This is a genomic window from Chryseobacterium salivictor (assembly GCF_004359195.1).
GTDB classification, from domain to species: Bacteria; Bacteroidota; Bacteroidia; order Flavobacteriales; family Weeksellaceae; genus Kaistella; species Kaistella salivictor.
In genome coordinates, this window is record NZ_CP037954.1 from 1499459 (window position 1) to 1557129 (window position 57671).

The window sequence follows — 57671 nt, forward strand, 5'->3', positions numbered from 1 at the left end:
TTTTACTTTTTATACATTCATTTCTTTGTTGGAAGATTTTTTCGAGTCGCGCCTTATGTTTCAGGTGAATTTCATAATGAGTTTTAAGAATTTCCCTTAATTTTAAAGAAACAATTTTATCCTTTATAAGGGCGAATTCCTCTGCTATTGCAGTTTCTGCAAAATACATTTCCCGTAAAGAATTAATGAAAAAGTTGTCTAACAGAGATCTGGAATGTGAATATTCATCCTTTTTCGCTGACTGAAGGGGGTGATGTGAATTTGGCATAAGTCTTATTTATTGGGTTGATCAATACAGAAATCCAGAAATTGAACCGGCGAAAATGCGATATTGATGATATAACGTTTTTTTTAATAGGTTTATTTTTTGCTGCCGGAAAGAATGAATTTATAAACAAAATCCAGACCTAACGAATGAAATTCACAAATTATTCCCAAAAACGTTTAAGAGATTCATGCCCAAAGTAATGATTGTTAAATGACGTTTTTTAAAGAACCTATTAAGCAACTATTCCTTTTAAAAGAGAATACAGGCAATCTAAAAAAAAGCCTTATCTTTACTCTCCGATTTTTAATAAATGGAAAAACAATTTAAAATTAATTTCGAAGCCATCGAAAGTTACGACCACCTCGATGCGATTGAGAAAACGCTTTTCGATAAAGCAATGCAAATCCGCGATTTAGCGTATGCACCCTATTCTGATTTCACCGTTGGTTGTGCCATTTTGCTGGAGAACGGCGAAATTATAACAGGAAGCAATCAGGAAAATGCGGCTTATCCTTCGGGACTGTGCGCAGAAAGAACGACAATTTTTTATACCGGAGCTAATTTTCCGGAAGTGAAAATTAAAAAACTCTTTGTAATCGGTGCGCCGAGAAAAGCTACTTCTTCTATTCCAATTCCGCCGTGTGGCGCCTGCAGGCAATCGATTCTGGAATATGAAGCGAAACAGAAGGATGATATAGAAATCTATTTTGCGTCATTGGGCGGCGAAATTTACAAAACCAAATCAATCCGGGAACTGTTACCCTTTTCTTTCGACGCTTCTTACCTTTAAAACTCAAAAACAAAAGTTTCCGATCGCTGAATTTACCTGAATTTTGGCATTATTTTTTGTGGATTTAAAGAGCAATTTTATAAAATTTATTTTTAACGAATGAGAATAGCAGCGATAGATATCGGAAGTAATGCAGCCAGACTGCTGATTAATGAAGTGACGGAACCCAAAAAAGGGAAACCGCAGTTTACCAAGCTGAATCTCCTCAGGATTCCACTGCGTCTGGGAATGGATGTTTTCACCCATGGTGAAATTGGTCCGGAAAGAGAACAGATGGTAATCGATTCCATGACTGTTTTCAGTAATCTGATGAAAATTTATAAAGTCGAACATTTCCGTGCCTGCGCGACCAGTGCGATGCGCGACGCAAAAAACGGAAAAGAAATCATCAGACAGGTTAAAAAATCTTCAGGGATTGATATCGAAATTATTACCGGTGATCAGGAAGCAGCTTTGGTTTTTGAAAATCACGTGGCAGACGCGCTCGATAAAAACAATGCCTATCTCTACATCGATGTTGGCGGTGGTTCTACCGAACTCATGTTTTATGAAAACGGAAAGATGGAATATGAGAAATCCATTAACATCGGTACCATCAGATTGCTGAATGGTTTGGTGAAAGACGATTTGTGGAAGGAATTAAAAGAGGAAATCCGCAAAAATATCAACAGTAAAAAACCAATTGTTGCCATTGGTTCCGGCGGAAACATCAATAAAATTTTCTCGATGAGCAAAACAAAAGACGGGAAACCGATGTCAACTGCTTTTCTGAAAAAATATTACAAAGAAATGAGCGGTCTTTCGGTAACCGAAAGAATGAGCAAATTCAACCTGCGCGAAGACCGGGCCGATGTTTTGGTTCCGGCGCTGCAGATTTTCAATAATGTGATGTCCTGGAGCGATATCGATAAAATATTTGTTCCGAAAATTTCTGTTGCTGATGGTTTGATTCACAGTATTTATGAAGAGTTGCGACAGAAATAGCCTCGTATATTTTAGAATTCCCCGTCATCATCTTCGTCCAAAAAATTGAGTTCGTCATCTCTCTGTTCATAATCCTGCGGAATTCCCGGAGGATTAAAAAGACCCCATTCATCAACAATGAAATGTTTTGGATTAAAGCCGGCTACCCAATCTCTGAACAGCAAACGGAATTCTTCCAGTTGTACCCGCACAATTTGATAATAATCTGCATCGGAAAATCCAAAAGCTTTCAGCGAATGCTGAAGGACCATTAATTCTCTCGCGCACTTTCTGATAAGAGCGGCATTTTCCATTTTCAAATCCCACAATTTTACGGCTTCAGCACCCACCAGTTTTGCCTGTATGGTGTAAATGTTTTCTAAAATGTGCTGTTTGGTAAATTCTAAATGTTCGTTTTCCTCAGGAATTAAGTCGGTGATAATCCGTAAAGTGTCAAAGATTTCCTGCGATTTTTTAAAGATCGGCGTATTGCGGTATTTTTGCATCATTTTACATTTTAATTAAAGTGATAATATTCATCATAATAAGTTAAAAGCCAGTTTGAATTTGTTTAAAAAACCACAACAGTCGCAAAAGCGATACTTTTTAAGTTTTTTCTAAAGATCAAAAAAGGAAAGTGGTCTAAAAAAGTTGCTTTTTTGGCGGTTTCTCTTTTCAAATGTTCTTTTGTGGTTTAATTATTTTTTATCGTTTAGGTATCCGTAAATTTAATTAAAATGAAACTTTTCTACTTTTTCCCCAGTTCAATCACTTCCAGATTTTCGATTTGATCGCCGTTGATTTCAAAACGCATCATCGTGCGCATCTGATGCCAACCGACTTTTCCCATCGCACCGGGATTCAGGTGAAGGAGTTTGTTTTTCTGATCATACATCGCTTTCAGAATATGAGAATGTCCGGAAATAAATAGTTTCGGCGTTTTCTCTTCGATTTCTTTTTTGGCCAAAGGCGTGTATTTCCCGGGATAGCCACCAATGTGAATCATCAGAACTTCTACATCTTCGCATTTAAACCGTAAAACTTCCGGGAATATTTTTCTGATTTCTGTTCCGTCGATATTGCCGTAAACGCCGCGTAAAGGTTTTATTTTTTCCAGTTCCTCAATGACTTCCATGTTTCCGAAATCTCCGCAGTGCCAAATTTCATCTGCGCTTTTGGCATACTCTAAAATTCGGTCATCGATATAAGAATGAGAGTCGGAGAGGAGGAGTATTTTCATGCCGTAAATTTCTTAAATTTTTTTAAAAGGTAATCTATCAATTAGAAATTTTCCTATGCTCAATTGCTCATGCAGATTCTTTAATTTTTGATCGTAAAAAATGTGAAAAACAACCTGCTTTATATTTTAGCCCCGATAGAAGCGGCATCCTCTGGCTTTTTTGAAAAAAAAGGCAGAGATATAGCGGATAGCGGGACTGCTTTCCCAACATATTTCCCATTTTGTGGCTCCTGAAAATTCAGTAAATTTGCAGGCGATGAGGTATTTTATAGAGTTTTCGTATTCGGGTAAAAATTATTTTGGCTATCAGATTCAGCCGGACCAAATTTCTGTTCAGGAAGTTTTGGAAAAAGCCCTATCTACCATTCTTCGTGAGCAGATAAAAACGACCGGAGCGGGAAGAACAGACACTGGCGTGCATGCGAAGAAAATATTTGCGCATTTCGATACTGAAAAAAATATCGGGGATAATCTGGCTTATCAGCTGAACAGTTTTTTGCCGCAGGATATCGCGGTGAAAAGAATATTTGCGGTGAAAAATGATTCCCACGCCCGTTTCGATGCGACTTTTCGAACGTATGAATATTATATTTCTCTGGATAAAAATCCTTTTACGCAGGATTCTTCGTGGCAAATCTGGAAACGGGATTTGGACATCGAGCGGATGAATGAGGCCTGCAAAATTCTGTTTGAATACGAAGATTTCACGAGTTTTTCTAAATTACACACCGATAATAAAACCAATAACTGCAAAATCTATAAAGCGTTTTGGGAGCAGGAGGGTTCTGAACTGAAATTTACCGTTTCTGCGGACCGCTTTTTACGGAATATGGTTCGGGCAATTGTAGGCACCATGGTGGAAATCGGAAACCGAAAATTGGAACCGCAGGATCTGCACCGGATTATCAAAGATAAAAACCGAAATTCTGCCGGAACATCAGCGCCGGCGCAAGGTTTGTTTTTGGTGGATGTGTGTTATGATTTTTAATTTTCGATTGCGGTAATTTCAAAACTCAATCTTTAAGCATCTTTCATCCCTGCAAAATTCTGTATTTTTGCAAAGAATTTTTAAATAAAATATGAAGAAGCAATCGACCTGGGATATTATTAAACGACTATTTGTAATCGGAATGAAATTTCGTTCCTGGTTCATTTTGACGCTGATTATTTCCATCGTTCTGTCGGTTATTTCTACCTACCGGCCGTATTTGACGATGCAGATTGTAGATACAGACATTATTCAGCTTCGCGATAAGGGGTTGATGATGAAGCATATTTATATTTTGGTGGCGCTGGTTTTCGGTGAAACGGTTTTGAATTTCTTTCTGGTTTATTTCTCCAACTTTATTTCGCAAAACGTCATTCGGGATATCCGCGAAAGACTGTATCATAAACTTATTTACTTCCGCACTTCTTTCTTTGATAAAACCGCAATCGGACAACTGGTAACAAGAGCAGTTGGCGATGTAGAAACGATTGCCACGGTTTATACCGATGGGTTTCTGATGGTTTTCGGTGATATTCTGCGCATCGTTTTCGTATTGATTATGATGTTTCAGGTGGATGTTCATTTAAGTTATATTTCTTTGGCGATTCTTCCGCTGATGGTTTTGATTACGAGGTTTTTTCAGAAAAGATTAAAGAAAGCTTTTGGCGATGAAAGAACCTGGACGTCTAACCAGAATTCATTTGTACAGGAAAGACTTTCGGGAATGTCGATTGTGCAGGTTTTTAACAGACAGCAGGCGGAATTCAAAAAGTTCGATGATATTAATATTATTTTGAAATCGGCTTTGCTGAAAACGGTTTTTATTTTTTCGCTGTTTTTTCCCGTTGTCGAATTAATCTCTTCCTTATTTATAGGATTCATCCTTTTCTACGGCGGATTTATTACCATTAAAGCAGGAGCGGTAATCGCTTTTATTCAATATATTTCGATGTTGATCCGTCCGCTTCGGCAAATTGCGGATCGTTTTAATAATATACAAAGAGGAATTGTTGGTGCAGAAAGAGTTCTTGGCGTGATGGACGAAGATTTTGCGATGCCGAATCACGGTACAATTGCTAAATCTCATTTTGAGGGAAAAATAGAATTTAAGAATGTTCATTTTTCTTATGACGAAAAACAGGAGGTTTTAAAGGGAATCAGTTTTAAAGTAAATCCAGGTGAAACCGTTGCGATTGTTGGCGCGACCGGTGCCGGAAAGTCTACGATTATCAGTTTGATTACAAGATTATACGATATTAATTCCGGTAAAATTTTATTGGATGATGTTGAGCTAAAAGAATATGAACTTTATAATCTGAGAAGTCATATTGGCGTTGTTTTGCAGGATGTCTTTTTATTCCACGGAAGTATTTTTGAGAATCTTGCTTTCGGTGATGAGACCGTTACTTTAGAAAAGATAAAAAGTATTGCGAAAGATATTGAAGTTGATGATTTTATTGAAAGTCTTCCCGGCGGTTACAATTATGTTGTCCGCGAAAGAGGTTCTTCAATTTCTTTGGGGCAAAGGCAGTTGTTGTCATTTTTAAGAGCTTATCTTTCAGATCCGAAGATTTTAATTCTCGATGAAGCAACATCTTCCATCGATCACGAAAGTGAAAAATTAATCCAGCGTGCTACTGAAAAAATAACCAAAAACCGAACCTCAATTATTATTGCACACCGGCTTTCTACGATTGAAAATGCAGATAAAATAATTGTGATGGAACACGGGAAAATTGTCGAGGAAGGTAAGCATGCCGAACTTTTGGAAAGAAACGGTTATTACGCGACTTTATACAGATCACAATTAAAAGTTGAAGCGAAAACGCTGTAAAAAAACCTTCAGGATGTGAATAATCCTGAAGGTTCTGGTTTCTGATGATTAAAGTTGCCTTTTAATTGGCAACTACAGTTTTTACATTTACAAATTCCTTCAGCGCAACCAATGAAAGTTCTGTTCCATAACCGGAAGATTTCGTGCCGCCAAAAGGCAGTCTCGGATCTGAACTGGTTCCTTTATTAATGCTTACCGTTCCGGATTCCAAATTATCGATATAGAAATGCTGCCTTTTTTTATCTTTGGTCCAAACCGAATCAGACAGTCCAAACGGAATTTCATTTGCCAGTTGAAGAGCGTGTTTATCATCTTTTGCAGTCATCACCATTCCGAGTGGTCCGAAAAGTTCTTCCTGAAGAATAGGATTTCCGGATTTTACTTTAATTAATCCGGGAACAAATTCATTTGCTGAAAGTCTTACGAGCGGCAAAATAATTTCGGCACCGTTTGCAAGCGCTTTATTATATTGCTGTTCCAACTCATCAGCCAGGTCCGGACGGGCCATTCCCGCCATATTGGTTTTCTTTTTTAAAGGATTGCCTGGTACAAATTTTTGATATTCTTTAACAAAAATAGGAAGGAATTCTTTTTCTATATTTTTCTGAATGATGAATCTTTTCGCTGCGTTACAAGCTTGTCCGCAATTCATTAAGCGCGATTTTGCGCCGGATTCTGCCGCTGCTGCGAAATCTGCATCATCCAAAATGATGAATGCATCACTTCCACCTAATTCCAGCAAGGATTTTTTAATGTTTTTTCCGGCGATTGAAGCGACTTCTGCACCGGCTTTCTCGCTGCCCGTTAAACTTACACCTCTCACAACAGGATTTTCCAACACGGTTTTCACTTCAGCGTGACCGATTTCTAAATTTTGGAAAACTCCTTTCGGGAAGCCGGCCTCCAAGAAAATCTTTTCAATTTCATTTCCACTTCCGAAGCAAATGGAAGCATGTTTTAATACCACTGTATTTCCTGCCAAAATCGCAGGAACTGCGAAACGGATAACCTGCCAAAAGGGAAAGTTCCACGGCATTACCCCCAAAATAACACCTTTAGGAATATAATGAATTTTAGAAATTCGGAATTCTGTTTTGATCTTTTCAGGTTTAAGGATATTTTCCGCAGCGGCATAATAGCTGACCATCGTCGCGCACTTCTTAACTTCCGCTATGGACTGCGTGATCGGCTTGTTCATTTCCTTAGTGATGATTTTCCCGAATTTTTCAGCATTATCGTCAAGAAGTTTCGCTAAAGTTTTGAGCAGTTGCTGCTTATCTTTAAATGGAACAGTTCTCCAAGTGTTAAAAGCTTTTTGGGAGATTTTTAATTTATTTTCAATGTTCATTTTTTTAAAATTTTTTGGAATTGCAAAGTGCTCTTTATATAAAAGTAAAAGACAGCAAAAGACAATATATTAATTTAGAATCAGCAAATTTAAGAAAACAAGATAAATTAAAGGATTGATGCAGGCAATAATCGTCATTTCAAATGATAAGATGGATCAATCGGAACAATTCCCGCAGTAAATTCTGGAAATGTGTTTACTAAAAACGGGAGAAACTTTTGAATATCACATAATTTTAATTATTTTTGAAGAATAAAATAAAAAAAATGAATTTACCAGTTGAATTAAAGTACACCAAAGATCACGAATGGGTGAAGATTGAAGGAAACACCGCAACCATAGGAATTACAGATTTTGCACAAGGCGAACTGGGTGATATCGTTTTTGTAGATGTTGATTCTGTAGACGATGAACTTTCTTCAGGAGATGTTTTCGGAAGTGTAGAAGCCGTGAAAACAGTTTCAGATTTATTCTTACCGTTGAAAGGGACTGTGTCAGCATTCAATACAGACCTGGAAGATCAGCCAGAACTTCTAAATACCGATCCTTACGGGAAAGGATGGATTATTAAATTAGAAATAGCAGAGGATGCTGATCAGTCAGAACTCCTTTCTGCAGAAGAATACCAAGCATCACTTGGATAAAATATTAAAAATATTTCGTAAGATATTGCCCATTTACTGGGCATTTCTTACTTATATGCTTCTAAAACCCGGCGTAGAAAATTTCGAATATCCTTTTATGTTCGAGGGTATAGACAAGGTTTTGCATTTAAGTATTTTCGCGTTTCTGGGGTTCTCTTTCGTTGCGGCATTCCCGAAAATCAAGTTTGGTTATTTTATTCAGATTATGATTAGCTATGCTTTGCTCACTGAGATTCTTCAGGACGAAATGGGTTTAGGCCGCTCCTTGGAAGGTCTGGATTTAGTAGCAGACATTATTGGAGTCCTTATTGGATACTTTATCTTTAAAAAATTACAGCGTACTATTATATAGTACGTTTTTTTAATTAGGGCGGTCCCCTCTGCGGGTTTAGCCAAGCACCGTATCGTTTTCCCACTTTCGGGTCGGGCTATCCGTTTCAATTCCTCACGCCTTGGCTAAAGCCTGCGCTTGCTGCGGGATTTCCACTTCTATCCCTACCGCAAAAGGGATGCTCTAGATAAAGTGGATAACTTTATGAAGCTGTAGCATTCTGTCAATCATAGTATTATAAAAATATTTTCTTCAATGTTACTAAAAGTTCACAAAAGAGTTGCGAGATCTTTTAAGTGTGTTTACATTTGCACCACTCTAAAAAACAGAGTAGCGAAGTAGACAGAGCAGGTAATGTAGAAAGGGTAGGAGGATTAGATTTCTTTTATTTAATTTTAAAAAAGCTTGTGGATTAACAAAAACTTCTTATCTTTGCAATCCCAAATCGAAAGAGTAGGGAGCGAAGGAGAAGCGGATTGGATGGGTATGAGGAGAGATTATTGGTTACTTAAAAAACTTTTAAATTTCTTTGAAAAACATTTGGTCATTAATAAAAAACGTTATACTTTTGCACTCGCAATTCGGAACCAACGACAGAAAGAGTTTTCGGATATAAGCGAGAAGAATAAAAGATCATTGACATACAAATAACAACCAAAAAAGTAAGGAAAAACTAAAGCGGTAATAACTTTGAGTGAGTCAGACAAACATACAATGGAGAGTTTGATCCTGGCTCAGGATGAACGCTAGCGGGAGGCCTAACACATGCAAGCCGAGCGGTATTTATTCTTCGGAATAGAGAGAGCGGCGTACGGGTGCGTAACACGTGTGCAACCTACCTTTATCAGGGGAATAGCCTTTCGAAAGGAAGATTAATACTCCATAATATATTAGATGGCATCATTTAATATTGAAAACTCCGGTGGATAGAGATGGGCACGCGCAAGATTAGATAGTTGGTGAGGTAACGGCTCACCAAGTCAATGATCTTTAGGGGTCCTGAGAGGGAGATCCCCCACACTGGTACTGAGACACGGACCAGACTCCTACGGGAGGCAGCAGTGAGGAATATTGGACAATGGGTGAGAGCCTGATCCAGCCATCCCGCGTGAAGGATGACGGTCCTACGGATTGTAAACTTCTTTTGTACAGGGATAAACCTATCTACGTGTAGATAGCTGAAGGTACTGTACGAATAAGCACCGGCTAACTCCGTGCCAGCAGCCGCGGTAATACGGAGGGTGCAAGCGTTATCCGGATTTATTGGGTTTAAAGGGTCCGCAGGCGGGCCGATAAGTCAGTGGTGAAATCTCATAGCTTAACTATGAAACTGCCGTTGATACTGTCGGTCTTGAGTAAATTAGAGGTAGCTGGAATAAGTAGTGTAGCGGTGAAATGCATAGATATTACTTAGAACACCAATTGCGAAGGCAGGTTACCATAATTTAACTGACGCTGAGGGACGAAAGCGTGGGGAGCGAACAGGATTAGATACCCTGGTAGTCCACGCCGTAAACGATGCTAACTCGTTTTTGGGGCGCAAGTCTCAGAGACCAAGCGAAAGTGATAAGTTAGCCACCTGGGGAGTACGTTCGCAAGAATGAAACTCAAAGGAATTGACGGGGGCCCGCACAAGCGGTGGATTATGTGGTTTAATTCGATGATACGCGAGGAACCTTACCAAGACTTAAATGGGAAATGACCGGTTTAGAAATAGACCTTTCGCAAGACATTTTTCAAGGTGCTGCATGGTTGTCGTCAGCTCGTGCCGTGAGGTGTTAGGTTAAGTCCTGCAACGAGCGCAACCCCTGTCACTAGTTGCTAACATTTAGTTGAGGACTCTAGTGAGACTGCCTACGCAAGTAGAGAGGAAGGTGGGGATGACGTCAAATCATCACGGCCCTTACGTCTTGGGCCACACACGTAATACAATGGCCGGTACAGAGGGCAGCTACACAGCGATGTGATGCAAATCTCGAAAGCCGGTCTCAGTTCGGATTGGAGTCTGCAACTCGACTCTATGAAGCTGGAATCGCTAGTAATCGCGCATCAGCCATGGCGCGGTGAATACGTTCCCGGGCCTTGTACACACCGCCCGTCAAGCCATGGAAGTCTGGGGTACCTGAAGTCGGTGACCGTAAAAGGAGCTGCCTAGGGTAAAACAGGTAACTAGGGCTAAGTCGTAACAAGGTAGCCGTACCGGAAGGTGCGGCTGGAACATCTCATTTTTGAGACTCTCCGTTAGGAGAGTATAAACAAACAACACGATACGCAAGTATCAGAGCACTTGCTCAAAGTTAGCTTCAGTTTTTTCTTATTTGGACGGTTGATTATTTAAAAAATATACCCACTAGGATTAGTAATCAGGGAAGGAGATAGAGTATGAGGGAGGAATTAAGTAAAAACATTACTAATTACCCATCACCCATTACTCATTGAGAGTCTCGTAGCTCAGCTGGTTAGAGCGCTACACTGATAATGTAGAGGTCGGCAGTTCGAGCCTGCCCGAGACTACTAATTGCGAGTACAGGAGTTGTAAAATAGATGAGTTGTAGAGTAGCAGTACTCAAAGACTCAATTACTGATCACTCACCTACTCAGACTAGCGGGGAATTAGCTCAGTTGGCTAGAGCGCCTGCCTTGCACGCAGGAGGTCAAGGGTTCGACTCCCTTATTCTCCACGATACTATAGCAATATAGTGAGAATAGTTACAGAGATGTAACGAAACGCTTCAAAAAGAAGCAAGCACAGAAGATATTTACAATATAGAATTAAGAATGATGCCAGAGGAGGCAGAATAGACATAATAGAATGTTTATTATAAGGAGCGATACCTTAATTATTCACGTATTAAGCGTTTAGTTTAAAAGTTACGGAAAGAGCCAAAAACAATTTCTGTTCATTAGACGATTAATAAGATACAAGATCATTGACATTAACGATAAGAACATCACAAAGAGAAAACCGAGCACTTTCGAGTGCCGAGTTTAAATAAAACTAGTCTCGTCACTAAGGTGACGAGACAACAAAACTGAACTAATATATTATTAGGAAAGAAATCGTTAAGGGCGTATGGCGGATGCCTAGGCTTTCAGAGGCGACGAAGGACGTGGTAAGCTGCGAAAAGCTGCGGGGATCGGCACACACGAATTGATCCGCAGATGTCCGAATGGGGCAACCCGGCTGGTTGAAGACCAGTCACTCTAATTTATTAGAGAGCAAACCCGGAGAACTGAAACATCTAAGTACCCGGAGGAAAAGAAATCGAAGAGATTCCGTAAGTAGTGGCGAGCGAACGCGGATTAGCCCAAAAGTCTTTATATGTTTAGAAGAATGTTCTGGAAAGAACAGCCATAGACGGTGATAGCCCGGTATTTAAAAGGCATACATAGATGATAAATGAGTAGGGCGGGACACGTGAAATCCTGTCTGAATATGGGGGGACCATCCTCCAAGGCTAAATACTCCTGAAAGACCGATAGTGAACAAGTACTGTGAAGGAAAGGTGAAAAGCACTTCGAATAGAAGGGTGAAAGAGAACCTGAAACCGTACGCCTACAAGCGGTCGGAGCCCACAAGTTGGGTGACGGCGTGCCTTTTGCATAATGAGCCTACGAGTTAATTTTACTAGCGAGCTTAAGTACTTCAGGTACGGAGGCGGAGCGAAAGCGAGTCTGAATAGGGCGCTTAGTTAGTAGTATTAGACGCGAAACCTTGTGATCTACCCATGGGCAGGTTGAAGCTTTGGTAACACAAAGTGGAGGACCGAACCGGTTGACGTTGAAAAGTCTTCGGATGACTTGTGGGTAGGGGTGAAAGGCCAATCAAACTGGGAGATAGCTCGTACTCCCCGAAATGCATTTAGGTGCAGCGTTGCGACAAGTTTATTAGAGGTAGAGCTACTGATTGGATGCGGGGGAGTCAAATCCTACCAATTCCTGACAAACTCCGAATGCTAATAAATGTTTCGCAGCAGTGAGGGCATGGGTGCTAAGGTCCATGTCCGAGAGGGAAAGAACCCGGACCAACAGCTAAGGTCCCCAAATCTATACTAAGTTGAAATAACGCGGTTGAACTGCATTGACAGCTAGGATGTTGGCTTGGAAGCAGCCATTCATTTAAAGAGTGCGTAACAGCTCACTAGTCGAGCGGTTCGGCATGGATAATAATCGGGCATAAGTATAGTACCGAAGCTATGGATTTATAATTTTTGAATTATATCTGGTAGGGGAGCATTCTGTTTGCGCCGAAGCAGTGTCGTGAGATGTTGTGGAGCGGACAGAAAAGAAAATGTAGGCATAAGTAACGATAAAGGGGGCGAGAAACCCCCTCACCGAAAGACTAAGGTTTCCTCAGCCATGCTAATCAGCTGAGGGTTAGTCGGGACCTAACGCGAACCCGAAAGGGGAAGTGGATGGATAATGGGTTAATATTCCCATACTTGCTCACACTAAAAAGGGGACGGAGTGCCGTACTTACTGGAGACTGACGGAATAGTCAAGACCTAGCCTTCGGGCGAAGTTGTTGTAGGGAAAGTGCTTCCAAGAAAAGCCGAAGTGAAGCAACTCGTACCAAAACCGACACAGGTAGTCGAGGAGAGAATCCTAAGGTGCTAGAGTGAATCATGGTTAAGGAACTAGGCAAAATAGTCTCGTAACTTCGGAAGAAGGGACGCCAGCAGCAATGCTGGCCTCAGTAAAGAGGCCCAGGCGACTGTTTATCAAAAACACAGGACTCTGCTAAATCGAAAGATGCTGTATAGGGTCTGACACCTGCCCGGTGCTGGAAGGTTAAGGAAGGTTGTTAGGGTAACCGAAGCAATTAACTGAAGCCCCAGTAAACGGCGGCCGTAACTATAACGGTCCTAAGGTAGCGAAATTCCTTGTCGGGTAAGTTCCGACCTGCACGAATGGTGTAACGATCTGGGCACTGTCTCAACCATGAGCTCTGTGAAATTGTAGTCTCGGTGAAGATGCCGAGTACCCGCAATGGGACGAAAAGACCCTGTGAACCTTTACTATAACTTCGTATTGACTTTGAATAAACAATGTGTAGGATAGGTGGGAGACTTTGAAGCTGGCACGCTAGTGTCGGTGGAGTCAACGTTGAAATACCACCCTTTGTTTATTTGGAGCCTAACTTCTTAACGGAAGGACATTGCGTGGTGGGTAGTTTGACTGGGGTGGTCGCCTCCAAAAGAGTAACGGAGGCTTTCAAAGGTACCCTCAGCACGCTTGGTAACCGTGCGTAGAGTGTAATGGCATAAGGGTGCTTGACTGTGAGACCTACAAGTCGATCAGGTGCGAAAGCAGGACATAGTGATCCGGTGGTTCCGTATGGAAGGGCCATCGCTCATAGGATAAAAGGTACTCCGGGGATAACAGGCTAGTCTCCCCCAAGAGCTCATATCGACGGGGAGGTTCGGCACCTCGATGTCGGCTCGTCACATCCTGGGGCTGGAGAAGGTCCCAAGGGTTGGGCTGTTCGCCCATTAAAGTGGCACGCGAGCTGGGTTCAGAACGTCGTGAGACAGTTCGGTCTCTATCTATTGCGGGCGTTAGATGTTTGAGAGGGCTTGAATCTAGTACGAGAGGACCGATTTGAACAAACCTCTGGTGTATCAGTTGTTCCGCCAGGAGCACCGCTGAGTAGCTACGTTTGGAAAGGATAAGCACTGAAAGCATATAAGTGCGAAACCTGCCTCAAGATGAGACATCTTTTAAGGGTCGTTGGAGATGACAACGTTGATAGGCTATAGGTGTAAAGGCAGTAATGTCATAGCCGAGTAGTACTAATTACCCGTAGATTTATTGCCTAATTAAGGTACTTGGAAGTGCAACAAGGTTTGCTCTTTGTGAACGTTTTTATCGATTTTTTAGTTAGACTAAAAGATGATAGACGGATAGATGATAGACCACGGTCTACCACCTAGCATCTATAACCTACTAATATACATATACTGTACAACCTTTTGTACAAAACAACCTTTAGGGTGGTTTTAGCAGAGGGGCTCACCTGTTCCCATTCCGAACACAGAAGTTAAGCCCTCTAGCGCCGATGGTACTGCTAACGCGGGAGAGTAGGTCGCCGCCAGTTTTTTTAAAGCTCATCAATTTATTTTGATGGGCTTTTTTTGTGACCTGAAATCAGGGGGAAAGGTGAACTAAATCGCCAGTTTAGGTAGTGTCTTAAAGAGTGTGTAAAAAAAATGTTGTCGTTGTTGTTGATTTGATTTAGAAATATGGATAACTTTTTTACGCTTCGCTTAAAGTTACCCACATTTCTAAACCAAACCGCTACTTCTATGTTTGCTTTTTTTTTAAGTTCCTCTATTTCTCGAAACGCTGTTACTGGATAACTGTAAGATTTATATTCTTTTTCCATCGCAACAGAACCCATTAAAAAAAGTATTGATTCTGGACTAGGCATCGCTCCACGCATTTTCAAAACCCTTTTGTAATCCCTATTCAAGCGCTCGATCCAGTTCGTTGTATAAATCATTCGCTGGATCGAGGGTGGATAATTTAAGTAGGTAAAATAAGCGATGTTTCGCTCGTTTGAGAACGATTTCAAACTTGAATAACTTTTTTGGTACTTCTCTACAAAACTACACAAATTTTTAAATGCTTCTACAGCAGTGATACTTTTTGTTTCAATAGCAAATATTTCCAGTAGTTCTTTACCAATTTCCAGTCTTTTTGTACGTGGAAAAACTGCTAATATATTCCGTTTGATATGCACCACACAAAGCTGATGTGAAGCATTGGGAAAGGATTCTGCAATCGCATTCTCAATTGAAGTCAAACCATCTGAAGCAATTAATCCAACACTTTGTACACCTCTTTCTTTTAGGGATTCCAGTTCCATTTGCCACAATGTAGCACCTTCTGTTGGATGATTGACAATACTCAGAACTTCTCTTGATCCGTCTTCTTTGATCCCCAAAATCGTATAATAACCTTCTTTACTAACTGATTTGTCTCTTCGTGTATGTACAAAAGTAGCATCAATGTAAAGTACCAAATAATGTGATTCTAATTTTCGTTTTAGCCAAATATCAACTTCCTCACGACTATCTTTCATCAGATAACTAATCTGCTGTTTGCTGTATTCTTTGCCATAAATCTCTTCGTATACATCGCTAACCTGCTCCGTGGTTAAGCCACGACGATATAAACTGAAAATTAATTTGCGGCGTTCTTCATCTTCGTTGCGAAGTACATTTAATAAAACTGGATAAAATGTACCATTTCTTGTTCTTGGTACTTTTAAAATCATCTCTTTGCCAAATCCCCTGGCTTTTCTCTCCCGGTATCCATTGCAATAGTCTCCTTCATTCTCCTGCTGATGAAGATGTCTTTCAATTTTCATAAAAGCATTTAAGGTTAATTGCATCAATAAGTTGCTCCCATTTTCAGAATTTGCTACATCTAATAATAAATCCGAAATTTGTTCTTGTGTAAAGTTTATAAGTCTGTACGTTTATTTGTTGTAATTTAAAAATACAACTTTTTACTTTACACACTTTTTTAGTACAGTACCAACGCCCGATCTCTGACTCCTCTGAAGTTGCTTCTAAATTTTTTAATTTTTTGCGTTGAAAGATTCTGCCGAACCATTGGTACTTCTTTGGTCAAATTAAGTGAGATCTATATTAAAAAAATAATAATATTCTTCCAACCTCAAGTATTTAAGGTGTGTCTTATAAAAAAGTTAATATTTGAAAGACATGGAATCAAACATTTATCATAACTTTTACTGATTCTAAATAACAAAAATTTGCGTAAATTTGACACTCAATTTATTATATAGAATTATGTTGACAAAAGATAAAGTTCAGGCATTTCTGAAAGAAATAGAAGTAGATGATTTGGTTCAGAATTTCCAGGTAATGGGGAACGATGTATATATCGATATGACTGCGCATTCACCGGCAATGCACGAAAAGAAAAAATTAGAAGCTGCTATGAAACAGGCTTTCGCTTCTGAATTCGGTGAGGAAATCGTTCTGAAATTAAAAATTGCCTCTCCCGAACCGTCTGAAATTCAACAAAGTCAGATCAAAGGAAAGCAGATTAAAGGCATTCAGAATATTATCGCAATTGCTTCCGGTAAAGGAGGTGTTGGGAAATCTACGGTTGCAGCAAACATCGCGGTAACTTTAGCGAAAATGGGTTTCAAAGTCGGGATCTTAGATGCTGATATTTACGGGCCGTCTGTTCCGACGATGTTTGATACCGAAGGCGCAAAACCAATCTCCGTAGAAATCGACGGTAAAAATTTAATGAAACCCGTTGAAAACTATGGTGTCAAAATGTTGTCTATCGGCTATTTCTCAGGTGCTAATCAGGCGGTAGTGTGGCGCGGACCGATGGCTTCGAAAGCGTTGAATCAAATGATTCGTGATGCGGCTTGGGGAGAACTGGATTTTCTTTTAGTCGATTTGCCTCCGGGAACAGGCGATATTCACTTGTCGATTATTCAGGAAGTACCTGTAACAGGAGCGGTTATCGTAAGTACTCCACAACATGTTGCGCTTGCCGATGTGAGAAAAGGAATTGCAATGTTCCAAATGGAAAGCATTAATATCCCAGTTTTAGGTTTAATCGAAAATATGGCGTATTTTACCCCTGAAGAATTACCAGATAATAAATATTATATTTTTGGAAATCAGGGAGCACAGTATTTGGCAGAAGATTTAGGAATTCCTGTTTTAGGCGAAATTCCTTTAATTCAAAGTATCCGTGAAGCCGGTGATGTTGGCAGACCTGCTGCTTTGCAGGACGGTTCGGCGATTGCTGAAATTTATATGAAGACCACTCAGAATATGATTGAAAGTCTGGTCGAAAGAAATAAAAACCTTCCCGCAACGGAAGCAGTAAAAATCACGACCATGGCAGGTTGTTCTCCAAAAAAATAGGGAAACTATAATCCGGAGTGTCAAAAAAAATATTAAGAAAATTTTGACGGGTGGTTTACAATAACAAATCATGATTTAAAACGATGAACAAAGAAATGAAACACGAAGAAACAGTAACCAAAGTGATGGATGCCCTCGAAAGTATTCGTCCGTTTCTGAATAAAGATGGCGGCGATATCGAACTCATCGATGTGCAGGGGCAAACAGTTTTGGTGAAGCTTCACGGGAACTGCAACGGTTGCCCAATGAGTTTTTCTACCATGAAGTTGGGCGTGGAAACCACGGTAAAACAATTTGCTCCGGAAATTCTGGAAGTGTTGGCAATAGAGTGATTTTAAATAAAAAGATTTAATACAATCAGGAAACGGGCTTTTGTCCGTTTTTTATTTGAAAAGCTCTTCGCAGCTTTAAAATCAATTATTTCTTTAAATCTAAAATGGATTGAAATTAAATTAATATTTTAGCAGATTAAACGATTATTATATGATTGCCATAATAGACGGCGGTTCTACCAAATGTGATTGGGTGATCCTCGATAACGCAGGGAAACCTCATTTGAAAACAACAACTTTGGGCTTTAATCCCAATATTATAAATCCCGATTTTATCGGCCAGGAAATCGATAAAAACCAAGATTTGTTTTTTGTAAAAAATCACATCGAAAAAGTGTTTTTTTATGGATCAGGTTGCGGGACGCCCGCCAATGTAAAAAAAGTGGAAAATGAGTTTGTAAAAGCCTTTCCGCAGGCAGAGGTTAGGATTAAAGAAGATTTAACCGCCGCTGCTTATGCCGCTTACAATGGTATGCCAGCAATCGTTTGCATTTTGGGAACCGGCTCTAATTCCTGCTTCTTTGATGGCGAAAAGATTAGGGTAGATTTGCCTTCGCTTGGTTTTTTAATTGGTGATGAAGGTAGCGGGAGCGCCTTAGGAAAACATCTTCTGCGTCGTTTTTTTATGAAAAAACTGCCGGCAGATTTAGAACGCGAGTTTAATAAAACTTACAACCTGACGATTGAAGAAGCCATCCGAATGATGTACCATAATCCGCGGGCCAATGCGTACTTGGGGGAATTTAATAAATTTATTGCGGACCATAAAAGCCATCCTTATTTTCAAAATATGGTTTTCGACGAAATGAAAAATTTTCTGGATTACCAGGTTTTGCCTTATCCGGAATCAGGAGAAACTGAAATTAATTTCATTGGTTATATCGCTTATATTTATGAAGATATTCTGCGCGCCGCCGCCGCCGAACTTAATTTAAACATCGGAAAAGTGGTTCAGAAACCGATTGAAAGTCTGGTCGGTTATCATAAGAAATACATCTTAAACCTCGACTGATTTTTCTTCAGACCGTATTAATAGAAACTATTTAAAACATACATCAATAGAGGTTTCGTACCTTTATATAAAATCAATATATTATGTCCAGTAAAAATAATAGAGACGAAAAAAACTTTAACCAGGCAGCACTTGATTATCATAGCGTTGAGCCAAAAGGGAAAATTGAAGTAATTCCATCCAAACCACATACTTCACAAAGAGATTTGTCTCTTGCTTATTCTCCGGGAGTCGCTATCCCTTGTTTGGAAATTGAAAGAGATCCAAAATTAGCTTACGAATACACCGGCAAAGGAAATTTAGTAGCAGTAATCTCAAACGGAACGGCTGTTTTGGGATTGGGTGATATCGGTGCAGAAGCTTCAAAACCGGTGATGGAGGGAAAAGGGCTTTTGTTTAAAATCTTTGCCGACATTAATGTTTTTGATATTGAAATTGATGAAAAAGATCCTGATAAATTCATCGAAATCGTTAAAGGAATTGCCCCAACATTTGGCGGAATCAATCTGGAAGACATCAAGGCTCCGGAAGCATTTTACATCGAACAGAGATTAAAAGAAGAACTGAATATTCCGTTGATGCACGATGATCAGCACGGAACTGCGATTATTTCTGCTGCGGCATTATTAAACGCCCTTGAAATCGCGGGTAAAAATATAGGTGAGGTAAAAGTAGTTGTTAATGGCGCGGGAGCTGCGGCAATTGCCTGTACCAAACTCTATCTGGAACTCGGTCTGAAAAAGGAAAATGTGCTGATGTGCGATTCCAAAGGAGTCATCAACCATAAAAGAGAAAATTTAACTCCGGAAAAACTCGATTTTGTTGCCAATACCGAAATCGAAACCTTAGCAGATGCATTAAAAGGCGCAGACGTTTTCATTGGACTTTCCAAAGCAGATGTCATGACGGCGGAAATGCTTTTGACCATGGCAGACAATCCTGTGGTTTTTGGTTTGGCAAATCCAAACCCCGAAATTGAATATGATCTGGCCATGGAAACCAGAAAAGACACCATCATGGCAACGGGTAGAAGTGATTATCCTAATCAGGTGAATAACGTTTTAGGATTCCCATATATTTTCCGTGGCGCGCTGGATGTTCAGGCGACTGGAATAAATGAAGCCATGAAACTGGCGGCAGTTCATGCTATTGCAAATCTGGCCAAAGAACCCGTTCCTGAAGCGGTTATTCTGACCTATAACCTAAAGAATTTGAGTTTTGGCCGCGAATATTTCATTCCAAAACCTTTTGATAACCGACTGATTACGCGAGTTTCAAAAGCAGTAGCCCAAGCCGCTATGGACAGTGGAATTGCGGGTAAACCGATTGAAGATTTCGACGAATACGAAAATACGCTTTTGGACAGAATGGGCCGTGACGAAAAACTCATCCGAATGATGCAGAACCGCGCAAAAGCCAATCCGAAAAGAGTGACTCTCGGAAATGCCGAAGAATACAACGTTCTGAAAGCAGCGCAAATTCTTTATGAAGAAGGAATTGCACAACCGATTCTGTTGGGTGATAAAAAATACATTCGGGAACAGATGAAGAAATTCGGGATTGAACTGAATGTTCCGATTGTGGATCCTGCAGATGACGATCAGGAAGAAAACCGTAAAACGTACCGCGAATCGCTTTGGAAACTCCGTCAGCGAAAAGGCATGAACGAATATAAAGCTAAAAGATATGTCCGTCAGAGAGATTATTTCGGTCCGTTGATGCTGAAAAACGGTGATACCGATGCTTTGATTGTCGGTTTCTCCAAGAATTATTCGTCAACGCTGAGACCGGTGTTAGAGGTCATTGAAAAAGAAAAAGGCGTTGACAAAGTATCATCGATGATGATGATTCTCACCGAGAAAAAACCTATTTTCTTTGCCGATACTTCGATTATCCAGAATCCTACCTCCGAAGATTTGGTTAACATTGCAAAAATGTCGGAAATGGTGGTGAAATCTTTTGCCATCGAGCCAAGAATCGCGATGCTGTCTTTTGAAAATTTTGCAGGAATCTCCGAGACTTCGAAAAAAGTAGCGAAAGCGGTTTCCATGCTTCATGAAAAATACCCGAACATGATTGTGGACGGTGAAATACAGCCTGATTTTGCAATGGATGCTGATCATCTTTCAGATTATCCGTTTTCCAAACTGGGGACTACGCCGGCGAATGTATTTGTGTTCCCTAATCTTGAAAGTGCCAACCTGTCCTACAAAATTATCCGCGGAATGAAAGTGGCACAGGTAGTGGGTCCTATTTTGATGGGGCTGAAACAACCGGTTCACGTATTGCAGATGCGCGCCAGTGTAGATGAAATCGTAAATCTGGCGACCATCGCTGTTCTGGATGCCCAGATGAGAGAAAAGAAATAAATTTTCATCAAAACTATAAACTTCAGTATAAAAAACACAAAATGATTTATTCTTTAAAAGGAATTGTTCAACAACTTAATCCAACTTCCATAGTAATTGATGTACAGGGAGTTGGATATTTAGTTGGGGTCAGTTTGCAAACTTCCGAGAAATTAGTGTTAGGAAAAGAAACCTTTTTAAACATTCAACAGATTATCCGCGAAGATGCCAATCTGCTTTTCGGTTTTAACACAATTTTAGAAAAAGAAATGTTTAATCTGTTAATAAGCGTTAATGGAGTGGGACCGGTTTCTGCCCTGATTATGCTTTCTTCTTTGTCCCTTACAGAGATTGCGGCAGGCATTCTTTCAAACAACAGTGCCCTGTTACAAAAAGTAAAAGGAATCGGTGTGAAAACTGCGGAAAGGATCGTTGTCGACTTGAGAGACAAAGTCCAAAAATTCAGCAGTTCCGATGAAAATATTTCTATATTTGTGAATAATAAAGTGAAAGAAGAATCGTTATCTGCATTAGAGGTTTTGGGAATTTCCAGGAAGATGAGTGAGAAAATGGCAGACCGAATTCTAAAGCAGAATCCTGATCTTCGGGTAGAAGATCTGGTGAAGCAAATTTTAAAAAATATTTAACATTTGGAGAAGAACAGTTTTTTTAAGCATAGATTTTTAATTTTTGTTTTGACGTGTTTCTCATTTGTCAGCATTTTTGCGCAACAGAAGCCCAGCGACAGTTCATCAGTTAGGACCGATTTTTCTTTGCCTAATCCGATGCGGTATGATGCGTTTTATGACGTGTCAAGCGGGATGTACATCCTTTATCCCAAAATAGGAAATACAGTCGTCGGTAATCCCATGTCTATGACCTCTGCGGAATATCATCAGTACATGCTCAAGAATCAGTTGAGTGAATATTACAAAGAAAAATCTGCCACTAATGCTGTAGGTTACAGAAAAGACCAAACCGAAGCCATTAAAAAAGGACTGCTCCCAAGTGTTGATATTAAAAATAAAATTTTCGAGAGTATATTCGGAGGTAATAAAATCGAAATTATTCCGCAAGGTTTCGCCTCATTCGATATTGGGGGCCTTTACCAGAAAATCGACAATCCTTTAATTTTACCTCAGAACAGAACCAATTTCGCCGTTGATATCCAGCAGAGAATTCAAATGGGATTAATCGGTAAGGTTGGTGAGAACCTGCAGCTTAAAGCCAATTACGATACCCAAAGTGGTTTCGCTTTTGAGAACAGGATGAATCTGGTTTGGCAGGCAAAAGGATCGTGGAAGGATTTACAGTCAAAAGGTCTCACAGATAAAACCACTGGCGGCGAGGATAAAATTATAAAAAGAGTAGAATTCGGAAATGTGAATATGCCGCTTTCTACCAATTTAATTCGCGGGTCAGAATCTTTGTTTGGTTTAAAGACCGAATTCCAGTTAGGTAAAACGTACGGAACTTTGGTGTTTTCCCAACAGCAGGGTGAAGCGCGGACCATCATCGCACAAGGTGGCGGGGTAATGAATTCCTTTAAATTAAACGCAATTGATTATGAAGATAATCAGCATTATTATTTAGACCATTATTTCTTAAATAATTACGACAAAGCACTTCTCAATTATCCACAGATTAATTCAAGAATCAGCATTACCAGAATTGAAGCCTGGGTTTTGGACCAAGGTTCAGGAAATCTTCAGGATCAAAAAGGGATTTTGGGAATTCGGGATTTGGGTGAAGGGATTTCCGGTTATCCGGATAATTCTCAAAATAATTTGTATCAAAGCATTTCCGCTGCTATTGGGATTCCCAGAGATGCAGGAACAGATTATGGAAATATCATCAAAGGTCAGCTTTTCCCCAATGCAAACGGTTCACCGGAAGCGTATGCTGACGGAGAGCAATATATTTTCAACAGAAAAGCCCGAAAATTAAATCCAAACGAGTTTGCATTTAATCCGCAACTGGGATATATGTCGCTTAATCAAAGATTAAATGACAACCAGCTTTTGGCGGTTTCTTACAGTTTTACGTTGAATGGTGATAATAAGGTATACAAAGTCGGAGAGTTTTCAGAAGAAAGTCCGGTTTTGATCACCAAAGTTTTGAAACCGAACAGTACCGTAAAAACCACTTCGCCCATGTGGGATTTGATGATGAAGAATATTTATCCATTAAATACGAATCAAATCAATCCGGACGGTTTTTTATTAAATGTGTATTACCGTGATCCGCAAAATGGCGGAAAGGTAAATTATCTGCCAACAACCGTTAATTCCCCAACAACGCAGGTTAATCCTAATCTTTTGAAACTGTTCAACTGGGACCGTTTGAATATGAATAACGATTTACAGGAAGGTGGCGGAGAAACCGGCGACGGTATTTTCGATTTCGTGCCGGGAATAACGGTGGATCCTGAAAATGGAAAAGTGATTTTCACCAAAGCAAAACCTTTCGGTACTTATCTGCAAAATGTCTTGGGAACTAGTGATCCAAAATTTGTTTTTAATGAATTATACGACCAACAGAAACAGGTGGCTTCTCAAAGCAATTTGGCGCTGCGTTACACGATGGAAGGTCGGTTTAAAGGAACGCAGGGTTCCGGGATTTCTCTTGGCGCGATCAATGTTCCGCAAGGTTCTGTAAAAGTTTCTGCCAACGGTGTGCAACTTCAGGAAGGGGTAGATTATACGGTAGATTACATGTTGGGATCGGTAAATATTATTAATGAAACGGTGAAACAATCCGGTCAGGCGGTAAGTATTTCTCTGGAAAATCAATTGATTTTTAATACCCAAAGAAAAAGATTTTTAGGTTTAAACCTAGAAAGAAAATTCAATGAACACCTTACCGTAGGTGCAACTGTTGTTAATTATGCCGAAACTCCATTAACACAGAAAGTAAACTTTGGCCAGGAAGCGGTGAATAATACCATGGCAGGATTCAATATTTTATATAATAATGAATTGCCGTTTTTGACCAGATTAACCGATAAAATTCCTTTTGTAAATACAGAAGCGCCGTCGAATCTGAGTTTCCTTGCCGAAGGTGCTTATCTTATTCCGGGACAAAATAAAGGAATTGGCGACCAGTCATATATCGATGATTTCGAACAGAGTACATCCAAGATTTCATTGAAAGAACCGGCGATGTGGAGTTTGGCTTCAAAGCCGGAAAAAAATCCTGAACCTTTCTTTTTAAATGGAGGTTTAAATGACAATCTTGCTTCCGGAAACGGTAGGGGATTGTTGACCTGGTATAACATCGACCCGAGATTTTACGGAATTGGCGGTAAAGCTCCGAACGGAATTAATGCTGCAGCAGTTTCCAATCATGCTTCACGGCGGGTTCAAATGTCGGAACTGTACAACAGCAGAGATTTCGTAGCAGGTGAACAGCTATACACCAATACTTTTGATATCAGTTATTTCCCGAATGAAAGAGGGCCTTATAACATCAATAAAAATATAGAAACGACAAAGGAAAGATGGGCAGGTTTAATGAGACCGGTTTCGGTTTCTAATTTTGTGAATTCCAATATTGAATATGTAGAATTCTGGATGATGGATCCGCATGCTGATGGAAATCCCTTGGGAACTAATCCGAAATTACTTTTACACTTAGGAAATGTTTCTGAAGATGTTTTGAAAGACGGCAAACTTCAGTATGAAAACGGAATGCCAACGCCGACAACTCCGGCAAATACCACGACTACTAACTGGGGAATTCAGCCAAGTCAGTTTCCGGTTCTTTACGCTTTCTCTTCAGAAAATGAAGACAGAGCCGCTCAGGATTTAGGATATGACGGTTTAGATGCTGAAGGTGAAGCTGCAAAGTTCGGAACCAATTACGTGAATCCGGTGACCAATGTTTTGGATCCTGCTTCCGATGATTTCGTGTTTTATCTGTCGGATAAATTCCAGGGAAATCAAGCGTCTTCTTTAACGGAGCGTTATAAATATTTCCGCGGGCCGGAAGGCAATTCGAAAAGCAATACTTTGGAAGTTGCAACTCAAATGCCGGATGCCGAGGACATCAACCGTGATTATAATTTAGATCAAAATGAAAATTACAACCAATATACTATAGAACTTGACAAGAACAAAATGGTGTTGGGCGAGAATTTTATTGTTGATGTTAAAGAAGTAGAAGCTAAATTCCAGAACGGGCAAACCGGAAAAAATAAGTGGTTTTTATTCCGTGTTCCTGTGGCGCAGTTTGATCCTTCAAGTGCTGGTGGGGAGGCTGATCCTTCTATTTTAAATAATGTCCGTTATGCCAGAATGCTACTGACAGGATTTGACCAGGCTTCAACCATCCGTTTCGGAACCTTGGATTTGGTGCGAAGCGACTGGAGAAAATACACCAAAAATATAGCAACCAATCTCAATGATTCTGATGAAGGAACTAATTTTGTGACTGATCAGAATTTGGATGTCGGAAGTGTAAATTTAGAAGAAAATGGTTTAAACGAACCTCCTTATGTGCTTCCTCCGGGAATCGAAAGACAGATTCTTAGCGGAAATGCCGGTGCACAAAGACAAAACGAAGCATCATTATATATGAAAGCGCAGCCATTGGAGAAAAATTCTTCCCGTGGAGTTTTCAAGAATGTAGCGTTGGATATGCGCCGTTACAAAAATTTAGAATTATTCGTTCACGCTGAAGATTTGAAAAATGTAAATTCTTCGGACTATGATGAAGATGCAAAATTCTTTATCCGTTTCGGAAGCGATGCCACTGATAACTATTATGAATACGAAGCATCTTTAAAATACACCTCTAAAAACGCAAGGTCACCCCTGGAAATTTGGCCAACTGAAAATACAGTAAATCTTGCCATTCAGCATTTTGTGGATGCGAAATTAAGAAGAGATCAGAATTTCCCATCGGGAATAGATATCCGTCGTGAAGATGTGGAATATGGTGCGCAGGATCCCAACAAAAAAATCTATATCAAAGGTCGCCCAAGTTTAGGGAATGTGACCACGATTATGCTGGGAGTCCGAAATAAAAATACCCTGATCAATAAAGAAGTGGTTTTATGGGTTGATGAAATCCGTCTCTCGGAGATTGAAAATAAAGGCGGTTATGCCGGAAATGCAAGCGTGAATTTCAACCTCGGAGATTTTGCTTTGGTCAATGCGAATGCTTCCTATTCAACAATCGGCTTCGGTGGAATTGCAGAAAAACCTTCTGAAAGATCGCAGGCGGAACATTCTGCATACAGCATTAATACCACTGTAAATGTTGATAAATTCTTGCCGGAAAAAGCAGGTTTGAAAATTCCGGTAAACTATTCATACACGCAAACCATCGAGGATCCGAAGTATAATCCACTGGATAATGATGTGACTTTCGAAAATGCGCCGAACAGAGAAGAACTGAAAAAAGTAGCGAGAACCTATACGCAGCAAAGAAGTTTGGGCGTGGTGAATATGCGTAAAGACCGGATGAATCCAAACAAAAAAGCGAAGTTCTACGACGTAGAAAACGTGTCGGTAACTGCTATTTATAATGACGACTATTACCGCGATGTTTATACCAAGAAGAATTACAGGCAATATTTGAGAGGATACGCAGATTACAATTATTCTTTCAAGCCATTTGTCATCAGGCCGTTTAATAAAATAGTGAGCGATACCGCGAAATCTTATAAGTATTTAAGATGGCTGAAAGAAGTGAACATTAATCCTGTACCAACAAGATTATCTTTCAGAACAGAAATTGACCGTAATTATAACGAATTGGAGTTCAGAAATATCGATGCTATTCTTGGTGGAAATGCTGGTCAGGACTTTGATGTCATTAGAAACAGAAACTTCTATTTCGGCTGGCAATACGGTTTAGGATTTAATTTTACCAAATCACTGAAGTTGGAAATTAATTCTTCTATGCGAACTTTAAATGACAATTTGAGTGTTTATGATATGAACAACAAATCGATTTTTGCGGATCCTTTCAGAGCAGGCCGCCCTGTTTTATACAACCACCGCGTTCAGCTGAATTACAGATTGCCATTTGAATATTTACCTTATCTGGATTTTATTAATGCTGAATTAGGCTACGGCTTTACCTATAACTGGAATGCCAGAAGTACGGTGATGACCAGTTTCGTAAATCCGGAAACCAACCGTTCAGAAAGTTTGGGAAGTATTGGCCAAAACACCAGTAATATCATTGCGACTTCCGCCGTTGATGTGCCGAAATTCTTTGGAAAATTCAAGTATTTCCAAAACATCAGTATGAAGATGCAGAAGCGCAAACAGGAAATAGATTCCCTGAATAATGTGTACAATTTAGCATGGCAAAAGACCAATCAGAAAAAAACCTTCAAGAGCTATAAATTTAAAAATAAACTGAATCCGATGCAGAGTATTGCTTATGCATTAACTTCAATCAAGCAAATGGATGTTTCTTATAATGAAAATAACGGTACCGTGCTGCCGGGATTGCTGTCTGCGCCAAATTGGTACGGTTACGGGCAAACTCTGGGCGGGCCAACTTACGGTTTCCTTTTAGGTTCGCAGGCAGATATCCGCAGAACGGTTTTGGAGCGCGGCTGGATTTCTGATTCAGATTATATGACCGATCCTTATGTTCAGATGAAAAACCAGAATTTCCTGGCGAACGTGCAGATCGTGCCGGTGAATGAATTTAGAATTGATATTAATTTCTTAAAAAATTATACCAGTAATTTCACGCAGTCAGGCTACAACGTAAGACAAAACTTAGCGTATCCAAATCATGATTTTGCCTTTGCAACCGAGATGATTACTTATTCCAGAACAGCGTGGACTTTCGGAACTTCATTTACCGATGGTAAAAACATTTACGACAATATCATTTCGAATGCAAGAATCATTTCTCAACAAATGGGCGGGACTCTTGATTCCAATGGATTTACAGACGGACATTCTTTAGCCAATGCCTACGTTTTGGTACCGGCGTTCCAGGCAGCAGTGGAAGGGAAAACACCAACCGGAATGACGGACGCCAAGAAATCAGGATTCCCACTTCCGAACTGGAGGGTAATTTATTCCGGTTTGAAAAACATCCCGTTGGTTAACAGTCAGTTTTCTAAGTTTGATATTCTTCACGGGTATACTTCTACCTATACGGCGTCGGGAATCCAGTCGAGTATTGATTATTTTAATGTTCAGAAGAACGGAGCTTCAGACAGAGATGCGTTCGGTGATATTTATAATCCTTACACTTTCTCTCAGGTCGGTTATGTAGAAGCGTTTGCACCATTAATCGGAGCCGATGTTACGATGAGAAACAACATGCAGTTCCGGGCGCAGTATAATATCGACCGCTTACTGATGTTGGGATTGGTAAACCATACTTTAACGGAAGATATGGGCAAAGAATACATTCTTGGATTTGGATATATTCTGAAAGATTTAAAAATGAAGATGAACTTCAAAGGAAAAGAAAGAACCATTAAAAGTGATTTGAACATCCGTGGAGATTTCTCTTTAAGAGACAGCCAAACCAGAATCACCAATATTTTACAGGATGATTCGCAGATCACCGGAGGACAGAAATTGATGAGTGTAAAATTATCTGCAGATTATAATATGTCCCAGAATTTCAATATCCGATTCTTCTACGATCAGTTGATGACGAAATATAAAATTTCTACCGCCTTCCCGCTTTCAACAGTTCGGGCAGGTTTAACGGCAACATTTACCTTTGGTGGAAGCAGCGGTTTCTAATCAATTTTTAAGCTAAAATTAAAACTCAGGATTTCAATTCTGAGTTTTTTTGTTTAGAATTAAAACCGTTCTTAAATTACATTTAAAGGTATTGGGAAGCGAAGCGCCATCGTGCGTGGTATGTTGTACAAAGAATTTTTATTATTAAAATATCAATTTCATTATTAAACACTATAATTTAAATACGTTAAAAATCTACCATTAAGAAATTAAGGAGAATTAAGAATTTTTCAAACAAATATTAATAATATATTCCATAAGGTTCTTTTGATTTTTCTTAATTCCTTAATGGTTAAATTGTTGTTTCTCAAAGTTTTAATATTATTTATGGTTCTCATCGGTTATAGAATTGACATTTAAAATAATTTCTATTCAGAATCGCCCGCGCGTCCGCAATGCTTCAGAAGCATTTTTTATTATCTTTTTCACCCCTGTGTTAAAAAAAATCTGATTTTTCAGAGATTCACTATTTTCTCACTTAAGATTTTCCAACCTCGCGAAAACAGAAATTAAATCCTTAATTTTGCTATTCATAATACAAACCTATGAATCAAAATATCGATAACGACGACGATGTATTTACCGGAAAAGAGCATACGCCTTTGCGTCCTGACGCTTTTGAAAAATCTACCGAAGAAAAAATTGAAATTATCCAGCAGCATTTCCATCAGATTATGGAAACTTTAGGAATGGATATGACTGATGATTCTCTGAAAGATTCTCCCAAAAGAGTGGCAAAGATGTACGTGAATGAAATTTTTGGCGGTCTTCTTCCAGAAAATAATCCACGGATTTCTACCTTTTCAAATAAATACAAATACCGCCAGATGTTGGTGGAAAAAGACATTACCGTCTATTCGTTCTGCGAGCATCACTTCCTGCCGATTATTGGCAGAGCGCATGTTGCTTATATTTCAAATGGCGAGGTAATCGGTCTTTCAAAGATCAACAGAGTCGTAGATTATTATGCAAAGCGCCCACAGGTTCAGGAACGTTTGACCATGCAGGTTGTAGATGCTTTGAAAAAAGCGCTCGGCACGAATGATGTTGCCTGTATCATCGAAGCGAAACATCTGTGTGTGAATTGTCGCGGTATAAAAGATACCGCAAGTTCGACCACTACTGCAGAGCTCAGTGGCCTTTTCAGAACCAATCCGATTACCCGACAGGAATTCCTGCATTATGTAGGAAATCGTTCGAATTTGGATTAATATCAAATTTTACAAAAAATGACTTTAAAAATATACAATTCCCTTTCCGGCGAAAAAGAAATATTCACACCCATTCACGATCATAATGTCGGGATGTACGTTTGTGGACCCACAGTTTACAGCAATGTGCATTTGGGAAATGTGCGGACTTTCATGTCTTTCGATTTTATTTACCGGTCGTTGGTTCATTTGGGATACAAAGTCCGTTATGTCCGGAATATCACCGATGCCGGACATTTAACCGATGACGGCGATGTTGATAATGACCGTTTCGTCAAACAGTCCCGTTTGGAAAAACTGGAGCCGATGGAAATCGTTCAGAAATACACCGTCGATTTTCATAAAGTTTTGGAAGTGTTTAATCTTCTTCCTCCGACGATAGAGCCCACCGCAACCGGACATATTTTAGAACAGATTGAATTGGCTCAGAAATTAATCGATAAAGGATTTGCTTATGAAAGCAATGGTTCCGTTTATTTTGATGTTTTAGAATACAATAAACGGGGATTAAATTACGGTGAACTTTCCCGCAGAAATATCGAAGAACTTTTTGCCAATACCAGAGATCTGGATGGTCAGAACGAAAAGAAAAACCCGCAGGATTTTGCCCTTTGGAAAGCCGCTTCTCCCGCTCATATCATGCGTTGGAATTCCCCTTGGGGTGAAGGTTTTCCCGGCTGGCATCTGGAATGTACGGCGATGTCAACCAAATATCTCGGTGAAAAATTCGATATTCACGGTGGCGGAATGGATTTGAAATTCCCGCACCACGAATGTGAAGTCGCACAGGGAAAAGCCTGCAATGAAACAGAACCGGTGAATTACTGGATGCACGCTAATATGCTGACCATGAACGGACAAAGAATGAGTAAATCCACCGGAAATTATATTCTGCCCATGGAACTGGTTTCCGGCAAAAATGATTTCTTTGAAAAACCTTTTCATCCTACGATTGTGCGTTTCAATTTTATGCAGGCGCATTATAGAAGTGTTTTAGATATTTCCAATGAAGCGATGGTTGCCAGTGAAAAAGGATTTCAGCGGTTAATGGAAGCTATGAAAGTGCTTTCAAATAATAATTTTCCGACTGCTGAGGTTTCTACTTTTGATGTAAAAGCATGGAAAGAAAAATGCTACGCTGCTTTAACCGACGATTTCAATTCGCCGATCCTTATTGCGCATCTTTTTGAAGCCGTAAATTTCATCTTTAAATTAAAGGATGGCAAAGAAACAATTACCGAAAATGATTTGCAGGAATTAAAAACTTTGATGAATGATTTTATTTTCGATGTTCTCGGTTTGCAGAATATCGAAGAAAACAATAATGAGAAATTAGACCAGACTTTACAGGTTTTAATCGACTTAAGAAATCAAGCCAGAAAATCCAAAAACTTTGACCTTTCCGATCAGATCCGCGACCGTTTACTCGCAGAAGGAATTGAACTGAAAGACGGAAGAGAAGGAACGACTTATTCGATTTCATAGAAATTAATTTACCGCCATATTTAAATAGTAAACCTTTCGAAAATTCGGAAGGTTTTTTCATTTGACAAATTTCATTTCCTTCATTTTTAATGATTTATGGCATGTTTACAAGTTGTTCTTGTAACTTAATGGTTTTCAGTTTGTAAGCTCTGTTTAAGAAAATCTATACAAACCTTTTTTAATCAATAATTCAGCAAAAATTTCCTAAATTGCAGACACAAAAGAATAATTTTCATGAAACTATATCTTAATATCAATTTCAGAACGAAAGTAGGTGAGAATCTGCAGGTTTGCGTTTTTGAACACGGAGGAGCTGAGGGAAAAATTCATCCTTTACAATATACCGATAACGGAAACTGGTCTGCCGAACTGGATTATTTTTCAAAATCGATTTCCTATAAATATCAGTTGATCGATAATAAAGGGATAATTCTGGATGAGGAGTTTTCTTTGCATCACTTGAATTTCTCTCATAACTATGATGAATTCGTTATTTGTGATTTCTGGAATGCTAAAAATTTCCCCGAGAATTATCTCAATAATAAAATCTTAAAAAATAAACTCCGCCACTTTAAAGCTGAAAAGATTTCCGTCTTAAAAAAACACACCCATCTTTTCCGTCTGGAAGCACCGGTTTATCACCCAAACTGGAAAGTAGTAATTCTTGGAAATTGCGAAGAACTTGGCAACTGGCAATATTTAAAGACCGTACCGATGTTGCAAACCGATTTCGGGATTTGGGAAGCTGCTGTGGATATTGAGCAAGATCAAATGATCCAGTATAAATATGGATTAATGAATGCCGATTCCGGTGAGGTTTTCGATATCGAGTACGGCGACAACCGTTGGACGTTACCGAATACTGAAAAAAATGTGCTGCAGATTCAAGCGGATCATTTTTTCAAATTCAAATCCCATGAGATGTATCACGCAGCGGGCGTGGCAGTTCCTGTTTTTTCATTAAGAACAGAAAACGGTTTCGGAGTTGGCGAATTTCCGGATCTGAAAAATCTGGCAGATTGGGCGAAGAAAACAAATCTATCCATTTTGCAGATTTTACCGATTAATGATACGACTGCTAATTATGCCTGGACGGATTCTTATCCTTACGCCGCGATTTCAGTGTATGCGCTTCATCCCCAATATTTGTCGGTTGAGAAATTGGAGTATCCTTTATCAAAGGATTTGGTTCAGGAATTTAAAGCTGAAAAAGAAGCTTTGAATGCTTTAAGTCTGATTGATTACGAGCAAATGATTTCCGGAAAATGGAAATATATTACCATCATTTTTGAAGCCCATAAAGAAGAAATTTTAAAAGACCGCAACTTTAAAAAGTTCATTAAAGAAAATGAAGACTGGCTGATTCCTTATGCGGCTTTTTGTGTGTTAAGAGATAAATACAAAACGCCCAACTTTAATGATTGGAAAACGCACAGGAAATATATCGCCGGGAAAATTGCTCCTTTCTTCCTGCCAAAAAATAAAGAGTATGAAAATTCGATGCTGCATTCGTGGGTGCAGTATCAACTTCATTTACAATTAAAAGACGCCATCGATTATACCCATGATTTAGGGATTTCTGTTAAAGGAGATTTGCCGATTGGGATTTACCGCTATTCGGTAGAAGCCTGGGCAGAACCGGAATTGTTCGGTATGGATTTTCAGGCCGGAGCACCGCCAGATCAGTTCACCGATTTAGGTCAAAACTGGGAATTCCCAACTTATAACTGGGAAGCGATGAAAGAAGATGGTTACTGCTGGTGGAAAAACCGTTTCAAAGCTTTAGAGCAATATTTCGATGCGATGCGGATTGATCATATTCTGGGTTTTTTCAGAATCTGGAGAATGCCGATGAGCGCAACACAGGGAATTCTAGGCTATTTTTATCCAGCAGTTCCGGTGAAAGCTGAAGAGTTTTCGGCTAGAGGAATTTCTTTTAATGAAGACCGATACTGCAAGCCATTTATCAATGATCAGATTCTGTGGGATTATTTTGGGGAAGAAAGAGACGGAATCCGGAACCGTTTTATGAACAGTCATTTCGACGGGACGTATAGTTTCAAAGAAGAGTTTGATACGCAACGGAAATTAGCGGATTATTTTAAAACAAATCCGGTGGGCTCAGCAGGAGAACGTTTGATTTCGCTGGCCGCAAATGTTCTGTTCTTAAAAGAGCAATTAAGTGAAAAACAAGTGGTTTATCACCCAAGATTTAATATTGAAAAAACAGAATCTTATCACTATTTAAACGAAGCCGAAAAAAGGAAAATTTCTGATTTGTACGTCGATTATTTCTTCAAAAGGCAGGATGGTTTGTGGTATGAAAAAGCGATGGAAAAACTTCCGGTGATTTTGAATGCGACAGACATGTTGATTTGTGGCGAAGATTTAGGTTTGGTTCCAGAGTCCGTTCCTGTGGTAATGGACCGTTTAGGAATTACCGCTCTGAAAGTACAGAGAATGCCGTCGGATAATATCCCGTGGTACAATCCGAAAAACGCCGATTATATGAATGTGGTCACGGCGAGTTCCCACGACAGTTCTACACTGAGACAGTGGTGGCATGAAGACCGCGGTTTAACGCAGAAATATTTTCACGAACAACTTGGTCAGTATGGGACGGCGCCGTGGAATTTGGAACCTCAGTTGGCGGAGATGATTATGAAGCAGCATCTTTTTAATAATGCAATGTTGGCGATTTTTCCAATTCAGGAGTTTTTGGCAACGGAAAAAGAGTTGACGAATCCAAATATGGACGAGGAGAGGATTAATAATCCCGCAGTCTTCCCACATTACTGGAGATACAGAATGCATTTGAAGGTAGAGGAGCTTTTGAATCACGATAATTTTAATCAGAAAATTGCAGGTTGGATTGCTGATGCAAACCGAATTTAAAAAAAATGATATCTTTATTAAAAAAAAGATAGTTTGTATTTTTAAACGTTGATAATCAATATTTTGTATAAGAAGTTAGACTTATGGTTTAACTTCTTTTTTATTTAGGTATCCAAACAATATAACAGTAAAGAAATAGTTGTTTATTTTTTAATTGGGCTTATAATTAAAATAAAAAAACACGGTTTCCCTATCAGTTAAAATGATTAATTTAATACAAAGATTTTAATGAAAAAGATACTACTCGGTTTATCAGTGTTGATGATGACATTGGTTTCCGCTCAGCATTATCCGGATACTTATTCAAATAATAATTACGGTTCCGGTATTAATAATTACGGTGATAATGAAGATGAATATTATTTTCCGGATGATTATTATTACCAATATCCTGCCGATTATTATACCAGTGATTTGTATTATGATTATTATAATGACTATCGCAAAAGTATTTATGATGTAAACTGGAATCAGTTTTTTGCGGCGCACAGATTGTCACCTTGGCAAGTGCAGCAAATTATAATGTTGAATAACAGCTATCCTTCTTTCGCGTCATGGAGTTCTTATTACCGATACAATCCAGACAGATGGTATTACGATCGTTTTTATGCAATCCAAAGAATTTTAGGGCCGAACATTTTCGTTGTTTTCCAGAATAATTATTATCACGGTTACAATCCGGTGGTGTATTATCAGAATTATAACCGGAGACATTATGCGAGAAATGTTTACGTAGTTCCCCGATACCGCAATGTCAACATCAATGTTTATAAAGTGAACAGAGTTGCCTATCATCAAAGTAACCCGAGACAGAATATAGGTTTTCAGCCAGCCCGAAGAGAGGCACAAATTACCGCTCCGAACGGAACCAGAGATAATGGATTTAGAAATGATGTAGGTAATACCAGAAACAATTCCATAAGACCTGAAAATTATAATCAGGGGAATAGCGGGATTAGAGAACACCAGGCCGTTACCCGAAATAACAATATCAGAACAGAATCTCCAAGGTGGGAAAATAATCGGGAACTTCGGAATGATACAGGCAACAGACCAGAAACCCAAAGAAATAGCGTGCCTGCGAGAAAGATGGAAAATAATTCTGGGAATCGCGGAAATCAGAATAGTGAATCCAGAACGTCAGGTTCAAACTCAAGAAACTCGGGTTAGCGTTTTACAGCCCGATAATTTTAGATTTTAATGTTAATAATGATGGAGAGCAGTTTTGAAAGAAACTGCTCTTTTTCATACAATCTGTTTTTTTTGTGGCACAGTTATGGAGGTTCATGAAATACATAAACCAAACAATATGAAAAAGTTAATCACCGTTTTAAGTTTAGGCGCTTTTGCTTTAGGATATTCTCAATCTGCATCTTACAGCGATTACCAGCGAAGTATTACCGATGTAAATTGGGAGACTGTCGCAGCCAACTTACTATTAAGCCCACAGCAAAAATCAGATTTGTTTTCATTAAACAATCAGTATACCGACTACAATTCCTGGAATAATAAGTATGGGAACAATCCAGATCAGTGGACGACAGACCGATATTCATCTATTCAAAGAATAATGGGCCAGGATAAATATGTGAAATTTAAGAATAAGTATTACAAAGGTCAAAATCCGGTTGCTGTTTATAACAGGAACAAAAACAATCATAAAAAAGCCCAGGTAAAAAAATACAGCAGCATTCAGAGCAAGAGAGCGCAGCAATCTGTAAACGGACATAATACTAAACGGACATATCAATATACAAATGGGAATAAGTCGCACGGCAAAGCAAATGTGAACCATCAAAATGCCGGAAAAAAAAACGGAAAGGGTCATAAATAATTTTGTAATGATTAATAAAAAAAAGGAGAGCAAATATTTTGTTCTCCTTTTTCTTTTGTGGGTTTCTTAACAAAAGTTTATGAGTTTGGATTTTAACTATCTTTTAAAAACCATATCAAAAACATGTATAAGAACAAACCAATAAAGTATTATAATATGAGAAAATTAATTTTAAGTGCCGCCTTTTTAGCAATAGGAACATTTGCAATGGCGCAGCAAACAGAAAAGATGAAGCAAATGGATCCTGTGAAAATGGAACAGAAAAGAGCAGAACACCTGAAAAAAATGCAGTCAGAATTAAATCTTTCCGATGCGCAGGTCTCTAAAATCAAAGCCTTACAAGATAAAAAAATGGCCGAACGAATGAAGAATGCTCCACAAAAGCAGGCGGAAAGGAAAGCCAGGATGGAGAAGATGAACGCATTGAGAGCGCAGCACGAGGCGGAAATGAAACAGATTTTAACTCCGGAACAATACCAAAAATGGCAAGCCAATAAAAAACAAAAAATGCAGCATGAAGGAAAGATGATGAAAGGGAAAAGAATGATGGAAATGCAGAAAGCGAAATAACTGGTTCATAATTTTATTTTTTAATGTTAGGCGGAACACATGTTCCGCTTTTTTAATGTTCAATTTTTAATTATATTTGTTTAAATTGAAATTATGATGATCAGTACAAAAATAGCAGATTTGCTCAACGACCAAATTACCAACGAGCAGTACGCTGCACAATATTATTTATCAATGTCTGCCTGGTTTTCTGCCAGAGATTTAGATGGGATTGCCAATTATTTCCGTATTCAGAGTAAAGAAGAGTTGCTGCACGCTGACAAAATGTTTGATTACCTAAACGATGTGGGTGCTGAAATCAGAATGGGTGCCATTGAACAGCCTCCTTATGAGTTCGAAAACGCAACCGATATATTTGTAAAAGCTTTGGAACATGAAAAAATAGTCACCAAAAGTATTTTTAATATTTTAAAAAATGCCAATGATGAAGGTGATTTTGCAACCGTATCTTTCCTGCAGTGGTTTGTTACCGAACAGGTAGAAGAAGAAGCCAATGCATCTCAACTGGTAACCAAGATCAAAATGGTTTGCGAAAACCCCTCCGCTTTGTATCTTTTCGATCAGGAGTTAGCGCAGCGGGTTTTGGTTCCTCTAGCAGCGAATTAATCGATTAATAAACTATAAGGATGATTAAAATCTACCAACTGTGCTTCACCGTTTTTTCACTGTGGAGTTTTGCGCAGGATTATGCTGTTGCCGCAATACCCCAGAATCTTCTCGAAAATGCCAATGCGGTCATCAGAGAACATTCCGAGGATTATATTTTGAAATCAGTCAACGAGATGACGATAAAAGAAACTCACGTGGTGACAGTTATGAGTGCAGCTGGTGATCGGTATTCAACCATTTTAATTCCTTATAATCCTACTACCAAAGTAAACAACATTAAAGTTGAAATGTATGACAGGACCGGGAAAATGATTAAAACTTATGCCAGGAAAGATTTCTCGGACTATACCAATACCCCAAGTGCGGCTTTGTATGTTGATGACCGGATTTTAGTCCTTAAAACAATTTCTACAGCGTATCCTTTTACGCTGAAAACGTCCTACGAAACAAGCACGTCGAACACGGTTTATCTCAGTCATTTCTCGCCTTTTAATTCTTATAATATGGCATTGGAAAAAAGTACTTTTACCATTACCAATAATTCAGGAATTAAGATCCGTACAAAAATCAATGATAAAGCGTTGGCTAAAGTTTCGGAAACCAAAGACGGCAACATGTGGAAATATTCATATCAGAATATTCCGGCCATTACCCATGAGGATTTGTCGCCGAGTTTAGATTATTTGATCCCAAATGTAGAGTTCTCTCCGGAAAAATTTTCTCTTGCAGGAAGACAGGGCGATCTCACCGATTGGACGAGTTTTGGAAAATGGTATTATCATGATTTAATAAGTCCGGTTTCACACATCACTGCTGAAATTTCTGCAGAAGTTGTCGCTCTGAATTTATCGGGAACAACTTCTGAAAAAGTAAAAACGCTTTACCAATATATGCAGAACAAAACTAGGTATGTATTGATTGCGATGGGAATCGGCGGCTGGCAACCGATGCCTGCTTCGGAAGTGAGTAAAAAAGGATATGGAGACTGTAAAGCGCTCACCAATTATATGCGGACTTTACTGCAGGCAGCGGGAATTCCTTCTTATTTTGCAGTCATTTATAATGATGATTCTGTCATTACTTTTGATAAAGATTTTCCTAAAATGTCGGGTAATCATGCGATTTTAATGGTTCCTACAGAAAAAGATCCTATCTGGTTAGAGAATACTTCTCAGCGGATCGCCTTTAATCACCTTTCGTATTCCTCACACAACAGAAATGTTTTGGCAGTTGATGAAAACGGAATTAAAATCATCGATACGCCGACTTATAAACCGGAACAAAGCAAAGAATTATTGGTTGCCAAAGTTCAGTTAGAGGAAGACGGCAGCATTACTTCCAGTGCAAATTTCATATTCACCGGCGGACAGTACGATACGAATCTTGGTTTGTTTACTTTAAAAAATGAGGAGATTCAGGAGGCAATGAAAAGCCGGCATTATAATCTACAAATCGATAAAATTGCAGTTGATCATCTTTTGAACAATAAAGATGATGTGAAAATCAGTTATGATCTTAATTTGAAAGCCAAAAGCTTTTCTAAAAAACTCGGGAACGATCTGTTTTTTCCGGTAATGCCTTTCTATCAGACGGTTGCTTTTTCCTCAAATACCGAAAGAAAACTTCCGTTTGAAACGGCTTTTCCTTTTCAGGATGATTATGAAATAGAGTTTACGGCGCCTGTCGGTTATAAATTTGCCGACCTGCCTGAGCCTGCAGAATTTACTACGGAATTCGGTTCCTACTCTCTGCATTATAAAATGAAAGACGAAAAGCTTCTGGTTCATAGGGTTCTGACGATTAAAAAAGGAATTTATCAAAAAGAGAAATTCAAAGATTACGTCGATTTCAGAAAAAAAACAGCCAGCAAAGACAATACTAAAATGTTAATCTCAAAAATATGATGCAAAAATTTATTCTTTTTACAGCATGCTTCGTAGCAAGCATTGTTTATTCCCAACACAAATTTTTAAACGATCCTAAACTGTCTGAAGAGGATTTAAAAAGTACTCAATCTAAAATTGAAGTTGATGCTCCCGCAGAAATTTTATACCGCTCTGTGCATTTTATGATTGATTATAATGGCTATCTGACGCAGGAAATTGTAAGCCGGGTGAAAATTTATAATAAAGATAATGCCGGAGATTATCTGGATCACGAAATTTCGGTTTATGATAATGGCCGGGGCGACCGCGAAACCCTGAGTAACCTGAAAGCGGTGACTTATAATTGGGAAGACGGTAAAAAAGTAACCACGAAAATTGAACGTGATGAAAAATTTAAATCAAAAGAAGATAAAAATTATACCATTACCAAATTTGCCTATGCCAATGTGAAAAATGGTTCTGTGGTAGAGTATTCATACTCACTTTACAGTCCTTTTTTATCGTCAACACCAAGGATTTTGATTGAAGAAGAAGTCCCCGTGAAATACGTGGAGTATGTTTTTGACAATCCGAAACCGCTGGGCTACTCCATTAATTATAAAGGAAGTGTGACGCCTACTCATCGTGATAGCGGCGAAAGACAATTATATGGAAATGAATATAATACCTATAGATTTGCATACGAAAATATTCCTGCCTTCAAAGATGAGAAGTTTGTGCTGAATAATAATAATTATAAAACAGGTATTAAGGCAGAACTTAATTCTACGTCGATTAATAATGTTTTTAAGTCATATTCCTTGTCCTGGAAAGATATTCAAAAACGCTTGTACGAGCACGATAATTTTGGTTTACAGCTCAAAAAAGAAAATCTGATTAAAAATATTCTGCCGGCAGAAATTTTAGCTTTGCCCACCAGCATGGCAAAAGCAAATGCAATTCTGAAATTCGTACAAAAAAATTACACCTGGAATAAAGAAGATGATACTTTTACCGACAAAGGAATTAAAAATCTTTTAACAACAAAAATCGGCAATACCGCTGAAATTAATCTTCTTTTAACCATGCTTTTAAAAAGTGCAGCAATTAACGCTGATCCGGTTGTTTTGTCGACTGTAAAAAGAGGAATGTTGCTGGCTTACAATCCATCCATCTCCCAGCTTAATTTTGTCCTGGCATCTTTTGAGGAAAATGGCAAGATTTATCTTTTGGACGGCACCTCAAAATTGACGGAAATTAATATGATTTCCCCGCGGGCTCTTAATCAATACGGAATTGTGATGACCAAGAATGATGCAAAACAGATTAATGTATTGTTTCCCGAATTAAGTAAAACCGTACTATCTATTGATGCAAAACTAAAACCGGATGGAACTTTCGAAGGCCGTTTTGCCGATCGCGACACTAAATTATATGCGATGATTGCCAATGAAAATTATACAGATAATGAAAAAGTTTTTGCTAAAAATTATCAGGATGAATACAGATTCCCTTTTACCAATATGAAACACGGATTGCAGCCGAACAATGATTTTGAAACGAGTTTTGATTTTACTTCAGATACTTTTGTAGATAATATCGGGAGCAAATTAGTGTTTAATCCGTTGCTGTTTTTATATTCTCAAAATCATGGTTATAATCAAAAAGAAGAAAGGCGTGCGCCGCTTGAGTTTTATTCCGCCTATGATCGGGTGAAGAAAGTAACCATCGCCCTTCCTGATAATTATGTATTTGAAAATGTACCGGCTTCGAAAAAGTTTAGAACAGAAGACAACTCGATACAATACAGTTATGTAGTTACTCAGAACGGAAATGAATTAACGGTGGAGGCCACGATTACCATTGATGATACCGTTTTCCCGAAAGAGTATTATCCTGCTTTCAAACAGATTTATGACAATGTCACCAAGATGGAAGCGCAAGTGGTAACTGCGGTGAAGAAAAAATAATTCGACATTTTGAAATAAAAACCCTGCCTCCGGTTAAGAGGCAGGGTTTTTTATTACACATAAATAATCTCTGTTTCTACAACCTTCTTGCCCAGTTTTTCTAATACCGATTTGTATTCATCAACCTGCAGTTGATGTTTTTCCTGCTCATCACCGGTTTTGAAATCAATGATGATGAACCCGTTTCCGGTATCAATCAGCCGGTCCGGGCGGTATACGGTTGAAGTTCCATTTTCCGAAATCATGATATCTTTTTCATTAATGACGGTTTGATTTTCTTTGAAATATTTCGAATAATTTTCATGAGTAATGATATTGAAAATCCGATCATTGATTTGCGATTTTTCTACATCGGTAATCGTTCCTTCCAGCAAATAGCTTTCCAATACTTTTTCCACATCTTTTGCCGTATTGATTTGGGCTAAAATCTCGTGCGTGAAAATTCCCATTCTTACTTTTTCAACCCGGTTTTGGTAGTTTTTCGTAGGTGTTGCAATCTTAATCGCGTCCGGATATTTCTCTTTTTCGGTCGTAAGATGAATGGCTTTTGTTATAAATTCCGCGTTTTTTTTCTCCGTTTTCTTTCGCAGATTTTCATCTGAAACAGGATATAAATCAAATGAAGAAATTGGTTCTGCGGCTTCGTCTCTGGGGATTTTAGATTCCAGAAAATCGTAAATCTCTAGATGATTGGCCGATTTGTTAGGTTGTTCGATATAGAAAAAAAGCTGTTCTGCCGCTCTGGTGGTCGCCACATATTGCAAACAGAATTGATCAATTTTTTCCTGATAAGAATTTTCATAATTAAAGTCTGCGATTTCAGCATCATAAATTTCCAAAGTGCTGTCGAAGAAGTTGACATTCACAGAATTGAGCTGGTCTTCGGAACTGGTTCCAAACCAATAGCTGCTTTTTTTGGAACCTGCCGCATTTTTCATCGGTAACAGAACAACCGGAAATTCCAGACCTTTTGATTTATGAATCGTCATAATTTGTACCGCATCTACGTTTTCAGAAGCTTGAATCGTTTTACTGTTCGCTTCTTCATTCCAATATTTTAAAAATTCTTTCAAGGTAGAACCCGCATTTTGAGAATACGCGTAAAGCATTTCTAAATAATTGAAAAGAAAATCGGTTTCTTTGTCTTTTACCGAAAATTCATGTAAGAAATGTTCAATGAAATTATACAGATTCAGTTGCAGCAAATCCTTCGACTGAAGTTGAAGTCCGTATTTTTCTGCAATCAGAACTTCCATTTTTGATTTCGTTTTCAAAGCCAGTATTTCCATAATTTCATTGCTGAAATCCTCCATTTCAATTCGTCCTAAAACCTTTAAATAATAAAGCATTTTCACGACAAACTGAAAGTTTTTGGGATTTTCTTCCCATTTTAAAAACTCGGTTAACGCTAATAAAGTCAGCGATAAATTCAAGGTTAATCCTGATTCTGAAATCGTTTTAATGTAAACTTCTTCACCTTTATAGTTCGCTTTTAAATTCCCTAATAACTGAGAGAAAGTAAAAATATCAAAATTTCCGCGGCAAAGAATCGTGATGTCTGAAAATCGGTAACCGTTCGCTAAACAGCTTTCAATATCATCGCGCATTTTTTCCGTAGCATCTTCATAAAACATGATTTTCTTACTGGCATTTTCAATAAGATTAATTCTCACCCGACCTTCCAAATCGGATTTTGCTGCCTGCTGCGACCCGCTTCCGAAGATTTCCTGATGTTCTTTTTCAGTAAACTGCGACATATACTGATACAGTTGATTGTTGAAATCGACAATATTCTTTGCGCTCCGGTAATTGTTTTCCAGATTTTCAACTCTCGCTTTAACGGGTGAGTTTTCTTTTTGATTAATGATGTCCAGCATCAGTTGAGAATCGCCGCCACGAAAGCGATAAATGCTTTGTTTTGGATCGCCAACCAAAGTAAAACTCATGTGTTCCTGTGAAACTGCATGATCTCTTAACGGTAAAAAATTTTGCCATTGCAGTAAAGAAGTATCCTGAAATTCGTCAAAGAAATAATGAGAAAATTTCGTCCCTATTTTTTCATAAATGAATGCAGTAGGTTCTTTCCGAAGATTTTCATGAATCATAATATTGAATTTCGACAGTAGAACCAAATCGTTTTCCTGCTCGATTTCGGCTAATTTGTCCTGAATATCTTTATTTACTTTTAAAGGTAAAAGCGCATTGAGGATTTTTTGTTTCTTTTCCGCTTCAACGTGATTATTAATGATGTTTTTTCGGTGCTGTAAAAGGTGATCCAGAATTTCAAAAATTTCACTTTCTTTATGTTTGGATTTCGAGGAAGCTCCTTTCCGGATTTTCTCTTCTCTGCCAGTTTCCTGTTCTATAGTTTCATAGAGAAGCGGAATTTTTTTATGCAGGAATTTCTCGAAAAAACCACCGATTCCGTTCTTTCCGTCGGCAAAATCACCAATTTCCAGATCTTTTTCCTGCAGCAGAATCATCACTTCGTCGGCGATTTTCAGGGAGTTTTCCCTTAAATCTCTGATGCTTTGCCTCAGACTTATTTTCGTATTTTCGTAAACTTCCCAATCGAAATCTTTGTTTTCATTCAACTGGAAATAATGTTTGTCCTGAACGTATTCTTTTGCGGAATTATACAATGTTTTGTTGAGGTCGATCCGGTCATTATTATCCAGGGTATAGTTCACGAAATCCATAAATGCTTCAGAAATTTTATTTTCTTCACCGATATCTTCCAGCATTTTATCCACGGCTTCGATAAGAAAAGGCTCGGGATTGATTTCCAGATTAAAGTTTTGCGCTAAACCCAATTCCTGAGCAAAACTTCTCACCAGCTTTGAATTAAACTTATCAATCGTACCGATATTTAGAGTAGAGTAGTGGTGTAGAACGTAATCCAGCATTTTTTTGGAACGCTCGTGTAATTCTTTCAACGGAATAGTAAAACCTTCATTTTTCAATTTTTCCTGAATATTGATGAGGTCGTTATTCGATTCATAAGTGTCCAGGGAAAACTTTTTCAACCAATCGATGATCCGGTGTTTCATTTCATTGGCTGCTTTATTGGTAAAAGTTAATGCCAGGATATTTCGGATTTTATCAGCCTGAGAAGGATACTTTAAACAGATGGCTAACAGGTTCTGAACCAGTGCGTAAGTCTTTCCGGATCCTGCCGAGGCGTTGATTACTTTATAGTCGGGTTGCATCATTATATTTTATTGAGTTTAAAAATAGTAAAATAATTTGTCAATTCGGAAAAAAATCTTACTTTTGCAGTCCAAAATGAGATGTAAATTATGTTAATAATCCCAGTAAAAGATGGTGAATCCATCGACAGAGCTTTAAAAAAGTACAAAAGAAAGTTTGACAAAACAGGAACTATCAGAGCTCTTAGAAGTCGTCAGCAATTCAATAAGCCTTCTGTTGTGAAGAGAGCAGCGAATACCAAAGCAGCTTACAAACAAAGAAACTTAAGCATCGAAGAACAAGCTTAAAGAAACATTTCTTTCAGAAAATACCTCAATCACTTTTCAAATACTTATATTTGGAAAGTGATTTTTTGTTGGTTATAATATGATGACAGACCGGTTTTTAGAATATATTGAAGTAGAAAAACGATATTCGCCACATACGGTGACGAGTTACCGCAAAGATTTAACTGATTTCTCAGCTTTTCTGCTAAAGACGGAATCGCATCAGGATTTTACAAAAGTCGATAAAAAGATCATTAAAAATTTTATGACCGAATTGAGTTTGTCCGGGATTTCTAAACGGAGCATCAATAGAAAACTCTCTTCTTTGCGGAGCTTTTTTCTCTTTCTGCTCAAGATTGATGAAGTGAAGGTTTCGCCGCTTGAAAGTATTCACTCCCTGAAATTTTTTGCCGAAAAACAAATTCCTTTTTCAGAAGAGGAAATGTTGGAACTCGAATCGATTGAAGGGAAGCCTAAAACCGGAAGTTTCCTGAAGGAATTAATTATCGAAACGCTGTATCAAACAGGAATGCGGAGGGCAGAATTAACAGGTCTTTTGTTTGATAATGTTGACTTTAGCAAAAAAGAAATCATGGTAACCGGTAAAGGGAATAAGTCTCGCATCATCCCTGTCTCCGAAAAACTTATTAAAGGTTTTGAACAGTATTTACCCACAAGAAAACCTCTGAAAACGGATGAGGCGTATTTTTTTGTAAGTAAAAAAGGTGAAAAACTCAATGATAAATTTGTCTATTCTGCTGTAAATTCCTACCTTGGTCTTGTTACTTCGAAGTCGAAAAAGAGCCCTCATATTTTACGGCACAGTTTTGCTACTCATGTTTTAGAAAATGGGGCTGAAATTTCTAAGCTGAAGAAATTAATGGGACATTCGTCTTTGGCCTCAACCCAGGTTTATACCACAGCGAATATTGAACAATTAAAAAAAGTGTTTAACAATGCTCATCCTAGAGCGATAAAAAATGTAGATTATGAAAATTAAAGTTCAGTCAATGGGATTGACTCCACATGCACCACTTGAAGAGTATTTAGACAAGAAACTCAATAAGTTAGAAACTTTTTATGACAAGATCCATGGCTGCCAGGTTTTTCTGAAAGTAGAAAATACCGGAGGTAAAGATAATAAGACAGCAGAGATTAAACTGGAAGTTCCGGGCGATGATATTGTAGTTAAAAAGACTTCTGCTTCTTTTGAAGAGAGTATTGATCTTTGTGCTGATGCAGCTAAAAAACTGTTAATCAAGAAGAAAGAACTTGCTTAAATTTTTTTTCATAAAAAGCATCAAAAAACTTGTAGATTTAAAATAAACTACCTTATATTTGCACTCGCAAAAACAGATAAGAAGTTCTTTTAAAATCTACAAATTTTTTTTAAAAAAAAGTATCAAAATACTTGTGGATTTAAAATAAACTACCTTATATTTGCACTCTCAAAAACAGATAAGAAGTTCTTTAAAATATTTGCCTCCGTAGCTCAGCTGGCTAGAGCAGCTGATTTGTAATCAGCAGGTCGTGGGTTCGAGTCCCTCTGGAGGCTCATTGAAAAAAATAAAATTGGGGAGGTTCCAGAGTGGCCAAATGGATCAGACTGTAACTCTGCTGTCTTACGACTTCGTAGGTTCGAATCCTACCCTCCCCACATTTTTTTCTAATTTATTTTGCGTAGTTGTAAATTTTATAGTAGATTTGCAAACCGTTTACCAACAGTTTTTGGAAACAAAAATGCGGAAGTAGCTCAGTTGGTAGAGCGTCAGCCTTCCAAGCTGAATGTCGCGAGTTCGACCCTCGTCTTCCGCTCTAAAAAATCACAACCAATACAGCGGCTTGTGATTTTTTTTTAAATTTTCGCCGACTTAGCTCAGGGGTAGAGCGTTTCCTTGGTAAGGAAGAGGTCGTGAGTTCAAATCTCATAGTTGGCTCTGTTTTAATCTCTCTTTTTTAAGGGAGATTTTTTTTTGCTTATATTTTCCTAAATTTACTTTTCAATTCTTATTATGAAAATTCTTTTGTTAGAAGATGATCTTATCCTCGCGACCGAACTGGCTGCGTTTTTGGAGGGCAGTGAATTTGAGGTAAAAAAAGTGTATGATGGCGATCTCTTCTTGCAGGAAGTTCAGCAAAATACTTATGACATCTATTTACTCGACATCAATGTGCCTACAATAAACGGCCTGGATGTTTGTGAGAAAATAAGACTGGTAGATCACAATACCCCAATCATTATGATTTCTGCCTACGGTGATTTATCGGATAAGAAAGATGCCTTCAATCGGCTTGCTGACGATTATCTGGTGAAGCCTTTTCAGTTCGAAGAGTTACTGATGAGAATTCAGTCGCTTATCAGACGGAAGAATACGCAGGAAAAGTCCGTTGACGACATTTTTTCTATTGAAGATCTTACGATTAATAAAACGGATCAGAAAGTTTTCAGGGGCGAACAGGAAATCGCACTGACGGTGAAGGAATTTCAACTTTTGGTTTTTTTGGCAGAAGCGCAGGGAAGAACGGTTTCTAAACAACAGATTACTGAACATGTCTGGGAACAGAATTTTAATACCAATACCAATACGGTCGAAGTGTACATTAATTTTTTGAGAAAGAAGATTGATAAGGATTTTGCCGTAAAATTAATTCATACCCGGTCAGGGTACGGTTATTATCTGAATGCATTATAATGAGGTCTCTTAAACGTAAAATTGCTTTAAATCTGAGCATTGCGTTTTCATTACTTTTTGGTATCGTAATGACTATTATTTATGTCTCTTTTAATTCTTTTAGAAGAGAAGAATTTAAAGACCGCTTTGTGCAAAGACTTGATTTTACAACGAATTTCATTTCACAATCTGAAGGATTTAATGAGAAAGGGCCAATCGTTTTCAGTGAAAATGCAGATAATATCCTGTTCAATGAAAATATCATTATTTTTGATGCGCGCAAAAAGTTGCTTTACAGCACGGTTAAAGATCAAAATATAACCTGGGAAAATGAGTTGCTCGACCGGCTCGACCGGGAAAAGACCATTTATACTGAAAATACAAAGCCTGAGACATACGCTGCTTTACGAAGTATCCATGGCAAAAATTATTATATCATAACCAGCGCAATCGATAGCTCTGGTCAGTCGAAACTGGCTTATCTTAAATACCTGTTGATTTTTTCTTATTTGCTGAGTATTGCGCTTATTTGGTTTTTCTGTTATTATATTATAGGTAAATTTTTGCAGCCTTTAGAAAAACTGAAGAAAGAAATTTCAGAAGTTACGGCACATAAACTTACTACTCAGATTCCGGTGAAAGCTTCCAATGACGAAATCGGTGTTTTAGCGCAGTCTTTTAATACAATGATTGTCCGGTTAAATGATGTTTTTCAGTCTCAGAAAGATTTTACAGCCAGTGCTTCTCACGAGATCCGAACTCCTTTAACGAGAATGGCTTTTCAGCTGGAGAATTTAAAAAAATCAGACCAACATTCCCCAAAAACATTAGCAGTATTGTCGCAGATTTCAAAAGAGATTTTCCAGCTGTCGGATCTTACGAATTCGCTTTTGGTGCTTACCAAATTTGATAAAGAAAATATAAAGACTATTTATGAAGAGGTAAGAATTGATGAAGTTATTTTTGATGCCTACCAAAAAGTGGAAAAAAACTTCCCGAAATTGAAAATGGATTTTCAAATTTCTGAACAGAGCGTAGAAAGTTCTCAACTGTCGGTTCTCGGAGTGAAGTCTTTATTGGAGATTGTATTTATCAATCTGTTCAAAAATGCCGCGATTTATACTGATAACGATTTCGTCAATGTAACTATTGAAGAGTCTTCACATACTTTAGTGGTAAATGTTCTTAGTTTTGGAAGCACTATTTCTGCGGAAGAACAAAAGCGTTTATTCGATCCGTTTATGAGAGGAAGTAATTCTCAAAAAACTTCCGGTTCTGGTCTGGGACTGAAAATTGTAAAACGGATTCTGGAATATCACAAAGCAACAATTTCTTATCACAGTGCGTCAGCCAACCAAAATATCTTTACGATTAACTTTCCTTTGTAGCTTTTTAAGTTTTTTTTAAGCTAAACTTAAGTTCCTTTTAAGGTTATCTCTTCATTTTTGCCCTTCTTAAAAAGGACTGATATGAATAGAATACTCGTGATCGCTCTGCTGATTTCTTCCTGCGCTTTTTCACAGAAAAAAATCACCCTTCAACAGGCAGAGCAATCTTTTGTTAAAAACAATTTGCAGCTTATCGCGCAACAGTACAATATTTCTGCTGCGGACGCAGATATTGTACAGGCAAAAATTTGGGAACTTCCGCAGGCATCTTTTGAAGCCAACGTTTTCAGCCCGGAGAATAACACCTTTTTTAATCTTGGACCCAGCAAAAGTCTGGCATTGCAGCAGCTTTTTCTGTTGGGCGGAAAAAGAAAAAATGAGATAGAATTTGCAAGATCTAATAAAGAGCTGAGCCAGCTTCAGTTTAATCAATTATTATTTGAACTTAAGTCCCAGCTGCGGGAAACTTTTTATTCCATTTATTTCGATCAGAGAAAATTAGAGAATCTCGATGGTCAGTTGGCTTTTTTAACTGATTTGGTCAAAGCATACAAAGTACAAACAGCGAAAGGAAACATCGCGCTTAAAGATGAAGTGAGGTTGCAGACAATGGTTTTGGCCCTTAATAACGAGAAATTTCAAATAAGAAATGCTGTTTTTTCTCAACTTCAGAATCTTCATACTTTGACAGGAATCAGCGACGATATTATTCCTGAAATGTCGGAAGACGAAGTTCAAATATTGATTAAAAATCAACCACTCATTTCTTTAAATGAATTAAAAAAGATCGCATTAGAACACAATGCTGATTATTTATACGGTTTAAAATCCATTGAAAACAGCAAGTCGTATTACAAATGGCAAAAATCCCTGAACATTCCCGATGTGACCGGTGGATTACAATGGAATCAAAACAGCGGTATTTTCAAAAACGAAATTAATTTTACCGTTGCAATCCCAATTCCCTTGTGGAAGCAGAATCAGGGGAACGTTCAGAAAGCGCAGATCTTAGTGGAGCAAAGTCAGAAAAATACCGACTATCAAAAACAAGAACTCGAAAATAAAATAACGGCGGCTTATCAAAACTGGCAAAATAATTATACCCAATATTTTGGTATCGAGCTGGCCGACCTCAATAATTTGAATGCGGTATATAAAGGAATGCAGAACAATTTCAGAAAAGGAAATATTACTTTGATGGACTTTACTGATTTTAGCAACAGTTATAAAGAAACTGTTTTACAAATCGACGAAATAAAAAAGCAGGTCGTGATTTCGGCTGAACAATTAAATCAACTTATACAAACTCCCATTTTCAATTAACCATGAAGAAAAATTTAATCATTTTGCTCGCCCTTTTTACCTTGATAAACTGTAAAAAAGAGGACGATAAAAAAGAGGTTGAAGCTGCAAAAGGTTTTGTTATTAGTAATCTGATGATGAAATCCACCACAGTTGTGGAAGTTAAGAACGATTACATTAAAGATGAAATAAGCTTTTTCGGAAAAATCGCAGCCGATAAAAATCAATACATCGATGTTTTTCCTCTGGTCGGCGGGAATGTAATTTCCATCAATGCGGAGCTGGGCGATTACGTGAAAAAAGGGCAGGTGCTGGCGACGATCCGGAGTACTGAAGTTGCAGGTTATCAAAAAGATTTGAGTTACGCGAAAACAGATTTAGTGGTTGCTCAGAAAAACCTTCGGGTGGCGCAGGATATGTACAACGGGAAATTGAGTACCGAAAGAGAAGTTCTGGAAGCCAAAAGCCAGGTTCAAAAAGCGGAAGATGAGCTGCGTAGATCACAATCGGTGAATCAGGTTTACAATATCAGCAAAGGAAATGTGTATTCGGTGGTTTCGCCGATCAGCGGGTATATCGTTCAGAAAAACATTAATAAAGATATGCAGCTCAGAAGCGACCGTTCAGATAATATCTTCGATGTTGCCAATACGAAGAATGTTTGGGCGATTTTAAATATTAACCAAAGTGATATTCATAAAATTTCTTTGGGGATGAAAGCGGAGGTTTCTACTTTGGCGGCACCTGATAAAGTTTTCTACGGGAAAATCGATAAAATCTTTAAAATTATCGATCCCGAAACCAATTCCATGCAGGCTAGAGTTGTTTTGGATAATGCAAACGGCGAGCTGATTCCTGAAAGCAAAGCTACCATCAAAGTCTTTAATACAGAAAATACAACCGCACTCTCTGTTCCTTCTAACGCATTAATTTTCGATGATAACCGATATTATGTCATTCTTTTTAAAAGCCAGAGTAATGTAAAAGTGCAGGAAGTAAAAGTAGCCAAACAAACTGGGAATGTTTCTTATATTTCTGATGGACTTAAAGAAGGCGACAAGGTGGTTACCAATAATCAACTGTTGTTTTACAGATCGTTAAACGAATAATTTAAGCGCTGTTTCTATTAAATGAAATCCACAAAAATTGGTTTTTAGCAAATATAAAATTCATGAATAAATTTATAAAAAATATCATTGCTTTTTCACTTAAGAATAAAGCCTTTACTTTTATTTGGGTTGCACTCCTGGCGATCTGTGGGTATATCAGTTTTAAAAATATGCCGATCGAAGCATTTCCGGATGTTACCAATACGCAGATGGTCATCATTACCCAGTGGAACGGTAGAAGCGCCGAAGAAGTAGAACGTTTCGTGACCACTCCAGTAGAATTATCGATGAGTTCCGTTCAGAAAAAATCCAGTATCAGGAGTACGACGATGTTTGGACTTTCTATTATTAAAATTATTTTTGATGATGGAGTAGATGATGCTTTTGCCAGAATTCAGGTGAACAACCAACTGCGGACCGTGAAGTTTCCCGAAGGTGCAGAGCCCGAAGTTCAGCCGCCGTACGGGCCAACCGGAGAAATCTACCGATATATTCTGCAAAGTCCGAAGAAAGATTCGCGTGAATTGTTGACGTTGCAAACCTGGGTCGTTGACCGTGCTTTGCGCGGGATTCCGGGTGTTGCAGATGTGAATGTTTTTGGCGGTCAGGAGAAAATATTTGAATTAAGCATCGATCCCAGAAAGTTGGAGCAATATAATCTGACGACCTCCCAGGTTTACAATGCCGTTAATCAGGGGAATTTAAATGTCGGCGGAGATGTCATCGAAAAAAACGGGCAGTCTTATGTGGTTCGGGGAATCGGTTTACTGAAATCCATTGCCGATATCGAAAATGTGACCATTCAAAATGACCATGGCAATCCTATTTTAATTAAAAGTGTCGCAACGGTTCACGAAAGTTCATTGCCAAGAGTCGGTCAGGCGGGCTTCAACAATCAGAATGATGTGGTCGCCGGTATTATTGTCATGCGGAAAGGAGAAAATCCTGTCGAGGTTTTGAAACTGGTTAAAGATAAAATAGAAGAACTGAATACCAAGATTTTACCTAAAGACACGAAGATAATCACCGTTTACAACCGGGAAAATTTAATGGATTTCACCACGAAAACCATTATGCATAACCTGATCGAAGGAATTATTTTCGTTACGGTAATCGTATTTCTTTTCATGGCAGATTGGCGTACGACTTTTATTGTGTCGATTATTATCCCGCTGTCGTTGCTGTTTGCTTTTCTGTGTTTAAAGATCGCGGGAATGAGTGCGAATCTGCTGTCGTTAGGCGCTGTAGATTTCGGGATCATCATTGATGGTGCCGTCGTCATGGTCGAAGGGATTTTCGTAATGCTGGATCATAAAGCCAAAAAATACGGCATGGAACGATTCAATAAACTGGCAAAGGGCGGTTGGATTAAAACCACAGGAATCGGTCTGGGGAAGGCGATTTTCTTTTCAAAATTAATTATTATCACCTCTCTTATTCCCATATTCGCTTTTCAAAAAGTGGAAGGAAAAATGTTCTCGCCTTTGGCTTTTACGTTGGGATTTGCATTGCTGGGTGCACTGCTGTTGACACTTACCCTGGTGCCTGTTCTTTCTCATTTGTTGTTGAATAAAAATGTGCGCGAAAAGAAAAATATTTTTGTAGCGTTTTGGGAACGGATTGTCGGAAAAGGTCTGGCTTTTACTTTTAGAAATAAAAAGATGAGTTTATTGGTTTCTGTGGCGTTTCTGGCAGTAACACTTTTTTCAGCACGGTTTTTAGGAACAGAATTCCTGCCGCCATTAAATGAAGGTGCCCTTTGGGTAACTGCAGAAATGCCGATGAGCATCAGTTTAAAAGAATCTTTGAAAAAAACAGAACAGCTTAAAAATACGCTGAGAAGTTTCCCTGAGGTAACAGATGTATTGTCGCAAACCGGCCGTAGTAATGATGGTACCGATCCTAATGGTTTTGGTTTTGCTCAGTTTTCGGTAAGCCTTAAACCAAAAGAAAAATGGACCAGAAAAATTACAATGGACGGTCTTATTGAAGAAATGGATGGGAAATTAAAGCAATACCAAGGAATCATCTATAATTACTCGCAACCGATTTCCGATAACGTGGCAGAAGCTGTTGCCGGTTTCAAAGCCGAAAACGGAGTGAAGATCTATGGTGACAATTTGAATACTTTGGACAAATATGCCAAACAGGTCTATGATATTTTAAAAGAGGTAGACGGCGTGAAAGAGCCGGGAATCATCAAAAATATTGGTCAGCCAGAACTGAGCGTTGTGCTGGACCGGAACAAAATGGCACAATACGGCGTGTCGCTCTCTGATGCACAATCTGTTTTGGAAACGGCATTTGGTGGAAAAACAGCTTCCGAACTTTTTGATGGTGAACGGAAATTCGATATCCGGATCCGGTATGCTGAAGAATACAGAAAAGATGAAAATGATCTTGCGCTACTGATGGTTCCCACTCAGGAAGGATCGCTGATTCCACTGAAAGAGATCGCCGAGATTCATCAGGATGATGGTGCGGCATTTATTTACCGCGATAATATTCAAAGATATATTGGAGTGAAGTTTTCGATCCGGGATCGGGATTTGGGTAGCACTATTGCTGATGCACAGAAAAAAGTAAATCAAATTAAACTACCACAAGGGTATTCAATCGGCTGGACCGGGCAATTTGAAAATCAGGAAAGGGCAACCAAGCGTTTAGCACAGGTAGTACCGATTAGTTTAGTTATGATTTTCTTCCTTTTGTTTATTTTATTTGGAAATTTAAAGGATTCTTTATTGGTTTTGGCGAATGTACCTTTTGCATTAATCGGTGGAATTATCGCCTTGCACATGACGGGGATGAACTTTGGGATTTCCGCCGGAGTAGGTTTTATCGCTCTTTTTGGCATCTGTATTCAGAACGGAGTGATTCTTCTTTCAGAATTCCACCAGAATATTAAAACGGGAATGGATATCGCTTCCGGAATTTTAGAAGGGGTAAAAGTAAGAACCAGACCGGTGGTTATGACAGCGATGATGGCGTCGGTAGGGCTTCTGCCTGCTGCACTTTCCACTGGAATTGGGTCAGAATCCCAAAAACCACTGGCGATTGTGATCATTGGCGGATTGGTTACAGCGACGGTTCTCACCTTAATGGTTTTCCCGATTATCTTCTGGATTTTCAATAAAACTAAAAAATCAGATCTATTTTATCAGAATTAAAAATTTAACATAAATTTAATTCGCAATTTTACGAATGATGTTTTTGGAAGAAAGCGAAGGTGATAAGGGGATTAAGAGTGTTTAAGAATTGTCGGACTTTATTAAAGTCGGTCTGAAAAGAAAAATGTTTTTATAAAATTAATTTATAGATTTTCTCACATAAATATTTTTCCGTAAATTTGCACTCCGGTATTTCGCTTATATATAAAATGGTGTAAATCAATATTTTTGAATGTTCAACTTTTTTTTCTTAAAAAGGTTTTCAATATTCAAAAAATGACTATATTTGCGCACCGAAAAAATGAATAATTAATTAAATAAATATTTAAATCATGGCAAAGGAAACGTTTAATCGTAACAAACCACACTTGAACATTGGTACCATCGGTCACGTAGACCATGGTAAAACTACACTTACTGCAGCAATCAGTAAAGTATTATCTGACAAAGGATTCGGAACAGCTAGAGATTTCTCTACTATTGATTCTGCACCAGAAGAAAAAGAAAGAGGTATTACAATTAATACTTCACACATTGAATATGAAACTGCAAACAGACATTACGCTCACGTAGACTGTCCAGGTCACGCCGATTATGTAAAAAACATGGTTACCGGTGCTGCTCAGATGGATGGAGCTATTTTAGTAGTAGCTGCTACAGACGGACCAATGCCTCAAACAAGAGAGCACATCCTTCTTTGTCGTCAGGTAAATGTACCTAATGTACTTGTTTTTATGAACAAAGTAGATATGGTAGATGATGCTGAGTTATTAGAATTAGTAGAAATGGAAGTAAGAGATCTTCTTTCTTCTTATGAATATGATGGAGATAACGCTCCGGTAATTCAAGGATCTGCATTAGGTGGATTAAACGGTGATGCTAAATGGGTAGCGAAAATTGAAGAATTAATGGATGCTGTTGATTCTTGGATTGAACTTCCAGTTAGAGATGTTGACAAAACTTTCTTGATGCCAATTGAAGACGTTTTCTCTATTACAGGTAGAGGTACTGTTGCAACTGGTAGAATCGAAGCTGGTGTAATTAACACTGGAGATCCAGTAGATATCGTAGGTATGGGTGATGAGAAGTTAACTTCTACTATTACCGGTGTTGAGATGTTTAGAAAAATCTTGGACAGAGGTGAAGCTGGTGATAACGTAGGTCTATTGTTGAGAGGTATTGAAAAAACCGACATCAAAAGAGGTATGGTAATCGCTAAGAAAGATTCAGTGAAGCCACACAAACACTTCAAAGCTGAGGTTTATATCCTTTCTAAAGAAGAAGGTGGTCGTCACACTCCGTTCCACAACAAATACCGTCCACAGTTCTATGTAAGAACTACAGACGTTACAGGTGAGATTTTCTTACCAGAAGGTGTAGAAATGGTAATGCCAGGAGATAACGTAACGATTACTGTAGAATTGTTGCAGCCAATCGCTCTTAACGTAGGTCTTAGATTTGCGATCAGAGAAGGAGGTAGAACAGTTGGTGCTGGTCAGGTAACTGAAATCACTGATTAATTTCTGAAAATATAATAAAGGTTCCGTAGGGAAACTTACGGAACCTTTTTTAATCTACGGGCATCGTCCAATGGTAGGATACCGGTCTCCAAAACCGTTGATCAGGGTTCGAGTCCTTGTGCCCGTGCAAATAAAAGATAATGAGTTTAGTAGATTTTATTAAAGGTTCTTATACCGAATTCAAAGACAAAGTAGAGTGGCCAAAGTGGCCAGAGTTGCAGTCATCTACCATAGTGGTAACTATTGGTACCGTGTTATTGGCTATTTTTACTTTTGGTGTAGATTCATTGTTCAGTAAATCTATTGCGAATATGATATCGCTCTTTATCAATCTGTTCAATTAAAATTATTTTCCCAAAATGAGTGACTTGAAGTGGTATGTTCTGAAATCCATCAGTGGACAGGAAAATAAGGTGAAAGCCTATATTGAGAACGAAATGAAGCATTATGGCCTTGAGGATTTTGTAACTCAAGTAGTCATTCCTATGGAAAAAGTAATCCAGATCAGAAATGGTAAAAAGGTACCCAAAGAAAAACCTTATTACCCGGGATACTTAATGGTAGAAGCTAATCTGGTAGGAGAAGTTCCTCACATTATCAAAAATATCCCAGGAGTAATTTCTTTTTTGAGCTCCACCAAAGGTGGTGATCCTGTACCAATGCGTAAATCAGAAGTGAACAGAATGCTTGGCAGAATGGATGAGCTTTCGGAGTTCGCAGTTGAAACAGCAATTCCTTTCGTAGTTGGTGAAAACGTAAAAGTAATCGATGGACCTTTCAATGGTTTCAATGGTACGGTAGAAAAACTACACGAAGACAAAAAGAAAATAGAAGTTTCAGTAATGATTTTCGGAAGAAAAACTCCAATGGAACTAAGCTTTATGCAAGTGGAAAAAGTATAATAAATTTACACATAGATTATAGAAAGAACCAATTTGATTGGTTCTTTTTTCATTTAATTCAAATTATCATTAAAAATCAATGTTTTACACTTGTGTAATTAAAAATTATTCTTAATTTTGCAATCCGAAATGTAGAGTTGTGTTTTTATATCACTTCTTTGCAGATTTATAAATGCTTCCACATTCATAAATTATTTAATTTTTTAAAAAATCAAAATGGCTAAAAAAGTCTTTAAAATGGTGAAGCTCCAAGTAAAAGGAGGAGCAGCTAATCCATCTCCACCAGTAGGTCCAGCCTTGGGTTCTGCCGGGGTGAACATTATGGAGTTTTGTAAGCAATTTAACGGAAGAACTCAAGACAAACCGGGACAAGTTTTACCTGTAGTAATTACAGTATTCGAAGACAAATCATTTGAATTCGTTATTAAAACTCCACCAGTTGCAATCCAACTTTTAGAAGCTTCAAAGCAGAAAAAAGGTTCAGGAGAGCCGAACAGACTTAAAATAGGTGCTGTTTCTTGGGATCAAGTTGGTAAAATTGCTGCGGATAAAATGGTAGATCTTAACTGCTTTACTATTGATGGTGCCCTTACAATGGTTGCCGGAACTGCAAGATCTATGGGATTGAGAGTAACAGGAACTAAACCAACTAACGCTTAAAACTTATAGAAATGGCAAAATTGACAAAAAAGCAAAAAGAAGCTTTAAGCAAAATAGAAAAAAATAAAATTTACTCCCTTGACGAAGCATCTGCTTTGGTGAAAGAAGTAAACTTTGCAAAATTTGACGCATCTGTAGATATCGCAGTTCGTTTGGGAGTTGATCCTAGAAAAGCGAACCAAATGGTAAGAGGAGTAGTTTCTCTTCCACACGGTACCGGTAAAGATGTGAAAGTATTGGCTTTGGTAACACCTGATAAAGAAGCAGAAGCAAGAGAAGCT

The 57671-nt window shown here is 38.4% G+C and carries 40 protein-coding genes, 7 tRNA genes and 3 rRNA genes (2 of these 50 running past the window's edge); 44 read left to right on the top strand and 6 right to left on the bottom strand.

Annotated elements, in window-relative coordinates:
- Positions 1–268, bottom strand: partial view of a YciE/YciF ferroxidase family protein gene (locus tag NBC122_RS07020; RefSeq protein WP_133439704.1) — the beginning only. Its footprint begins 290 nt before the window's first position; 268 of the gene's 558 nt are visible here — the first part of the coding sequence; it begins with the start codon at positions 266–268; its stop codon lies off the left edge, out of view.
- 310 nt (positions 269–578) lie between these two features.
- Here NBC122_RS07020 and cdd point away from each other — a divergent pair, with 310 nt between their 5' ends.
- Positions 579–1058, top strand: a complete 480-nt coding sequence (cdd, locus tag NBC122_RS07025; protein ID WP_133439705.1) for a cytidine deaminase — start codon at positions 579–581, stop codon at positions 1056–1058.
- A gap of 99 nt (positions 1059–1157) precedes the next feature.
- Positions 1158–2042 (top strand): Ppx/GppA phosphatase family protein, encoded by an 885-nt coding sequence (locus NBC122_RS07030; protein ID WP_133439706.1) that lies wholly within the window; start codon positions 1158–1160, stop codon positions 2040–2042.
- An 11-nt stretch (positions 2043–2053) separates the two neighbouring features.
- Here NBC122_RS07030 and NBC122_RS07035 read toward each other — a convergent pair whose 3' ends face one another.
- Both NBC122_RS07035 and NBC122_RS07040 read right to left on the bottom strand, forming a co-directional pair.
- Positions 2054–2530, bottom strand: coding sequence for a hypothetical protein (locus NBC122_RS07035; RefSeq protein WP_133439707.1), 477 nt, complete (start codon positions 2528–2530; stop codon positions 2054–2056).
- A 239-nt stretch (positions 2531–2769) separates the two neighbouring features.
- Positions 2770–3261 (bottom strand): metallophosphoesterase family protein, encoded by a 492-nt coding sequence (locus NBC122_RS07040; RefSeq protein ID WP_133439708.1) that lies wholly within the window; start codon positions 3259–3261, stop codon positions 2770–2772.
- A 256-nt stretch (positions 3262–3517) separates the two neighbouring features.
- Here NBC122_RS07040 and truA point away from each other — a divergent pair, with 256 nt between their 5' ends.
- Both truA and NBC122_RS07050 read left to right on the top strand, forming a co-directional pair.
- Entirely contained in the window at positions 3518–4249 is a 732-nt protein-coding gene (truA, locus tag NBC122_RS07045) for a tRNA pseudouridine(38-40) synthase TruA (protein ID WP_133439709.1), read from the top strand.
- Between the two features lie 91 nt (positions 4250–4340).
- On the top strand, positions 4341–6083 hold the full coding sequence (locus tag NBC122_RS07050; RefSeq protein ID WP_133439710.1) for an ABC transporter ATP-binding protein: 1743 nt from the start codon (positions 4341–4343) through the stop codon (positions 6081–6083).
- 61 nt (positions 6084–6144) lie between these two features.
- Here the strand turns inward: NBC122_RS07050 and NBC122_RS07055 are convergent, their stop codons facing one another.
- Complete coding sequence (locus NBC122_RS07055) at positions 6145–7431, bottom strand: aldehyde dehydrogenase family protein (RefSeq protein WP_133439711.1); 1287 nt, start codon at positions 7429–7431, stop codon at positions 6145–6147.
- 266 nt (positions 7432–7697) lie between these two features.
- Between NBC122_RS07055 and gcvH the strand changes: the two genes are divergently transcribed.
- The 7 genes from gcvH to rrf all read left to right on the top strand — a co-directional run bounded on the left by gcvH (position 7698) and on the right by rrf (position 14503).
- Entirely contained in the window at positions 7698–8075 is a 378-nt protein-coding gene (gcvH, locus tag NBC122_RS07060; RefSeq protein ID WP_133439712.1) for a glycine cleavage system protein GcvH, read from the top strand.
- On the top strand, positions 8020–8427 hold the full coding sequence (locus NBC122_RS07065) for a VanZ family protein (protein WP_165983203.1): 408 nt from the start codon (positions 8020–8022) through the stop codon (positions 8425–8427). The genes gcvH and NBC122_RS07065 overlap by 56 nt, the downstream gene beginning before the upstream one ends.
- A gap of 690 nt (positions 8428–9117) precedes the next feature.
- Positions 9118–10634, top strand: a 16S ribosomal RNA gene (locus NBC122_RS07070).
- A gap of 212 nt (positions 10635–10846) precedes the next feature.
- A tRNA-Ile gene (locus tag NBC122_RS07075) sits at positions 10847–10920 on the top strand.
- 93 nt (positions 10921–11013) lie between these two features.
- Positions 11014–11087: transfer RNA gene (locus NBC122_RS07080), tRNA-Ala, on the top strand.
- Positions 11088–11459: 372 nt separating this feature from the next.
- Positions 11460–14222, top strand: a 23S ribosomal RNA gene (locus NBC122_RS07085).
- 173 nt (positions 14223–14395) lie between these two features.
- Positions 14396–14503, top strand: a 5S ribosomal RNA gene (gene rrf / locus NBC122_RS07090).
- Together the 16S, 23S and 5S rRNA genes with 2 tRNA genes alongside form the textbook arrangement of a ribosomal RNA operon.
- 18 nt (positions 14504–14521) lie before the next feature.
- On the opposite strand, the gene NBC122_RS07095 is transcribed toward rrf, so the two are convergent.
- Complete coding sequence (locus NBC122_RS07095) at positions 14522–15778, bottom strand: IS256 family transposase (protein ID WP_221343590.1); 1257 nt, start codon at positions 15776–15778, stop codon at positions 14522–14524.
- A 445-nt stretch (positions 15779–16223) separates the two neighbouring features.
- Here NBC122_RS07095 and NBC122_RS07100 point away from each other — a divergent pair, with 445 nt between their 5' ends.
- The 15 genes from NBC122_RS07100 (at position 16224) to NBC122_RS07170 (ending at position 41191) form a co-directional block, all read left to right on the top strand.
- Positions 16224–17327: an Mrp/NBP35 family ATP-binding protein gene (locus tag NBC122_RS07100; protein WP_133439713.1), complete on the top strand. Its 1104-nt coding sequence runs from the start codon at positions 16224–16226 to the stop codon at positions 17325–17327.
- 95 nt (positions 17328–17422) lie between these two features.
- Positions 17423–17659, top strand: coding sequence for a NifU family protein (locus NBC122_RS07105; RefSeq protein WP_282904690.1), 237 nt, complete (start codon positions 17423–17425; stop codon positions 17657–17659).
- A 151-nt stretch (positions 17660–17810) separates the two neighbouring features.
- Complete coding sequence (locus tag NBC122_RS07110) at positions 17811–18671, top strand: BadF/BadG/BcrA/BcrD ATPase family protein (protein WP_133439715.1); 861 nt, start codon at positions 17811–17813, stop codon at positions 18669–18671.
- A gap of 83 nt (positions 18672–18754) precedes the next feature.
- On the top strand, positions 18755–21040 hold the full coding sequence (locus tag NBC122_RS07115; protein ID WP_133439716.1) for an NADP-dependent malic enzyme: 2286 nt from the start codon (positions 18755–18757) through the stop codon (positions 21038–21040).
- Positions 21041–21081: 41 nt separating this feature from the next.
- Positions 21082–21666 (top strand): Holliday junction branch migration protein RuvA, encoded by a 585-nt coding sequence (gene ruvA, locus NBC122_RS07120; RefSeq protein ID WP_133439717.1) that lies wholly within the window; start codon positions 21082–21084, stop codon positions 21664–21666.
- 3 nt (positions 21667–21669) lie between these two features.
- Positions 21670–28752, top strand: a complete 7083-nt coding sequence (gene sov / locus NBC122_RS07125) for a T9SS outer membrane translocon Sov/SprA (protein WP_133439718.1) — start codon at positions 21670–21672, stop codon at positions 28750–28752.
- Between the two features lie 545 nt (positions 28753–29297).
- Complete coding sequence (gene folE / locus NBC122_RS07130) at positions 29298–29963, top strand: GTP cyclohydrolase I FolE (RefSeq protein WP_133439719.1); 666 nt, start codon at positions 29298–29300, stop codon at positions 29961–29963.
- Positions 29964–29981: 18 nt separating this feature from the next.
- Positions 29982–31448, top strand: a complete 1467-nt coding sequence (gene cysS / locus NBC122_RS07135) for a cysteine--tRNA ligase (protein ID WP_133439720.1) — start codon at positions 29982–29984, stop codon at positions 31446–31448.
- A 234-nt stretch (positions 31449–31682) separates the two neighbouring features.
- Entirely contained in the window at positions 31683–34343 is a 2661-nt protein-coding gene (locus tag NBC122_RS07140) for a 4-alpha-glucanotransferase (RefSeq protein ID WP_133439721.1), read from the top strand.
- A 228-nt stretch (positions 34344–34571) separates the two neighbouring features.
- A complete protein-coding gene (locus NBC122_RS07145) occupies positions 34572–35513 on the top strand; it encodes a hypothetical protein (protein ID WP_133439722.1) in 942 nt (313 codons plus the stop codon).
- Between the two features lie 139 nt (positions 35514–35652).
- Complete coding sequence (locus NBC122_RS07150; protein WP_133439723.1) at positions 35653–36177, top strand: hypothetical protein; 525 nt, start codon at positions 35653–35655, stop codon at positions 36175–36177.
- A 156-nt stretch (positions 36178–36333) separates the two neighbouring features.
- A complete protein-coding gene (locus tag NBC122_RS07155) occupies positions 36334–36747 on the top strand; it encodes a hypothetical protein (RefSeq protein ID WP_133439724.1) in 414 nt (137 codons plus the stop codon).
- Positions 36748–36843: 96 nt separating this feature from the next.
- Entirely contained in the window at positions 36844–37353 is a 510-nt protein-coding gene (locus NBC122_RS07160) for a ferritin (protein ID WP_133441075.1), read from the top strand.
- A 20-nt stretch (positions 37354–37373) separates the two neighbouring features.
- A complete protein-coding gene (locus tag NBC122_RS07165; protein ID WP_133439725.1) occupies positions 37374–39260 on the top strand; it encodes a DUF3857 domain-containing protein in 1887 nt (628 codons plus the stop codon).
- The gene (locus NBC122_RS07170) at positions 39257–41191 is read left to right on the top strand and encodes a DUF3857 domain-containing protein (protein WP_133439726.1); all 1935 of its coding nucleotides are present in this window, start codon (positions 39257–39259) and stop codon (positions 41189–41191) included. Before NBC122_RS07165 ends, NBC122_RS07170 begins: the two co-directional genes overlap by 4 nt.
- A gap of 53 nt (positions 41192–41244) precedes the next feature.
- Here NBC122_RS07170 and NBC122_RS07175 read toward each other — a convergent pair whose 3' ends face one another.
- Positions 41245–44400, bottom strand: a complete 3156-nt coding sequence (locus NBC122_RS07175; protein WP_133441076.1) for a UvrD-helicase domain-containing protein — start codon at positions 44398–44400, stop codon at positions 41245–41247.
- Positions 44401–44490: 90 nt separating this feature from the next.
- Here NBC122_RS07175 and rpsU point away from each other — a divergent pair, with 90 nt between their 5' ends.
- The 18 genes from rpsU to rplA all read left to right on the top strand — a co-directional run.
- The gene (gene rpsU, locus NBC122_RS07180; RefSeq protein WP_133439727.1) at positions 44491–44688 is read left to right on the top strand and encodes a 30S ribosomal protein S21; all 198 of its coding nucleotides are present in this window, start codon (positions 44491–44493) and stop codon (positions 44686–44688) included.
- An 82-nt stretch (positions 44689–44770) separates the two neighbouring features.
- A complete protein-coding gene (locus tag NBC122_RS07185) occupies positions 44771–45667 on the top strand; it encodes a tyrosine-type recombinase/integrase (protein ID WP_133441077.1) in 897 nt (298 codons plus the stop codon).
- The gene (locus NBC122_RS07190; protein ID WP_133439728.1) at positions 45657–45947 is read left to right on the top strand and encodes an HPF/RaiA family ribosome-associated protein; all 291 of its coding nucleotides are present in this window, start codon (positions 45657–45659) and stop codon (positions 45945–45947) included. Before NBC122_RS07185 ends, NBC122_RS07190 begins: the two co-directional genes overlap by 11 nt.
- A 201-nt stretch (positions 45948–46148) precedes the next feature.
- Positions 46149–46222, top strand: a tRNA-Thr gene (locus NBC122_RS07195).
- A gap of 19 nt (positions 46223–46241) precedes the next feature.
- Positions 46242–46324 (top strand) — tRNA-Tyr (locus NBC122_RS07200).
- Positions 46325–46409: 85 nt separating this feature from the next.
- Positions 46410–46482, top strand: a tRNA-Gly gene (locus tag NBC122_RS07205).
- 50 nt (positions 46483–46532) lie between these two features.
- Positions 46533–46604 (top strand) — tRNA-Thr (locus NBC122_RS07210).
- A gap of 75 nt (positions 46605–46679) precedes the next feature.
- Positions 46680–47360: a response regulator transcription factor gene (locus tag NBC122_RS07215; RefSeq protein WP_133439729.1), complete on the top strand. Its 681-nt coding sequence runs from the start codon at positions 46680–46682 to the stop codon at positions 47358–47360.
- The gene (locus tag NBC122_RS07220; RefSeq protein WP_133439730.1) at positions 47360–48727 is read left to right on the top strand and encodes a sensor histidine kinase; all 1368 of its coding nucleotides are present in this window, start codon (positions 47360–47362) and stop codon (positions 48725–48727) included. The genes NBC122_RS07215 and NBC122_RS07220 overlap by 1 nt, the downstream gene beginning before the upstream one ends.
- An 81-nt stretch (positions 48728–48808) precedes the next feature.
- Positions 48809–50050: a TolC family protein gene (locus NBC122_RS07225; protein WP_185145781.1), complete on the top strand. Its 1242-nt coding sequence runs from the start codon at positions 48809–48811 to the stop codon at positions 50048–50050.
- A gap of 2 nt (positions 50051–50052) precedes the next feature.
- Positions 50053–51138: an efflux RND transporter periplasmic adaptor subunit gene (locus NBC122_RS07230; protein ID WP_133439731.1), complete on the top strand. Its 1086-nt coding sequence runs from the start codon at positions 50053–50055 to the stop codon at positions 51136–51138.
- Positions 51139–51200: 62 nt separating this feature from the next.
- Positions 51201–54308, top strand: coding sequence for an efflux RND transporter permease subunit (locus NBC122_RS07235; RefSeq protein WP_133439732.1), 3108 nt, complete (start codon positions 51201–51203; stop codon positions 54306–54308).
- A 332-nt stretch (positions 54309–54640) separates the two neighbouring features.
- Positions 54641–55828: an elongation factor Tu gene (gene tuf, locus NBC122_RS07240; protein ID WP_133439733.1), complete on the top strand. Its 1188-nt coding sequence runs from the start codon at positions 54641–54643 to the stop codon at positions 55826–55828.
- A 56-nt stretch (positions 55829–55884) separates the two neighbouring features.
- A tRNA-Trp gene (locus tag NBC122_RS07245) sits at positions 55885–55955 on the top strand.
- Positions 55956–55968: 13 nt separating this feature from the next.
- Positions 55969–56172 carry a preprotein translocase subunit SecE gene (gene secE, locus NBC122_RS07250; RefSeq protein ID WP_133439734.1) on the top strand — a complete coding sequence of 68 codons (204 nt, stop codon included), beginning with the start codon at positions 55969–55971 and terminating at the stop codon, positions 56170–56172.
- Positions 56173–56187: 15 nt separating this feature from the next.
- The gene (gene nusG, locus NBC122_RS07255) at positions 56188–56730 is read left to right on the top strand and encodes a transcription termination/antitermination protein NusG (protein ID WP_133439735.1); all 543 of its coding nucleotides are present in this window, start codon (positions 56188–56190) and stop codon (positions 56728–56730) included.
- 216 nt (positions 56731–56946) lie between these two features.
- On the top strand, positions 56947–57390 hold the full coding sequence (rplK, locus tag NBC122_RS07260; RefSeq protein ID WP_133439736.1) for a 50S ribosomal protein L11: 444 nt from the start codon (positions 56947–56949) through the stop codon (positions 57388–57390).
- Positions 57391–57401: 11 nt separating this feature from the next.
- Positions 57402–57671 carry the start of a 50S ribosomal protein L1 gene (rplA, locus tag NBC122_RS07265; protein WP_133439737.1) on the top strand. Its footprint extends 423 nt past the window's final position, so 270 of the gene's 693 nt are visible here — the first part of the coding sequence; the start codon lies at positions 57402–57404; its stop codon lies off the right edge, out of view.

Bases quoted from the DNA above. Each gene is read 5' to 3' on its own strand.
- secE (WP_133439734.1), top strand. From the start codon at position 55,969: ATGAGTTTAGTAGATTTTATTAAAGGTTCTTATACCGAATTCAAAGAC.
- NBC122_RS07215 (WP_133439729.1), top strand. From the start codon at position 46,680: ATGAAAATTCTTTTGTTAGAAGATGATCTTATCCTCGCGACCGAACTG.
- NBC122_RS07170 (WP_133439726.1), top strand. From the start codon at position 39,257: ATGATGCAAAAATTTATTCTTTTTACAGCATGCTTCGTAGCAAGCATT.
- NBC122_RS07050 (WP_133439710.1), top strand. From the start codon at position 4,341: ATGAAGAAGCAATCGACCTGGGATATTATTAAACGACTATTTGTAATC.
- NBC122_RS07105 (WP_282904690.1), top strand. From the start codon at position 17,423: ATGAAACACGAAGAAACAGTAACCAAAGTGATGGATGCCCTCGAAAGT.
- gcvH (WP_133439712.1), top strand. From the start codon at position 7,698: ATGAATTTACCAGTTGAATTAAAGTACACCAAAGATCACGAATGGGTG.
- NBC122_RS07040 (WP_133439708.1), bottom strand. From the start codon at position 3,261: ATGAAAATACTCCTCCTCTCCGACTCTCATTCTTATATCGATGACCGA.
- NBC122_RS07055 (WP_133439711.1), bottom strand. From the start codon at position 7,431: ATGAACATTGAAAATAAATTAAAAATCTCCCAAAAAGCTTTTAACACT.
- NBC122_RS07165 (WP_133439725.1), top strand. From the start codon at position 37,374: ATGATTAAAATCTACCAACTGTGCTTCACCGTTTTTTCACTGTGGAGT.
- NBC122_RS07175 (WP_133441076.1), bottom strand. From the start codon at position 44,400: ATGCAACCCGACTATAAAGTAATCAACGCCTCGGCAGGATCCGGAAAG.
- cdd (WP_133439705.1), top strand. From the start codon at position 579: ATGGAAAAACAATTTAAAATTAATTTCGAAGCCATCGAAAGTTACGAC.
- cysS (WP_133439720.1), top strand. From the start codon at position 29,982: ATGACTTTAAAAATATACAATTCCCTTTCCGGCGAAAAAGAAATATTC.
- NBC122_RS07140 (WP_133439721.1), top strand. From the start codon at position 31,683: ATGAAACTATATCTTAATATCAATTTCAGAACGAAAGTAGGTGAGAAT.
- NBC122_RS07225 (WP_185145781.1), top strand. From the start codon at position 48,809: ATGAATAGAATACTCGTGATCGCTCTGCTGATTTCTTCCTGCGCTTTT.
- ruvA (WP_133439717.1), top strand. From the start codon at position 21,082: ATGATTTATTCTTTAAAAGGAATTGTTCAACAACTTAATCCAACTTCC.
- nusG (WP_133439735.1), top strand. From the start codon at position 56,188: ATGAGTGACTTGAAGTGGTATGTTCTGAAATCCATCAGTGGACAGGAA.
- NBC122_RS07185 (WP_133441077.1), top strand. From the start codon at position 44,771: ATGACAGACCGGTTTTTAGAATATATTGAAGTAGAAAAACGATATTCG.
- NBC122_RS07235 (WP_133439732.1), top strand. From the start codon at position 51,201: ATGAATAAATTTATAAAAAATATCATTGCTTTTTCACTTAAGAATAAA.
- NBC122_RS07100 (WP_133439713.1), top strand. From the start codon at position 16,224: ATGTTGACAAAAGATAAAGTTCAGGCATTTCTGAAAGAAATAGAAGTA.
- NBC122_RS07110 (WP_133439715.1), top strand. From the start codon at position 17,811: ATGATTGCCATAATAGACGGCGGTTCTACCAAATGTGATTGGGTGATC.
- NBC122_RS07095 (WP_221343590.1), bottom strand. From the start codon at position 15,778: ATGAAAATTGAAAGACATCTTCATCAGCAGGAGAATGAAGGAGACTAT.
- NBC122_RS07065 (WP_165983203.1), top strand. From the start codon at position 8,020: ATGCTGATCAGTCAGAACTCCTTTCTGCAGAAGAATACCAAGCATCAC.
- NBC122_RS07035 (WP_133439707.1), bottom strand. From the start codon at position 2,530: ATGATGCAAAAATACCGCAATACGCCGATCTTTAAAAAATCGCAGGAA.
- folE (WP_133439719.1), top strand. From the start codon at position 29,298: ATGAATCAAAATATCGATAACGACGACGATGTATTTACCGGAAAAGAG.
- tuf (WP_133439733.1), top strand. From the start codon at position 54,641: ATGGCAAAGGAAACGTTTAATCGTAACAAACCACACTTGAACATTGGT.
- NBC122_RS07230 (WP_133439731.1), top strand. From the start codon at position 50,053: ATGAAGAAAAATTTAATCATTTTGCTCGCCCTTTTTACCTTGATAAAC.
- NBC122_RS07190 (WP_133439728.1), top strand. From the start codon at position 45,657: ATGAAAATTAAAGTTCAGTCAATGGGATTGACTCCACATGCACCACTT.
- rplK (WP_133439736.1), top strand. From the start codon at position 56,947: ATGGCTAAAAAAGTCTTTAAAATGGTGAAGCTCCAAGTAAAAGGAGGA.
- truA (WP_133439709.1), top strand. From the start codon at position 3,518: ATGAGGTATTTTATAGAGTTTTCGTATTCGGGTAAAAATTATTTTGGC.
- NBC122_RS07150 (WP_133439723.1), top strand. From the start codon at position 35,653: ATGAAAAAGTTAATCACCGTTTTAAGTTTAGGCGCTTTTGCTTTAGGA.
- NBC122_RS07115 (WP_133439716.1), top strand. From the start codon at position 18,755: ATGTCCAGTAAAAATAATAGAGACGAAAAAAACTTTAACCAGGCAGCA.
- NBC122_RS07155 (WP_133439724.1), top strand. From the start codon at position 36,334: ATGAGAAAATTAATTTTAAGTGCCGCCTTTTTAGCAATAGGAACATTT.
- rpsU (WP_133439727.1), top strand. From the start codon at position 44,491: ATGTTAATAATCCCAGTAAAAGATGGTGAATCCATCGACAGAGCTTTA.
- NBC122_RS07160 (WP_133441075.1), top strand. From the start codon at position 36,844: ATGATCAGTACAAAAATAGCAGATTTGCTCAACGACCAAATTACCAAC.
- NBC122_RS07030 (WP_133439706.1), top strand. From the start codon at position 1,158: ATGAGAATAGCAGCGATAGATATCGGAAGTAATGCAGCCAGACTGCTG.
- NBC122_RS07145 (WP_133439722.1), top strand. From the start codon at position 34,572: ATGAAAAAGATACTACTCGGTTTATCAGTGTTGATGATGACATTGGTT.
- NBC122_RS07220 (WP_133439730.1), top strand. From the start codon at position 47,360: ATGAGGTCTCTTAAACGTAAAATTGCTTTAAATCTGAGCATTGCGTTT.